Origin of the sequence: Mesobacillus stamsii, from assembly GCF_030814065.1 — a bacterium.
In the GTDB taxonomy this organism is placed as follows: Bacteria; Bacillota; Bacilli; order Bacillales; family Cytobacillaceae; genus Mesobacillus; species Mesobacillus stamsii.
Genome location: NZ_JAUSUN010000017.1, coordinates 1 through 57,671, shown reverse-complemented (window position 1 = coordinate 57,671; position 57,671 = coordinate 1). Strand labels below are relative to the sequence as shown.

General features: G+C 44.0%; 54 protein-coding genes, 1 other RNA gene and 2 other annotated features. Of the genes, 48 read left to right on the top strand and 7 right to left on the bottom strand.

What is annotated here, in order from left to right; genetic code table 11:
- Positions 1–21: 21 nt before the first annotated feature.
- On the top strand, positions 22–864 hold the full coding sequence (gene pheA / locus J2S25_RS13465; RefSeq protein WP_307192130.1) for a prephenate dehydratase: 843 nt from the start codon (positions 22–24) through the stop codon (positions 862–864).
- Positions 865–896: 32 nt separating this feature from the next.
- Here pheA and J2S25_RS13460 read toward each other — a convergent pair whose 3' ends face one another.
- Together J2S25_RS13460 and J2S25_RS13455 are read right to left on the bottom strand one after the other, a co-directional pair.
- Complete coding sequence (locus J2S25_RS13460; protein WP_307192129.1) at positions 897–1,436, bottom strand: transcription repressor NadR; 540 nt, start codon at positions 1,434–1,436, stop codon at positions 897–899.
- Positions 1,437–1,474: 38 nt separating this feature from the next.
- A complete protein-coding gene (locus J2S25_RS13455) occupies positions 1,475–2,632 on the bottom strand; it encodes an IscS subfamily cysteine desulfurase (protein ID WP_044392936.1) in 1,158 nt (385 codons plus the stop codon).
- A gap of 483 nt (positions 2,633–3,115) precedes the next feature.
- Between J2S25_RS13455 and nadB the strand changes: the two genes are divergently transcribed.
- The 12 genes from nadB to yajC all read left to right on the top strand — a co-directional run bounded on the left by nadB (position 3,116) and on the right by yajC (position 15,109).
- Positions 3,116–4,714, top strand: coding sequence for an L-aspartate oxidase (nadB, locus tag J2S25_RS13450; RefSeq protein ID WP_307192128.1), 1,599 nt, complete (start codon positions 3,116–3,118; stop codon positions 4,712–4,714).
- Positions 4,668–5,549, top strand: coding sequence for a carboxylating nicotinate-nucleotide diphosphorylase (nadC, locus tag J2S25_RS13445; protein WP_307192127.1), 882 nt, complete (start codon positions 4,668–4,670; stop codon positions 5,547–5,549). Before nadB ends, nadC begins: the two co-directional genes overlap by 47 nt.
- A complete protein-coding gene (nadA, locus tag J2S25_RS13440) occupies positions 5,521–6,627 on the top strand; it encodes a quinolinate synthase NadA (RefSeq protein ID WP_307192126.1) in 1,107 nt (368 codons plus the stop codon). Before nadC ends, nadA begins: the two co-directional genes overlap by 29 nt.
- A gap of 319 nt (positions 6,628–6,946) precedes the next feature.
- Complete coding sequence (gene safA, locus J2S25_RS13435; protein ID WP_307192125.1) at positions 6,947–8,890, top strand: SafA/ExsA family spore coat assembly protein; 1,944 nt, start codon at positions 6,947–6,949, stop codon at positions 8,888–8,890.
- Positions 8,832–9,857 carry a phosphotransferase gene (locus J2S25_RS13430; RefSeq protein ID WP_307192124.1) on the top strand — a complete coding sequence of 342 codons (1,026 nt, stop codon included), beginning with the start codon at positions 8,832–8,834 and terminating at the stop codon, positions 9,855–9,857. The genes safA and J2S25_RS13430 overlap by 59 nt, the downstream gene beginning before the upstream one ends.
- 88 nt (positions 9,858–9,945) lie before the next feature.
- Entirely contained in the window at positions 9,946–10,494 is a 549-nt protein-coding gene (locus J2S25_RS13425) for an intercompartmental signaling factor BofC (protein WP_052807066.1), read from the top strand.
- 146 nt (positions 10,495–10,640) lie between these two features.
- Complete coding sequence (gene ruvA / locus J2S25_RS13420) at positions 10,641–11,249, top strand: Holliday junction branch migration protein RuvA (RefSeq protein WP_044395317.1); 609 nt, start codon at positions 10,641–10,643, stop codon at positions 11,247–11,249.
- 59 nt (positions 11,250–11,308) lie between these two features.
- On the top strand, positions 11,309–12,310 hold the full coding sequence (gene ruvB, locus J2S25_RS13415) for a Holliday junction branch migration DNA helicase RuvB (protein WP_044395315.1): 1,002 nt from the start codon (positions 11,309–11,311) through the stop codon (positions 12,308–12,310).
- Positions 12,307–12,513 carry a DUF2905 domain-containing protein gene (locus J2S25_RS13410; RefSeq protein WP_307192123.1) on the top strand — a complete coding sequence of 69 codons (207 nt, stop codon included), beginning with the start codon at positions 12,307–12,309 and terminating at the stop codon, positions 12,511–12,513. The genes ruvB and J2S25_RS13410 overlap by 4 nt, the downstream gene beginning before the upstream one ends.
- A gap of 40 nt (positions 12,514–12,553) precedes the next feature.
- On the top strand, positions 12,554–13,582 hold the full coding sequence (queA, locus tag J2S25_RS13405; RefSeq protein ID WP_307192122.1) for a tRNA preQ1(34) S-adenosylmethionine ribosyltransferase-isomerase QueA: 1,029 nt from the start codon (positions 12,554–12,556) through the stop codon (positions 13,580–13,582).
- Between the two features lie 43 nt (positions 13,583–13,625).
- The gene (gene tgt / locus J2S25_RS13400; protein ID WP_044395308.1) at positions 13,626–14,765 is read left to right on the top strand and encodes a tRNA guanosine(34) transglycosylase Tgt; all 1,140 of its coding nucleotides are present in this window, start codon (positions 13,626–13,628) and stop codon (positions 14,763–14,765) included.
- Positions 14,766–14,836: 71 nt separating this feature from the next.
- Positions 14,837–15,109: a preprotein translocase subunit YajC gene (gene yajC, locus J2S25_RS13395; RefSeq protein ID WP_307192121.1), complete on the top strand. Its 273-nt coding sequence runs from the start codon at positions 14,837–14,839 to the stop codon at positions 15,107–15,109.
- A gap of 61 nt (positions 15,110–15,170) precedes the next feature.
- Here yajC and J2S25_RS13390 read toward each other — a convergent pair whose 3' ends face one another.
- Both J2S25_RS13390 and spoVB read right to left on the bottom strand, forming a co-directional pair.
- Positions 15,171–15,557, bottom strand: coding sequence for a TIGR04086 family membrane protein (locus J2S25_RS13390; RefSeq protein ID WP_044395304.1), 387 nt, complete (start codon positions 15,555–15,557; stop codon positions 15,171–15,173).
- Positions 15,558–15,617: 60 nt separating this feature from the next.
- On the bottom strand, positions 15,618–17,192 hold the full coding sequence (spoVB, locus tag J2S25_RS13385; RefSeq protein WP_044395301.1) for a stage V sporulation protein B: 1,575 nt from the start codon (positions 17,190–17,192) through the stop codon (positions 15,618–15,620).
- Positions 17,193–17,316: 124 nt separating this feature from the next.
- On the opposite strand from spoVB, the gene J2S25_RS13380 reads away from it, so the two are divergent.
- From J2S25_RS13380 to dtd, 7 genes are all read left to right on the top strand, one after another.
- Positions 17,317–17,613 carry a post-transcriptional regulator gene (locus J2S25_RS13380; RefSeq protein ID WP_044395298.1) on the top strand — a complete coding sequence of 99 codons (297 nt, stop codon included), beginning with the start codon at positions 17,317–17,319 and terminating at the stop codon, positions 17,611–17,613.
- 162 nt (positions 17,614–17,775) lie between these two features.
- Positions 17,776–20,046 carry a protein translocase subunit SecDF gene (gene secDF, locus J2S25_RS13375; protein ID WP_044395296.1) on the top strand — a complete coding sequence of 757 codons (2,271 nt, stop codon included), beginning with the start codon at positions 17,776–17,778 and terminating at the stop codon, positions 20,044–20,046.
- A gap of 96 nt (positions 20,047–20,142) precedes the next feature.
- Entirely contained in the window at positions 20,143–20,460 is a 318-nt protein-coding gene (locus tag J2S25_RS13370) for a LapA family protein (RefSeq protein ID WP_044395294.1), read from the top strand.
- Between the two features lie 144 nt (positions 20,461–20,604).
- Complete coding sequence (gene recJ, locus J2S25_RS13365; RefSeq protein WP_044395292.1) at positions 20,605–22,974, top strand: single-stranded-DNA-specific exonuclease RecJ; 2,370 nt, start codon at positions 20,605–20,607, stop codon at positions 22,972–22,974.
- Positions 22,965–23,477 (top strand): adenine phosphoribosyltransferase, encoded by a 513-nt coding sequence (locus J2S25_RS13360; protein WP_044395286.1) that lies wholly within the window; start codon positions 22,965–22,967, stop codon positions 23,475–23,477. Before recJ ends, J2S25_RS13360 begins: the two co-directional genes overlap by 10 nt.
- A gap of 355 nt (positions 23,478–23,832) precedes the next feature.
- The gene (locus J2S25_RS13355; RefSeq protein ID WP_307192120.1) at positions 23,833–26,025 is read left to right on the top strand and encodes a RelA/SpoT family protein; all 2,193 of its coding nucleotides are present in this window, start codon (positions 23,833–23,835) and stop codon (positions 26,023–26,025) included.
- Between the two features lie 57 nt (positions 26,026–26,082).
- On the top strand, positions 26,083–26,523 hold the full coding sequence (dtd, locus tag J2S25_RS13350; protein ID WP_044395282.1) for a D-aminoacyl-tRNA deacylase: 441 nt from the start codon (positions 26,083–26,085) through the stop codon (positions 26,521–26,523).
- Positions 26,524–26,569: 46 nt separating this feature from the next.
- On the opposite strand, the gene J2S25_RS13345 is transcribed toward dtd, so the two are convergent.
- Complete coding sequence (locus J2S25_RS13345) at positions 26,570–28,327, bottom strand: N-acetylmuramoyl-L-alanine amidase family protein (protein WP_044395280.1); 1,758 nt, start codon at positions 28,325–28,327, stop codon at positions 26,570–26,572.
- 176 nt (positions 28,328–28,503) lie between these two features.
- On the opposite strand from J2S25_RS13345, the gene J2S25_RS13340 reads away from it, so the two are divergent.
- The 5 genes from J2S25_RS13340 to J2S25_RS13320 all read left to right on the top strand — a co-directional run bounded on the left by J2S25_RS13340 (position 28,504) and on the right by J2S25_RS13320 (position 33,397).
- Positions 28,504–28,680: a hypothetical protein gene (locus tag J2S25_RS13340; RefSeq protein WP_044395278.1), complete on the top strand. Its 177-nt coding sequence runs from the start codon at positions 28,504–28,506 to the stop codon at positions 28,678–28,680.
- Between the two features lie 61 nt (positions 28,681–28,741).
- Positions 28,742–28,979, top strand: a binding site (T-box leader).
- A gap of 79 nt (positions 28,980–29,058) precedes the next feature.
- Positions 29,059–30,336, top strand: coding sequence for a histidine--tRNA ligase (gene hisS, locus J2S25_RS13335; RefSeq protein ID WP_241768524.1), 1,278 nt, complete (start codon positions 29,059–29,061; stop codon positions 30,334–30,336).
- 13 nt (positions 30,337–30,349) lie between these two features.
- Positions 30,350–32,125 (top strand): aspartate--tRNA ligase, encoded by a 1,776-nt coding sequence (gene aspS / locus J2S25_RS13330; protein WP_307192119.1) that lies wholly within the window; start codon positions 30,350–30,352, stop codon positions 32,123–32,125.
- Positions 32,126–32,188: 63 nt separating this feature from the next.
- Positions 32,189–32,375: non-coding RNA, 6S RNA (ssrS, locus tag J2S25_RS13325), on the top strand.
- A gap of 260 nt (positions 32,376–32,635) precedes the next feature.
- The gene (locus J2S25_RS13320) at positions 32,636–33,397 is read left to right on the top strand and encodes a tRNA threonylcarbamoyladenosine dehydratase (RefSeq protein WP_044395275.1); all 762 of its coding nucleotides are present in this window, start codon (positions 32,636–32,638) and stop codon (positions 33,395–33,397) included.
- Between the two features lie 49 nt (positions 33,398–33,446).
- Here J2S25_RS13320 and J2S25_RS13315 read toward each other — a convergent pair whose 3' ends face one another.
- Positions 33,447–34,721 carry a replication-associated recombination protein A gene (locus tag J2S25_RS13315; protein ID WP_044395274.1) on the bottom strand — a complete coding sequence of 425 codons (1,275 nt, stop codon included), beginning with the start codon at positions 34,719–34,721 and terminating at the stop codon, positions 33,447–33,449.
- Between the two features lie 212 nt (positions 34,722–34,933).
- On the opposite strand from J2S25_RS13315, the gene cymR reads away from it, so the two are divergent.
- The 21 genes from cymR to J2S25_RS13210 all read left to right on the top strand — a co-directional run bounded on the left by cymR (position 34,934) and on the right by J2S25_RS13210 (position 55,926).
- Positions 34,934–35,356, top strand: coding sequence for a cysteine metabolism transcriptional regulator CymR (cymR, locus tag J2S25_RS13310; RefSeq protein ID WP_044395272.1), 423 nt, complete (start codon positions 34,934–34,936; stop codon positions 35,354–35,356).
- A gap of 36 nt (positions 35,357–35,392) precedes the next feature.
- Entirely contained in the window at positions 35,393–36,547 is a 1,155-nt protein-coding gene (locus J2S25_RS13305; RefSeq protein ID WP_044395270.1) for a cysteine desulfurase family protein, read from the top strand.
- A 29-nt stretch (positions 36,548–36,576) separates the two neighbouring features.
- Positions 36,577–37,692 (top strand): tRNA 2-thiouridine(34) synthase MnmA, encoded by a 1,116-nt coding sequence (gene mnmA, locus J2S25_RS13300; protein ID WP_044395268.1) that lies wholly within the window; start codon positions 36,577–36,579, stop codon positions 37,690–37,692.
- A gap of 142 nt (positions 37,693–37,834) precedes the next feature.
- Positions 37,835–40,258 (top strand): SF1B family DNA helicase RecD2, encoded by a 2,424-nt coding sequence (gene recD2, locus J2S25_RS13295; RefSeq protein ID WP_044395266.1) that lies wholly within the window; start codon positions 37,835–37,837, stop codon positions 40,256–40,258.
- Between the two features lie 82 nt (positions 40,259–40,340).
- Positions 40,341–40,817, top strand: coding sequence for a PRC-barrel domain-containing protein (locus J2S25_RS13290; protein ID WP_044395264.1), 477 nt, complete (start codon positions 40,341–40,343; stop codon positions 40,815–40,817).
- 9 nt (positions 40,818–40,826) lie between these two features.
- On the top strand, positions 40,827–41,018 hold the full coding sequence (locus tag J2S25_RS13285; protein WP_084221870.1) for a YrzR-like zinc ribbon domain: 192 nt from the start codon (positions 40,827–40,829) through the stop codon (positions 41,016–41,018).
- A gap of 23 nt (positions 41,019–41,041) precedes the next feature.
- Positions 41,042–41,176, top strand: a complete 135-nt coding sequence (locus J2S25_RS13280) for a YrzQ family protein (protein ID WP_084221869.1) — start codon at positions 41,042–41,044, stop codon at positions 41,174–41,176.
- A 482-nt stretch (positions 41,177–41,658) separates the two neighbouring features.
- Entirely contained in the window at positions 41,659–42,732 is a 1,074-nt protein-coding gene (locus J2S25_RS13275) for an AI-2E family transporter (protein WP_044395262.1), read from the top strand.
- Between the two features lie 70 nt (positions 42,733–42,802).
- Positions 42,803–43,012 (top strand) — a binding site (T-box leader).
- 401 nt (positions 43,013–43,413) lie between these two features.
- Entirely contained in the window at positions 43,414–46,047 is a 2,634-nt protein-coding gene (gene alaS, locus J2S25_RS13270; RefSeq protein ID WP_044394426.1) for an alanine--tRNA ligase, read from the top strand.
- A gap of 80 nt (positions 46,048–46,127) precedes the next feature.
- The gene (locus tag J2S25_RS13265) at positions 46,128–46,397 is read left to right on the top strand and encodes an IreB family regulatory phosphoprotein (RefSeq protein ID WP_044394425.1); all 270 of its coding nucleotides are present in this window, start codon (positions 46,128–46,130) and stop codon (positions 46,395–46,397) included.
- A gap of 1 nt (position 46,398) precedes the next feature.
- Positions 46,399–46,815: a Holliday junction resolvase RuvX gene (gene ruvX / locus J2S25_RS13260; RefSeq protein WP_044394424.1), complete on the top strand. Its 417-nt coding sequence runs from the start codon at positions 46,399–46,401 to the stop codon at positions 46,813–46,815.
- 15 nt (positions 46,816–46,830) lie between these two features.
- On the top strand, positions 46,831–47,118 hold the full coding sequence (locus J2S25_RS13255; protein WP_044394423.1) for a DUF1292 domain-containing protein: 288 nt from the start codon (positions 46,831–46,833) through the stop codon (positions 47,116–47,118).
- A gap of 206 nt (positions 47,119–47,324) precedes the next feature.
- Positions 47,325–48,476: an endolytic transglycosylase MltG gene (gene mltG, locus J2S25_RS13250; RefSeq protein ID WP_044394422.1), complete on the top strand. Its 1,152-nt coding sequence runs from the start codon at positions 47,325–47,327 to the stop codon at positions 48,474–48,476.
- A gap of 274 nt (positions 48,477–48,750) precedes the next feature.
- Positions 48,751–49,389: an O-methyltransferase gene (locus tag J2S25_RS13245; protein ID WP_044394421.1), complete on the top strand. Its 639-nt coding sequence runs from the start codon at positions 48,751–48,753 to the stop codon at positions 49,387–49,389.
- Between the two features lie 5 nt (positions 49,390–49,394).
- Positions 49,395–50,324 (top strand): peptidase U32 family protein, encoded by a 930-nt coding sequence (locus tag J2S25_RS13240; RefSeq protein ID WP_044394420.1) that lies wholly within the window; start codon positions 49,395–49,397, stop codon positions 50,322–50,324.
- A 28-nt stretch (positions 50,325–50,352) separates the two neighbouring features.
- Positions 50,353–51,621, top strand: coding sequence for a peptidase U32 family protein (locus tag J2S25_RS13235; protein ID WP_044394419.1), 1,269 nt, complete (start codon positions 50,353–50,355; stop codon positions 51,619–51,621).
- Positions 51,622–51,624: 3 nt separating this feature from the next.
- Complete coding sequence (gene udk, locus J2S25_RS13230) at positions 51,625–52,260, top strand: uridine kinase (RefSeq protein WP_044394418.1); 636 nt, start codon at positions 51,625–51,627, stop codon at positions 52,258–52,260.
- A gap of 200 nt (positions 52,261–52,460) precedes the next feature.
- A complete protein-coding gene (greA, locus tag J2S25_RS13225; protein ID WP_044394417.1) occupies positions 52,461–52,937 on the top strand; it encodes a transcription elongation factor GreA in 477 nt (158 codons plus the stop codon).
- Positions 52,938–52,994: 57 nt separating this feature from the next.
- Positions 52,995–54,776, top strand: coding sequence for a peptidoglycan D,D-transpeptidase FtsI family protein (locus J2S25_RS13220; RefSeq protein WP_307192118.1), 1,782 nt, complete (start codon positions 52,995–52,997; stop codon positions 54,774–54,776).
- Between the two features lie 84 nt (positions 54,777–54,860).
- Positions 54,861–55,532, top strand: coding sequence for a YrrS family protein (locus tag J2S25_RS13215; protein WP_052807032.1), 672 nt, complete (start codon positions 54,861–54,863; stop codon positions 55,530–55,532).
- A gap of 139 nt (positions 55,533–55,671) precedes the next feature.
- Positions 55,672–55,926 carry a YrhC family protein gene (locus tag J2S25_RS13210; RefSeq protein ID WP_241768507.1) on the top strand — a complete coding sequence of 85 codons (255 nt, stop codon included), beginning with the start codon at positions 55,672–55,674 and terminating at the stop codon, positions 55,924–55,926.
- A 310-nt stretch (positions 55,927–56,236) separates the two neighbouring features.
- On the opposite strand, the gene sigK is transcribed toward J2S25_RS13210, so the two are convergent.
- Positions 56,237–56,959, bottom strand: coding sequence for an RNA polymerase sporulation sigma factor SigK (gene sigK, locus J2S25_RS13205; RefSeq protein ID WP_044394414.1), 723 nt, complete (start codon positions 56,957–56,959; stop codon positions 56,237–56,239).
- A 254-nt stretch (positions 56,960–57,213) separates the two neighbouring features.
- Between sigK and tnpA the strand changes: the two genes are divergently transcribed.
- Positions 57,214–57,612 (top strand): IS200/IS605 family transposase, encoded by a 399-nt coding sequence (gene tnpA / locus J2S25_RS13200; RefSeq protein WP_307192117.1) that lies wholly within the window; start codon positions 57,214–57,216, stop codon positions 57,610–57,612.
- 10 nt (positions 57,613–57,622) lie between these two features.
- The coding region (locus J2S25_RS20055; protein ID WP_369293529.1) for a helix-turn-helix domain-containing protein at positions 57,623–57,671 on the top strand (49 nt) is incomplete at its 3' end.

Genomic DNA, 57,671 nt, shown 5'->3' with positions numbered 1-57,671 from the left:
AAGCAACGGGGAGGATTGAACTTGAAAATAGGATATCTTGGACCGGAAGCAACGTTTACGGACTATGCAGTCCGGCAATTGTTTCCTGAAGCGGAGCGAATTCCGTTTGTGAGTATACCAGAATGCATGGATGCTGCAACAGCAGGGGAAATTGATGCAGCAATCGTCCCATTGGAAAATTCGATTGAGGGGTCCGTTAATCTCACCATTGACTATTTAGTGCATGAAACCGACCTTCAGATTGTAGGAGAAGCGGTGGTGCCCATCAGGCAGCATCTGCTTGTTCATCCGAACCATCTCGACAAGTGGAAGGAAGTGCAATTGATTTGCAGCCATCCACACGCACTGGCACAATGCCATAAATTTTTACATAAAGAATTCAAAGGAATCCCTCTTGAGCATATGTCATCTACAGCTGCAGCGGCTAAATTTGTACAGAGCCATCCGGAACGAAACATCGCAGCAATCGCAAACAGCCTTGCTGGTGAGGAGTATGGTTTAGCTTTGGCGCAGCAAAACATCCATGACTACAGCTATAACCATACCGTATTTGCTGTGCTGGCGAAGTCAGGCGAGAGCATTTCCATCGATCCAACCGTGGAGTCCAAAACAAGCTTGATGGTTACTCTGCCTTCGGATCACGCAGGAACTTTGCATCAAGTATTATCTGCTTTCTCTTGGCGAAAGCTCAATTTGTCTAAAATCGAATCACGCCCAATGAAAACAGGGTTGGGAAAATATTTTTTCATTATTGATATTAATTTGAAAATCGATGATGTATTAATTCCTGGAGCGATTGCAGAACTAGAGGCATTAGGCTGTACGGTTAAAATGCTCGGAAGTTATTCCAGCTATAAAATTTAGAAAGATCCATCAGCGATTGATGGATCTTTTTCCTATTCTAAATCAATTAAAAAGTTCGCTTTTCTTAGCGTTTGCTCTGCTTCATCAAGCATCTTCTCCGTTGGGGCAGAAATGGTGTGCAGATGGATGCCGCCGGTTAACTCTGATAAATAAGAAGCATTGGTGGATCGTATTTTTTCGATGAATTGCTTTACTTCATAACGGTTTGAGACCATGATGGAGGCAGTTAAGTCTCCGTAAACTGGGTGTTCGATTTTTACATCTTTCACCGTAACGCCATGATCAACGAGCAGCAGAAGTTCTTCTTCCGTCCTATTAGGATCGTGAGAGCAAGCAATTGTTCGTTCTGCTCCAGTTGGCCGGGAAGCGTGCATATATAAATATCCCTGGCTTGTAGCAATGATTGGTTCATTCCTGGCTTTCAGCAGGGTAATATCTCCGACAATGACCTGCCTGCTGACATTGGCAATTGCAGCGAGCTCGCTGCCGGTAATTGGCGATTGGCTTGCCTGCAGGCGCCTCAGGATGAAATTCCTGCGTTCATCTCCAAGGATTTTGGTAGGATTGCTCATAACCGATCTCTCCTTCGACTTCTTCATTCGAAATTCTATCATAAATCGGCTTGAAGCGAAACAGTCTTGGTTTTGGAAGCGATTAACGTCAGCACTTTCCCGAGCTCGATCACATCCTCTTCCACTGTATCTCTACCGAATGAAATCCTGAAAAACCCCTTTGCCTCCTTGCCTTTGATTCCCATTGCCACCATCGATTTTGCCGGTGTTAACATGCCGGTATGGCAGGCCGTTCCGGTTGAAATCGCGAATCCCCAGCGGTTGCATTCGAGCATGACCATTTGTCCTTCCAAACCATGCAGCGACATTCCCACAATTCCCGGCAGCTGTTTTTCCCGATCCGCACCGAATATTACAAATGATCCATTTATCTCCGCAAGTGCATGGAGGAGAGCTGTCCTTAATGTTTGGAGTCTGGCTTGGTCAGTTAGAATACGAGAATATGCTTTTTGTGCCGCTGCTGTCATCGCGGCTATTCCTGGGACATTGACTGTTCCTGGCCTGAAGCCCTTTTCATGGACTGTCCCAACAATGTATGGTTTCCAGGCAAGTTTCGGATGGACATAAGCCACACCAGTTCCTTTTGGTCCGTAAAACTTATGACCGGAAATGGACAGGGCATCGACAGAACGGGCCAGAGAATCTAAGGGTATTTTTCCAAAAGTTTGTACGCAGTCCGTGTGGATCAGGATTCCTTTTTGCCTGCAATGGGTAGCGATAGTTTTTACCGGCTGAAGTGTTCCAATTTCCGGATTTCCATGCTGAATGGAAACAAGCACAGTATCAGGTCGGACAGCATGGATGAAACTTTCAACCTTGATCAATCCGTCTTTTTCCAATGGCAGGTAGGTGACCTCCCAGCCTTCCGCCTCCAGCTTTTTCATCAGGTTATAAACGGAGGAATGTTCAGCAGCACCGGTAATAAGATGATTGCCCTTTTTTGTTTTTGCCGAAAGAAGAGCGATAATTCCGAGATAGTTCGCCTCAGAACCCCCGCTTGTAAAATAAACCCCTGCTTCTTCTACTTCAAGTAGACGTGAAAATTCCTGTCTGCAACTCTCAAGAAGATTGGCAGCTGCACTGCCTGCTTCATGAAGGCTCTGGCTGTTTCCAAAGTAATCAGTCGAGGCTTTGAGATAAATATCGGCGGCATCCCGGTCAAGCGGGCAAGTTGCTGCGTAATCGAAGTATTTCATAGCGAGCTCCTCCGCATTCATTATTTAGGTTCTGGTTTCATAATGAGAAACATGTGCCTTTAAAAGGGAAATCCTCGGCATTATGGTTACAAAAAGGCAAAACATGTGCCTTTAAAAGGGAAATCCTCGGCATCACGGTCACAAGTAGACGAAATATGTGCCCGAAAAAGAGAAATCCTCGGCACCACGGTCACAAAAAGGCGAAATATGTGCCCGAAAACAAGAAATCCTCGGCACCACGGTCACAAAAAGGCGAAATATGTGCCCGAAAACAAGAAATCCTCGGCACCATGGTCACAAAAAGGCGAAATATGTGCCCGAAAACAAGAAATCCTCGGCATTACGGAACATATGCCAACTTTACACATTCACTGTCCTGTATTGGTTTCAAATGATTCATCAAAATAAAAGTTCTTGTCAATAGTGTAAAACTGTGTAAATATATATGTCAAGACACCTGTTAATCCAGGAGGATAACAATCTATGAAACAATTTGACGTAATTATTATTGGCAGCGGTATTGCTGCTTTGCAGTTGGCCAATAAGTTAACGAAGGATTTAAATGTGATTATTCTCACAAAAGAGGAGCTGACTTCAGGAAATTCTTACCTCGCCCAAGGTGGTGTCGCAGCAGCGGTTGCTCCAAATGACGATCCCTACTTACATTATCTCGACACGTTAGAAGCAGGTGCCCACCATAATGATCCGGAAGCTGTTAAGGAAATGACCAAAAAAGCACCTGAGCTGATCAATGGCTTATGGCAATCAGGCTGCCGGTTTGATGATGATGGGAAAGGCAAGCTGCTTTTGGGAATGGAAGGAGCCCATAGCAAAAACAGAATCGTCCACAGTGGCGGAGATGAAACCGGGAAGCATCTGGTGGAATTTTTAATCGAAAGGCTGGAGGCCAACATTTCCATCGAAGTCTCCACTTTCGTTTATGAATTGGTTTTAAACAAAGAAAAAACTCGGTGTATGGGCGCAAAGGCGAAGCTTCCAGATGGAACGAATGAAATCTATATGGCACCCCATGTGGTTCTGGCTACAGGTGGTTGCGGCCAGGTATTTGCTTTTACCTCTAATGCAGAAACTGCCAGCGGAGATGGAATTGCCCTCGCCTATCGAGCCGGAGCTGAACTCGCCGATATGGAATTTGTCCAGTTCCACCCTACATTGCTTTATGTCGCAGGAAAGACGCATGGCCTTATTTCAGAAGCAGTCAGAGGTGAGGGAGCAGTTCTTGTCACGGCTGAAGGAAAAAGAATCATGGAAGGCATTCATCCGTTAAAGGACCTGGCACCGCGGCATATTGTTTCGCAAACCATTTATGATTACTCGCGAAAAGGAATCCACGTCTTCCTAGATCTATCCTCCATCCCGAATTTTGGCTCAAGGTTCCCGACGGTTAGCAAGCTCTGCAGGGATCATGGGATAAATATAGAAAATGATCTGATTCCTGTAGTACCTGGGAGCCATTTTATCATGGGCGGGGTGAAGACTGACTTACAGGGACGAACGAGCATTCGCGGATTATACGCAATAGGCGAAGTTGCTTGTACCGGCGTCCATGGCGCGAATAGACTGGCCAGCAATTCTTTATTAGAAGGCATGTTTATCGGAGGCAAGCTCGCTGACTGGATCAACAGCTACCGAGCTAACAGGGTGGACAGCAACGATATCCACATTACTGAAAAAAACTTCTACAATGGTGAACTACCAGAACCAGAAATTCTCAAACTTTCAATGATGAACCGTACCGGGATTGTTAGGACGAAGGAGCTGCTCACGATCCAAGCAGAGTGGCTGTCACAATTTCATCTGGAAAAATGGCTTGATGCCACGATTGATTATCTATCTGCCTCAACAGTAAACAGATTATTTATGTATATTACCGCGTCCCTGATCACCTGGTCCGCTTTGGAAAGAACAGAAAGCAGGGGCGGACATTTTCGGGAAGATTTCCCTAACGAAGATCATGCCAACTGGATGAAAAAACAAATCATTCAGCAACGAATAAACAAAAAGGATGAGAAGGATGAATCTAATCAAACTTCGCTTGTTGCTCGAACAATTTTTTATTGAAGATATCGGCGAGAGGGATGTTACTAGTGAATTGATATTTGGCAATGAAAGCAGAGGAAGTCTTGTTTTACTAGCAAAGGATGAAGGGGTTTTCTGCGGAGAAAAAATCATCCGTATTGGCTTTGAGATGCTCGATGAAAGCAGCCAGGTTATCATGAAGGTGAAGGATGGCGAAAAAGTTGGCATAGGACAGGAATTAGCCTATATAACAGGCAGGATTTCCGACCTGCTAAAAGCGGAAAGAGTCGTTCTGAACCTCGTCCAGCGAATGAGCGGGATTGCGACGAAAACAGAGGAAGCAGTCCGTGCATTGGACAGCGAAAATACGAGAATTTGTGACACACGAAAAACGACCCCGGGGCTTCGAATGCTCGAAAAATATGCGGTTCGATGCGGCGGCGGATTCAACCATCGCTATGGATTATATGACGCCGTGATGATCAAGGACAACCACATCGCTTTCGCCAGTTCGATTCGCAATGCAGTTGAAGCAGTTCGGTCTAGCCTTGGGCATATGGTGAAGGTAGAGGTGGAAATTGAAACAAAAGACCAACTCCTGGAAGCAATCGAGGCAAAGGTTGATTGCATCATGTTTGATAACAGAACGCCAAAACAAATCGAAGAATGGATGGCCTATGTCCCGGAAGGCATCTTAACAGAAGCATCCGGAGGAATTACCCTTGATACTCTCGGTAGTTACAGAAATTGCGGAGTTGATTATATTTCCCTTGGATTCTTGACACATTCTGTAAAATCTTTGGATATTAGCGCTAAAGTAAAGGCGGAAACGAAAGGGGATGCACAGTATGAATATATTGGAGGCGCTCGAAGTTAAATCCAGGATGCTTCCTGAAAAATACCGAAATATGTCTGTCCAGGAGCTAGAGGATTTGATCAGGGGTATCAAGGGGAAAATGGGCAAAAAATTGTTCCTACCCGGACATCATTATCAAAAAGATGAAGTCCTTCAATTTGCCGATGCGACAGGTGATTCATTAAAGCTGGCCCAGGTGGCTGCCGAAAACAAAGAAGCGGAGCATATTATTTTTTGCGGGGTTCATTTCATGGCGGAGACAGCTGATATTTTAACAACCGAAAATCAGAAGGTTTACCTCCCAGATATGCGAGCTGGCTGTTCAATGGCGGATATGGCAAATATTTATCAGACAGAAAGAGCATGGGAATTCCTTCAGGTACTGTTTGGCGATACCATTTTCCCTTTGACATATGTGAATTCTACAGCAGCGATTAAATCATTTGTCGGCGCAAATGGTGGGGCAACTGTTACATCGTCCAATGCGGAGAAGATGGTTCGCTGGGCTTTTTCAAAAAAAGACCGCCTGCTATTCCTTCCAGACCAGCATTTAGGCAGGAATACTGCTTTTACTATCGGGATCGGGCTTGATGAAATGGCCGTATATAATCCAGTTGAAAACATTCTTGAGTACGATGGTCCTCTTGAAAAAGTGAAGGTAATCCTCTGGAAAGGACATTGTTCGGTCCATGAGAATTTTGCCGTCAAAAACGTAGAAGAGGTCCGTCAAACATACCCTGATATGAAAATCATTGTCCATCCGGAATGCCGTCGTGAAGTAGTAGAAATGTCTGACATGGCAGGATCGACTAATTATATTATTGAAGCAATAAAAACGGCCTCTTCAGGCTCATCATGGGCCATTGGGACAGAAATGAATTTGGTAAACAGGCTGATAGCACAGCATCCTGATAAGCACATCATTTCGTTGAACCCTCATATGTGTCCATGTTTAACGATGAACAGAATCGACCTGCAGCATCTTGCCTGGAGTCTTGAATCGGTTTTCTCAGGCAAGGAGATCAACCTGATAAAAGTCGATGAAGAAATTGCATCGAACGCAAAGCTTGCCTTAAATCGCATGCTTTTACAATCATAAATGGCATCCTTCTCATATTGAGGAGGATTTTTTTCAAAATTAGACAGTATTAAAATTCTTTGAGAATTGTCCAGCTCCAGCGCCTAGCCCCTCGAGTCGCTTCGGTCCTGCCAATGAAGTCAAAGAACGACTTCACTGGCAGGCCCTCCAGCGCTTGTCAGGGCTGACCAAGGCGCTTGCGCTTTTCTTTTGGAAAGGCTTAATTTTCCTGTGCGAAACATATTTATATACATAGATGCATAAGTTTTTTTGAAGATTGTTAGCAATTTGCCCACACCAACATAGAATATATGGACTTATGCCATAGGAGGGAATCAGAGTGAAAATCCATATCGTACAGAAAGGGGATACTCTTTGGAAGATCGCCAAGAAGTACGGCGTGAACTTTGAAGAGCTGAAACAGTTAAACGCACAGCTCAGCAACCCTGATATGATTATGCCCGGTATGAAAATAAAAGTTCCAACTGGTGGAGGCACAATAAAGAAAGAAGCTCCAATAGTAGGTGGAACGCCTCAAGCAAAAATCAATATGGGTGGCAAAAAGGAAATGCCGATTGCCAAAGAGAAACCGATGCCAATTCCACAAGGTAAGAAAGAGGCTCCTGTTAAAGAACAGCCGAAAAAGGAAATGCCAAAACCTGTTCCAAAGGAAGAACCAGTTAAACCATATAAACCTAAAATGCCAGTGCAAATCAAGCCGGAAATTGATATCAACAATTACTATATGATGAACATGGCTAATATGCAGTTCCCGCCACAGCCAAAATCCCAGCCAAAATCACAGCATAAACCTCAGCCGAAAGCCCAGCCGCAGCTCCCGCCAAAACCAGAAAATATTTTTCCAGAAGTGAAACCAGAGGCAAAGCAAATAAAACCGCAGGTTAAACCAGAGCTTAAACCCTTGCCGCAAAAGGTGGAGGGAAAGCAAAAGATAAAATCAGAAATTAAACCAGATATCAAAATAGAAAAGAATGAATTTATGGATGAATCACCATCTATGATGCCATTCGTTCAAGGAGGATACCAACAGCCAATGATTCCTTACCCATATAATTATTATCCAGGTGCACCTTCTATGTCGGGTCCTGCTTATGGTTATCCAGAAGCCCACCAAATGCCCAATCCCCAGGTGCAGGGAGTTTCCCAGTATCCAGGTATGATGCCTAACATGGCATTGCCGGTAGAGGATATGGAATCCTCCTCATTTGCAATGATGCAGAATTCGGTTATGGGGGAAAATATGCCTCAATATGCTGCACCGCAAATGACTGGACCGACTTTTTATGGTGTGCCGATTTCACCTGTAATGCCTGGTCCTGGCTACATCCCTCAGCCATCTCAGATACCCATGCCAGAGGCAGGAGGAATGATGCCGGGGCAAATGCCGATGATGCCGCAAAACGCAGGAATGATGGAAAATCAAATGCCACAGGTCGCGGGAATGATGGAGGAAGAATCATCAGAAATGCCGATGATGCCTCAGATGCCGCAAGCAGGAGGAATGATGGAAAACCAAATGCCGTATAGCGGAGGAATGATGCCAGGGAACATGCCTCAGATGCCGCAGGTCGGCGGAATGATGGAAAACCAAATGCCGTATAGCGGAGGAATGATGCCAGGGAATATGCCTCAGATGCCGCAGGTTGGCGGAATGATGGAAAACCAAATGCCGTATAGCGGAGGAATGATGCCAGGGAACATGCCTCAGATGCCGCAGGTTGGCGGAATGATGGAAAACCAAATGCCGTATAGCGGAGGAATGATGCCAGGGAATATGCCTCAGATGCCGCAGGTCGGAGGAATGATGGAAAACCAAATGCCGAATAACTGGGGAATGATGCCAGGGAACATGCCAATGATGCCGCAGGTTGGCGGAATGATGCAGAATCCTATGATGCCTAAGCAAGCAGTTCAAGGTGCAATGGGTGATTGTGGCTGTGACAGCACAATGGCTAGCCCTTATGGCATGTATGAACCTGGAATGCACCCTCATCAAATGATGCCTTATGGCTATCCGGGTGGACCTGGAATGCACCCTCATCAAATGATGCCTTATGGCTATCCGGGTGGACCTGGAATGCATCCTCATCAAATGATGCCTTATGGCTATCCAGGCGGACCTGGAATGCATATGCAGCCGCATTACGGCAACCAAATGGGCATGGGGCCTGGTTTCATGGATCCATATGGAGCAGGTGCGATGGGTGGAGAATACGGAATGCCATTGCCAAGGTCTAATGACGAAGAGAGCAATGAATATTAACATCAGGAGAGGAGGAGACGATTATTTTTTAAATCGTCTCTTCTCTTATTTAAACAGCGAGTTGGACGGAACTATTCATAGCATCAAACCATTGAGAGGAAATGTCTATCTTGTCGACACCCAAGATTCCCGATTCATTTTAAAAGGATATCAAGAATTAAGAAAATTAAAGATTCAGGAGGCATTTACTTCCTCTTTGAGACATGCCGGCTTTGACTCTTCCTATAAATTTTTAAGGATGAAATCAATTCTTCCATTTCAGGGTTTATATTATGGCTGTATTGAATACTTGAAACAACAGGAAAAGGGATTTGACTATGGGACACAATCAGAAAGAGACGAAGGAGTCGCGCTTCTTAGTAAATTCCATGATCATTCTGGATTGCTAGTGCCATCCTTTACAGGAATGCTTCCAAAAGCAGATTTGGCGAGAAAATGGCAGCACCGAAAGGATGAATTCACTAAAAATTTGCCAGTTGTCCATTTTTATGTGAATAGCGCTGTCACCAACGAAATCCTTGGTTGGGCGGAGGTTTCTTTAAGCCATTTTTCCGCTTTAAAAACAGAGCTTGAACAGGAGCAGCCAACGATCCTTCATGGCGATGTTGCGCATCATAATTTTCTTCGAGCAAAAGGGGGAAAGCTTTATTTAATTGATTTTGATTTGATCAGCATAGGACCAAGAGCGTATGATATGCTTCAGTACGCCAACCGAATTCTGCCTTATCTGGATTGGAATTTCGACTCCTTGAAAAAAATTTTTTATTTTAAAAAATGGCTTCGTTACGAATCGTTTTTATACGGTCTATTGTATCCAGCAGATATCTTAAGAGAATGGAACCGGCTAGTAAGAGAACAAAATCCTATTCCCCCAATCAGACTTTCCCCATTGGTTGACATGACGATCAACCAGTTCCAACAAAGGAAAAAATTTTTAGCTGACGTTCAATCAGAACTAGCAAAATAAATTAGCGATTTCAGCAACGGATAATTAAGATCTGATTGGCTATACTAGTAGTGAAAAAGAATTTGTCAAATAAGAGAGGTGGACGGCAGTGGCTTCAATCATTTATATCAAAGCGTTCAGCACAGCTGTATTGCTCCTTATCAGTCTATCGGGAGCTGATCCAGTACTTTCCTCAGGGCAGGTTCATGCTGAGAAGCCTGGTGAAGCAGTCCATGAAAACAATGAACCTCTTAAGGTGACAATCATTTTACAGAGAGTGTATCTTGATGGTGAAATCAGTGAAGAAAAAGTCGTTGAGACGATTTGGTCGTTAGAAGACTTTTGGACAAAATATGAAAAATGGCAGCTTGTTGATATGGAAGCAAAGAAGGCAGTGTTTAGGCAGGAAGTTGATGATATTTCCCCCCTTTTAAAGGCAAATGGATATTTTGGACTGTCAGATGATGGGATATTGACAATTTTTAACGGAAGGCCGAATGGCTCGAAAATCATTCAATCTTTCTTTCAAATCGATCTAGGCAAACTCGAGAGCATCAAGCGAGATGAATTGAAAAAGGGAATCCCGATCCGTAGCAAACAATGCTATGAAGAGGTATTAGAAACTTTTAAACCATATACGGTGAATGACATACAATAAAGAGCCGGGAGGACTGGCTCTTATTTGCATTTTAGTGGTTTTTTTAAAAGAAAATGATCGTATGTTCGCCTATTTGCATATTTTAGTTCATTCCTTTAAATGGAGTGTGGTAAAATGAGGTACAGCAAAGCAGAGGAGCGAGCGTATTGTATGAATTTATGAAAGGCACTGTCGATTTTGTCGGTCCTGAATATATAGTGATTGAAAATATGGGGATTGGTTATCAAATTTTCACGCCAAATCCCTTTGTATTCACCAAAGAAGCAGGAAAAGAAATTCAAATTTATACTTACCATTATGTCCGTGAAGATCTTATTTCTCTTTATGGGTTCAAGACGAGAGAGGAAAAGGCACTCTTCACCAGGCTATTGAACGTATCAGGAATTGGTCCAAAGGGGGCGCTGGCCATCCTTGCTTCAGGAGAGCCCGGCCAGGTAGTCCAAGCGGTTGAAAAGGAGGATGAAGACTTCCTTATCAAATTTCCTGGAGTAGGAAAGAAGACTGCAAGACAAATGATCCTTGATTTAAAAGGAAAACTGCATGATCTTGTGCCAGATTCTTTCCCTACTCTATTTAATGCCGAAGAGGTGGCTGCGGCTATTTCCGAGTCTCATGAATTAGAGGAAGCATTGCTTGCATTAAAGGCACTTGGTTATTCAGAAAAGGAAATCCGCAGAATTTCTCCGGAATTAAGAGCGGAACAATTGACGACAGACCAATATATCAAGAAAGCACTGCAAAAACTGTTAAAATAAATTAGGCGACAATCAATTAGCAGTTTTGATTATCCAGCATAAAAGTAGGTGAGAAACGGATGGAAGAACGTATCATCTCCAGTGGAGCGGGCGAGCAGGATCTTTCATTTGAGCAAAGCCTGCGACCCCAGACATTGAGACAATATATTGGCCAGGATAAAGTAAAAGCCAATCTTGCAGTGTTTATTGAAGCAGCCAAACTCAGGCGGGAATCGCTTGACCACGTTCTGCTCTATGGGCCGCCCGGCTTGGGAAAGACGACACTGGCAGCGATCATCGCTAATGAAATGGGTGTCAATCTAAGGACAACTTCAGGTCCGGCCATTGAAAGGCCTGGTGATGTAGCGGCTATTTTAACGGCTTTGGAACCTGGCGATGTTTTGTTCATTGATGAGATTCACAGGCTGCCAAGGACGATTGAAGAAGTACTCTATCCAGCAATGGAGGATTTTTGCCTTGATATTGTCATTGGAAAAGGACCGAGTGCCCGTTCTGTCCGGCTTGATCTGCCTCCGTTCACGCTTGTTGGTGCGACGACCCGTGCAGGCTCCCTTTCTGCCCCATTAAGAGACAGGTTTGGAGTTTTGAGTCGTTTGGAGTACTATAATGAGTCACAGCTAACTGATATTGTCGTCAGGACTGCGGAACTTTTGGAAACAGAGATAGATTGGCTTGCGGCACAGGAACTTGCGAGAAGGTCGCGTGGAACACCAAGGATCGCTAATCGTCTATTAAAACGTGTACGTGATTTTGCCCAGGTTCGGGGCAATGGTGCGGTAGAGGAAACAATTGCCAGGGAAGCATTGGAGCTTATGCAAGTCGACCGTTTGGGCCTGGATCATATCGATCATAAATTGCTCAAAGGGATTATTGAAAAATATCGGGGCGGTCCTGTTGGCATAGAGACGATCTCTGCAACGATTGGGGAAGAATCTCAAACAATTGAAGATGTGTATGAGCCATATCTATTGCAGATCGGGTTTTTGCAGAGGACCCCTAGGGGAAGAATGGTTACGGAGGCAGTATACCGGCATTTTGAGATGGAGGTGCCAGAACGATGACAGGAGCAGCGAAATTCGTTATGATCGCCGGAGCAGTCATCTTCATCATTGGCTTTGTTATGCAATTTGTCCATATAGGAAGACTGCCAGGGGATATTGTCATTAAAAAAGGAAATACCACGTTTTATTTTCCGATTGTGACATCCATCCTCGCAAGCATCATCTTATCAGCGATCTTTTATTTTATCGGCAGGTTTAGATGAGAATGTAAGGCCAAATTAAGAAATTAGTAAGGGTGACAACATGAAAGTAGATCTGTTTGATTTTCATTTGCCGGAGGAACTGATTGCCCAGACACCGCTGGAACAAAGAGCGGAAAGCAGGTTAATGGTCTTGAATAAAGAATCGGGCAGCGTGGAACATGATATTTTCAAGAATATTAAAAACTACCTCCATCCAGGCGATTGCCTCGTACTGAACGATACAAAGGTTCTTCCTGCCAGGCTTTTTGGTATAAAAGCGGACACAGGAGCCAAAATTGAAGTACTGCTCCTAAAACAACTTGAAGGTGATGAGTGGGAAACGCTTGTCAAGCCGGCAAAGCGAGTGAAGAAAGGCACAAAAATTGTTTTTGGGGATGGCCTTTTGACAGCAGTATGCACCGGGGAAGAGGACCATGGCGGCAGAGATCTGAAGTTTTCATATGAAGGGATATTCTATGAAGTTCTTGAACAGCTGGGCGAGATGCCGCTCCCTCCTTATATAAAGGAACAGCTTGAGGATAAGGACAGGTACCAGACTGTGTTTGCCAGAGAAAGAGGTTCTGCAGCAGCCCCAACTGCGGGCTTGCATTTTACAGAGGAACTGCTGGAAGAAATCAAGGAAACCGGAATCCATATCGCCTTTATTACTCTTCATGTCGGTCTGGGAACGTTCAGGCCTGTCAGCGTCGATTCTATTGAAGAACACGATATGCATTCAGAATTTTATCAAGTCACAGAAGGTACTGCATTGCTTTTGAATAAGGTCCGCGAGCAGGGTGGACGAATCATCACAGTGGGAACGACGTCGACGCGGACACTGGAAACGATCGCGACAGCAAATGAAGGTAAATTTGTTGCGGAAAATGGTTGGACAAATATTTTCATCTACCCGGGGTATGAATTCAAGGCAATCGACGGGATGATCACGAACTTCCACTTGCCAAAGTCGACACTGATTATGCTGGTAAGTGCTTTGGCTGGACGAGAAAATGTCCTGAATGCGTATGATAAAGCAGTAAAGGAAAAATATCGCTTTTTCAGTTTTGGAGATGCGATGCTGATTCTTTAGAAAAGAAACGATGAATGATGAACTTTTGGAAGGAGCTTAAACATTGTCAGCAATCCGTTACGAATTAATTAAAACCTGTAAGCAGACAGGGGCGAGACTTGGCCGTGTGCATACACCGCACGGCTCTTTTGAAACCCCTGTCTTCATGCCCGTTGGAACACTGGCGACAGTCAAAACAATGTCACCAGAGGAATTGGTCCAAATGGGGGCTGGAATTATTTTGAGCAACACCTATCATCTTTGGCTGAGGCCGGGTCATGACATCATCGAAGAAGCTGGCGGCCTGCATAAATTTATGAACTGGGATCGAGCGATTCTCACCGATTCAGGCGGGTTTCAAGTATTCTCCTTAAGCGATCTCAGAAAAATCGAAGAAGAGGGTGTCCATTTCCGCAATCATTTGAATGGAGACAAATTGTTTCTTTCTCCGGAAAAAGCGATTCAAATCCAAAACGCTCTTGGCTCTGATATCATGATGGCGTTTGATGAGTGCCCGCCATATCCAGCTGAATATGATTATTTGAAAAAATCGGTCGAAAGAACTTCGCGCTGGGCTGAACGCTGTCTGACTGCCCATCAGCGTCCACAGGACCAAGGACTATTCGGAATTGTCCAAGGCGGTGAAAATGAAGAACTGAGAAAGCAGAGTGCAACGGACCTAGTTTCCTTGGACTTCCCTGGCTATGCAATTGGCGGCCTATCAGTCGGTGAACCGAAGGAAGTCATGAACAGGGTGCTTGAATTCACCACTCCTTGGTTGCCGACCGACAAGCCCCGCTATCTAATGGGGGTTGGCTCACCAGATTCCTTAATTGATGGTGCAATTCGTGGAATCGATATGTTTGATTGCGTGTTGCCAACGCGTATCGCCCGCAATGGCACGCTGATGACAAGCGAGGGAAGACTGGTTGTGAAGAACGCCAAGTTCGCTCGTGATTTTGGCCCATTGGATCCGAACTGTGACTGCTATACTTGCAAAAATTACAGCAGAGCATACATCCGTCACCTGATTAAAACAGATGAAACATTCGGAATTAGACTTACGTCTTATCATAATCTTCATTTTCTGATAAACTTAATGGAGCAGGTCAGACAGGCGATCCGCGAAGACCGTCTGGGGGATTTTAGAGATGAGTTTTTTGAGCAATATGGTTTCAATAAACCAAATGCCAAAAACTTCTAAATAAACTGCTTTTAATAAGTGTGTTTTTGGCTACAGAAGGAGCAGCCTTAAACAGGAAAGGAGGGAAAAATATGGATGGATTACTTACTACAGTATTTCCGTTATTGCTGATGTTTGTATTATTTTATTTCCTGTTGATCCGCCCGCAGCAAAAGCGGCAAAAAGCGGTTCAGCAAATGCAGAGTGACCTGAAAAAAGGGGATAAGGTCGTGACGATCGGCGGTTTGCATGGAATCGTTGATGCAATTGAAGAAGGTACTGTTATTATCAAATGTGGCGACGGAAGCCGTCTTACATATGATCGTGCGGCTATTCGCGACGTCAAAGAAACTGCAAATGTATAAACGAAAATTACACAGCACTGACAAGTATTATGAAAAAAGAAGCGGGCTTGCCCGCTTCTTTTTATGCTTTTGAAGTACCGCCGACAATATTCACTCCGAGTATTCCGCCCATCATCGCTGTGAGAATGTAACAAATATGATAGATGACTTGTTCTAACGAAAAAAGACTGTCATAACCGAGATACTGAAACAGGAAAATAATTACGGTATAAAGGAGGCCCGTTCCCCCACCGATGATCCAGCCTTTTTCTTTGCCGTTCCCGCCAGTGACAAATCCGCCGATAAAGATGGATAAAAACGAAATGGAGGTCATCACGTAGTGTAGCGATGATTCCTGGACTGAAGTGAATTGTAACAGCAGTGAAAATAGAAAACTACTCACGATTGCCAGTAGAAAAATGGCAATCACTCCGTACAGGACGGCCCTGCCTAAACTTTTCGATTCCATTAACCCCTCTCCTCTCTAGTCTGATTCCCTGCAACAGGGAAAACCCTAGTACAAGCATATTCAGGAAAATGGAAATTTAGAATCAGATGTAAACAAAGATTTAGCAACTGATTGCAGTTTGATAAGCTCACTTTTCCTGATTAAACCAAGAACAACAGAAAGCGATAAATACAGAGTGGTCGCTGCCCCTGCATTGATGAAAATATTTATCGCAAGTCCCAGACGGGGATCCTGCCAATCCCAAAGTAGATAGCCAAACGAGCCTGAAACAAGGATGATGGCAAAAAGCTTTAGATAATCTTTTACGTAAAACGTGAAAGAAACGGCCTTAAGCATCGTTGCAAAATGGAGAAGTGTGATCAGGACGATTCCCATGACCATTCCAAGGGCGACCCCATTGATGCCGAATGCAGGCTGGCTTGCCAACAAGAAAATCACTGCCGTTTTCGCAAGATTTCCAATCAGGCTGTTTATCATCGCCGCCCTTGCTAAATCAAGAGCCTGAAGTGCTGCCTGGAGCGGACCCTGAAAATAGTAGAACAGGAAGAATGGTGCCATCAGCTTGATGAAGGCTGAACCATTTGCTGTCCCGTACATCAATGTCATTAAAGGTTCAGCCAATACGTATAAAACGACGATAGCGAGCCCGCCAGTTAACAGTGAAAATCGCAATGATTGCTGCAAGAGGTGTTCAATTACCTTCATGTTCTTGCGGGAATTCGCTTCACTGATTGCCGGGACTAAAGAGGTAGACAGAGAATAAGTAATGAAGGATGGCAATAGCAGCAATGGCATTGCAAAGCCCGTCAAAGCACCATATTGTTTGGTTGCCGCGACAGCCGCCACACCTGCAATTGCAAGACTGTGGGCAACGACGATCGGTTCAAAAAACCAGGAAACAGATCCAATTAACCTTGACCCTGTTGTAGGCAGGGCAATCTTCATTAAGTCATGGAAGGTGGATTGTCCATTTTGGACATACTGGAAAAAGTTTTTCCGCAATCTGAATTTTTTTCGAAGTTTAAAAGTGGTCATTAAGTAAATCAAGGAAACGAGCTCCCCGATCACGGAAGCGATCATCGCGCCTGCAGCTGCATACTCTATTCCATAAGGGATGAATGTTTTGGTCAAAACCGCTATCAATGTGATTCTGACAAGTTGTTCAATCACCTGAGAAATCGCAGAAGGTCTCATGTTCTGTCTGCCTTGGAAGTAGCCGCGCAGAACGGAAGAAATTGCTACTACCGGGACAATGGGAGCGATTGCCAGAAGCGGCCACTGGGTTCTTGGGTCTGTGAATAATGTTTCTGACAGGTATGGGGCTAGGAAAATTAGGGCAGGTGTAAATAAAATCGACAATGAGATCGTCGTGGCGAGTGAAACGACAAGTATCTTTTTGATTTTCGGGAAATCGCCTCTTGCTTCAGCCTCCGCAACATTTTTTGAAATTGCGACCGGGAGGCCCAACTGGGTGATGGTCACCACTAGAACCAGAGTTGGAAAGGCCATCATATAGAGACCAACACCCTCCTCACCAATGAAACGGGCAATGACAATCCGATTTATAAAACCGAGAACCCTTGTTACGAGCCCGGCTGCCAGCAAAATAAAAGTTCCTTTTAAAAATTTAGACATTCCGCTCCCTGCCTTCTCAAATGTGCATATTTCCTATACAATTAACTATATGCAGGAAAGTGGACAAAGCATGACAAGGTTAAAATTTTAAAAGGCTTGAAAATTTGGAATAGGAGGCCTTGCGATGGAACAAACCCATCAGTATGGACGATATTACAAGCAAGTGAAGCCAGCTTTAGAAAGCAAAATCGAGGAGTTCAAACTATTCGGATATGAACAAGTGAAAGGACCGGAACTATGGCTTTACCTAACAAAGAAAAAGTGGAAAAAACCAAAGGCTGACATCCAACTATATGAAATCGTTGCCGACATTCTGTCCGCAAAAATCGGCGATGTGATGAATTTCACCACTGTCGAAGCGTTCAAACTTGGCGATTTGGCATTGGATAATGAAGAAGAGATGAACAAATTGCTGAAGTAACGGAGGAGGAACGAACAAAAGAACTTCGCTGAATGAGAATCTGAAAAGCTTCATTGACAGTTTTTTTAAACTGATACATAATTAGAATGCTGTAAATTGATTGTTTTTTAATAGTACGGTGAACTGTCTGGCACAGGAAAGAATAAGGAGGATTTTTACATAATGGGAAAACGCAGCCGCATCTTGGCCTTCTTTTTACTGATTATTTTCATTGGTAGCGCCATGGGTGCAACAACTCAGAATATATTGAAGAATATAAACCTTGGCCTTGATTTGCAGGGTGGTTTTGAAGTGCTCTATGAAGTGACGCCGCTTAATGGAAAAGAAGGGCAAAAAGTCGACAAGGAAACCTTAAAAAGTACTGCGGACGCACTGGAACGAAGGATTAACGTTCTTGGTGTAAGCGAACCGAACATTCAAATAGAAGGCGAAGATCGGATTCGAGTACAGCTAGCTGGGGTAAAGGATCAAAATAAGGCACGAGAAATCCTTTCTACAGAAGCGAATCTTACTTTCCGCGACGTGAACGACCGCGTCATGATGGATGGCGGTGATCTGGAGGAAAATGGGGCGAAGCAAAGCTTTGACTCACAAAACAAACCAAGCATCTCAATCACGTTAAAAGATGGAGATCAATTCGGGAAAGTCACAAAAGAAATCCGTGATATGGCACCTGATAATCAACTGATCATCTGGCTGGACTTTGAAGAAGGCAAGGATTCCTACAAAGAAGAAAGAATGAAACCAAACCCTAAATTTCTTTCTAATCCTAATGTAGATCAAATCCTGAATCAAAAGAATGTGGAAATCACCGGTACCTTTACAATTGAGGAGGCACAACAGCTTGCGTCCCTCCTTAACGCGGGTTCCCTGCCGGTTCATCTGACAGAAACTTATTCCACATCCGTTGGCGCCAAATTCGGTGAACAAGCATTAAATCAAACCATTTTAGCTGGCATCGTTGGCGTTGCAGCAATATTCCTTTTCATGCTGTTTTACTACCGTTTGCCTGGCATGGTGGCAATTGTTACCTTATCGATTTACATTTATCTAATCTTATTGATATTTGATTGGATGAATGGTGTATTGACACTACCAGGTATTGCAGCTTTGATCCTCGGAGTGGGGATGGCAGTAGACGCCAATATTATCACGTATGAACGCATTAAAGAAGAAATAAAAGTAGGCAGAAAAATCAAGGCAGCATTCGAAGCGGGAAGCAAGGGCTCATTATCGACCATTTTGGATGCGAACTTGACTACACTACTGGCCGCAATTGTCCTGTTTGCATATGGGACAAGCTCAGTAAAAGGCTTTGCAACCATGTTGATCCTTAGCATTCTTGCGAGCTTCATTACGGCCGTTTATGCTACTCGACTATTTCTAGGACTATTAGTCAACAGTGGTTTGTTTAACAATAAACTCTGGCTGTTTGGTGTAAAGAAAGAAGAAGTTCATCAACTTTCCGAAGGTTTGGATCCGATTGATCTTAAAACAAAATTTGATCGATTCGATTTTGTGAAACATCGCAAAAAGTATTTTACTGCATCGGCGATTTTAATCGGGATTGGGATCGTTGTCGTGATTGCCTTCCGGTTGAACTTGGGTATTGACTTTGCCAGCGGAACAAGAGTTGAAATTCTATCTGACAGCAGGCTGACTACTGAACAGGTAAAGACAGGGCTTGCTAAGGCAAATATCGTGACGGACGATATCGTAATCTCAGGAGATAATGGGGAAATTGGAGTAGCAAGATTTAAAGATGTTTTAAACAAAGAGGAAATTTCCAACCTCAAATCGCAGTTGAGAGAAGAATTCGGATCAGAACCAAATATCGGTACAGTTTCGCCTACCATTGGAAAAGAGCTGGCTAAAAATGCAATGATTGCATTGGTCATTGCTGCAATCGGAATCATTATTTATGTAACGGTCAGATTTGAAGCAAAAATGGCGATCGCGGCAATTTTAGCCTTGCTGCACGATGCATTCTTTGTTATTGCTGTTTTTAGTATTACAAGACTAGAAGTGGATATAACGTTCATTGCAGCGATTCTTACCATCGTCGGTTATTCGATAAATGATACCATCGTTACATTCGACCGCATGCGTGAAAATATGGAGAAAAAGAAACGCTTGAGAACATCTGAAGAAATTAAAGATATTGTGAATTCTTCGCTGCGTCAAACGCTTGGCCGTTCAGTCAACACGGTTCTCACTGTTGTAATTACTGTAATAGCTCTCCTGATTTTTGGGAGTAACTCAATATGGAATTTCTCGTTTGCGTTATTAATCGGGCTGATCTCCGGTACCTATTCATCCGTTTTCCTTGCTGCTCAGCTATGGTATGGATGGAAGAACAAAGAACTTAAGAAGAAGGGCACCATTAAGACTTATAAGGAAAAGAAAGTCTATTCAGATGAGCCACAAGTGTAAGGATGAACAAAAATTCTCGGCTTTTTTCCAGATGGTTGGCCGGATAGATTGAACAGTTCGCGAGAAGATTACAGAAAATAAAAGGGAGGGAAATACATGAAGTTTCAATGGACGTTGCTGCTAGGGCTTGCTTTTGCATTAATAGTTGCCGTTTTTGCTGTCATCAATGTCGACTCGGTAACGGTGAATTATTTATTTGGCCAAGCAAAGTGGCCGCTGATTCTCATCATTCTTGGTTCAGTATTGATGGGTGGAATCATTGTTGGTTCAGTAGGCTTGTTCAGAATGTTTGTCCTTCAACGTGAGGTAAAGACTTTGAAAAAGCAAAACAGGTCATTAGAGGAACAGTTAGCTCAAAAGGAATCAACTCCGCTGGAACAAGAACAAGAACAACAAATTCAAGATATTCATTGATATCTCGCAAAATGGCAGCCTGAAAAAGGCTGCCATTTTTGTATTTGGTGTTTCCTTTTGCGAAATTAAAAAGTCGATTATCCTTGATTGTCATTGAAACCATGCCCATGCTTTTGTATAATGAAAAGGCTAAGAGGTGAACGTATGTTAAAACCAAAATCAAGGTGGATCATCAAGGAATCGGACCGCATCAAAATAGAGTCCCTTGCAAAAGACCTGAAGATAACGAATTTGACTGCTACATTGCTAGTCAATCGCGGATTGGATACCGTGGAAGATGCCCGGTATTTTTTATATGCACAAAAAGGCAAGTTTCATGACCCTTTTTTGTTGAACGATATGGGGAAAGCAGTTGAAAGGATCAAAAAGGCAGTAGAAACACAGGAACCGATCTGGGTATTTGGAGATTACGATGCAGATGGTGTCAGCAGTACAACAGTCATGATGAAAGCCCTACATGAAATGGGAGCGAACGTAGATTATTATATTCCGAACCGTTTTACAGAAGGGTATGGCCCGAATGAAAAGGCGTTCAGCTTGGCTGCAGAGAACGGAATCAGGCTGATTATCACAGTCGATACTGGGATTGCTGCCATTCATGAAGCAAATATTGCCAGCGATTTAGGCATCGATCTGATTATAACGGATCATCATGAACCGGGTCCGGTTTTGCCTGATGCGTTTGCTATCATTCATCCAAAACTAAAAGAAAGCAATTATCCTTTCAAAGATTTGGCTGGTGTTGGTGTAGCATTCAAGGTGGCTCACGCTTTGCTAGGAAGACTTCCTGAGCATTTGCTGGAGTTTGCTGCAATCGGGACGATTGCCGATCTAGTTCCTTTGCTAGGCGAAAACAGACTGATCGCCATAAAAGGAATAGAAAAATTAAAGACAAGCCAGACACCGGGCTTAATTGCACTGCTTAAGATCGCCAAAACGGACCGGTCATCAATTGATGAAGAAACGATTGGATTCATGATCGGGCCCCGTATTAATGCTGCTGGCCGATTAGGCAGTGCAGATCCTGCAGTGCAATTAATGATGACGTCTGAACCGGAAGAAGCAATGATGCTCGCCAAGGAAATTGATTCGATCAACAGCGAACGCCAAGCTATCGTTTCCAAAATTACGGAAGAAGCAGTTGCTGAGGTGGAGTTACACTATCCAATAAAAGATAATTCCGTTCTTGTTATTGGCAAGGCAGGCTGGAACGCCGGTGTTATTGGAATTGTAGCTTCAAAACTCGTAGAAAAGTATTATCGGCCAACGATTGTGCTCAGTTTTGATGAGGAAAAAGGGCTCGCAAAGGGGTCTGCCCGAAGTATTGCCGGCTTTGACCTTTTTGCAAACCTATCAACCTGCCGGGATATCCTTCCTCATTTTGGCGGGCACCCTATGGCTGCTGGGATGACACTGGAACTTAAGGATGTAGAGGAATTAAGGTCCCGACTGAATGCACGGGCAAAAATGCAGTTGAAGGAAGAAGATTTCACTCCGATTGTCCATGTGGATGCCAATTTGCCTGTCCAAGAGATTACGATTGAAACGATTAAGGAACTTGGCCTTCTTTCCCCATACGGTGTCAGCAATCCAAAACCGAAGGTGCTGATTGAGGGGGCGAATATTTCGACCATCAGGAAAATAGGGGCTGACCAATCCCATCTCAAACTGGCGCTCGAAGAGGATGGCAGTCTTATTGAGGGCATCGGCTTCGGTTTAGGCTATTTGCATGATCATATTTCGCCGAGCTCTAAGCTCTCGGTCATTGGCGAATTATCCATCAACGAATGGAACAATATCAAAAAGCCGCAGATTTTCCTAAAGGATTTGGCCGTCCGATCCTGGCAGCTATTTGATAGGAGAAACTCAAGAAATATCGAAAAGCTCCCAGCCATGATTCCAGACGACCAGCCTGTTCACTGGATCTATTTTCATGCTGAATTGGCCAATACGTTTTCGCCAATCATCGGAGATTCACTGCAGCTTGTAACGAGCAACGAACAGGCGGAGCAGATGGAGTTAAACGATTCATTCGTCGTCCTTTTGGACTTGCCTCCTAACAAAGATATTCTCAAAAGGCTATTTATGAAAAAGAGTCCCGGAAGAATCTATGTTTATTTTCATAAAGAAAACGGTGAATTCTTTACGACATTGCCGACGAGGGATCACTTCAAATGGTTTTACAGTTTTCTTGCCAAAAAAGGCCCTTTCGATCTAAAACGATATGGCACTGAATTAGCCAAGTATCGGGGATGGACAAAAGAGACTGTAGAATATATGTCACAGGTGTTTTTTGAACTAGATTTTGTTAAAATAAACAATGGGTTTATTTCACTAAAAGAAAATGTCCCGAAAAGGGATCTTACTGAATCCATAACATATCAGCACAAGGTGCAAGCATTCACTCTTGAAAACGAATTGCTATATTCATCATATGAGCAATTGAAAAATTGGCTAGACCAATTCGTTCAAGAGTCGGTGAAAAATGAGGAGGCAATTATTCGATGGATTTAAAACAATTCGTAACAATCGTTCCCGATTGGCCAAAGCCTGGCATTAACTTTAAGGACATCACCACTTTAATGGACAACGGCGATGCCTATAGATATGCAACAGACCAAATTGTGGCCTATGCCCGAGATAAACAAATTGACCTGGTAGTTGGTCCGGAAGCCCGCGGTTTTATTATCGGCTGCCCGGTTGCCTATGCACATGGGGTAGGCTTTGCGCCAGTAAGGAAGGATGGGAAGCTTCCGCGCGAGACCATCAAAGTCAATTATGGACTAGAGTATGGCAGCGATGTGTTAACGATTCACAGAGATGCTATCAAGCCAGGACAAAGGGTCTTGATTACCGACGACCTACTCGCCACTGGAGGAACAATTGAAGCAACGATCAAGCTAGTGGAAGAACTAGGCGGAATCGTAGCTGGCATCGCATTCCTGATTGAACTTACTTATTTGGACGGCCGCAAAAAGCTTGAAGGCTATGATGTACTCACACTAATGGAATTTTAATCACACGGGCGCTTCCTTGCGGGGTGCCTTTTCTTTTTTCGGAGGTGTCAGCGAAGCCCAGGAACGAAAATTAACACAAGCCGTTTAAAAAAGGGAAATGGGAACGGTTCCCTCTATCCTAATAGCTATCCTAATAGCGGAAATGGACGATCTTTCGACAATTTTTTTAATTTTTGCTGTAAATTATCTCCCTTTCTCTTTACATCTTTGCTTTTTTCTTTGATAATAGTAACAATCCTTATAAGAATAGTTATTGTATTTAAAAGGATTTCTTGTACATGTCATTTTTTCTCTGTGCCCGCTGGTAATCTTCAAAGCGGGTTAAAATATATAGAAATTTAAATTAGGTGATCCTATGGCGAATGACCAGGTAATGACAGCTGAACAAGTCATTGACTGTACAAAATTATATTTAAATGATCGACATGTTGAATTGGTTAGGAAGGCATATGAGTTCGCCAAAAAGGCTCATCACGATCAATTCAGGAAGTCGGGAGAACCGTATATAATCCATCCGATTCAAGTAGCGGGCATCCTTGCTGACCTTGAGATGGATCCAGCAACGGTGGCTGCCGGTTTTCTTCACGATGTCGTCGAAGACACGGATGTGACGCTTGATGATTTAAAAGTGGCCTTCAACGACGAAGTGGCGATGCTTGTAGATGGGGTCACGAAGCTGGGGAAAATTAAGTACAAGTCACATGAGGAACAGCAGGCAGAAAATCACCGGAAAATGTTTGTGGCAATGGCACAGGATATTCGTGTCATTTTGATCAAGCTTGCAGACCGTCTTCATAATATGAGAACTTTGAAGCATTTGCCAAGTGAAAAGCAGCGCAGAATTTCCAATGAAACGCTGGAAATTTTTGCCCCGCTCGCTCACAGGCTCGGTATTTCGAAGATCAAATGGGAGCTTGAAGATACGGCCTTGCGCTATTTGAATCCGCAGCAATACTACCGAATCGTTAATTTGATGAAAAGGAAGCGGGCAGAACGCGAACAGTATCTGGAGGAAGTCATCGTAGAAGTGAAGCAAAGGCTGAAAGAAGTTTCCATCAAGGCTGAAATTTCGGGTAGGCCAAAGCATATTTACAGCATCTATCGCAAAATGGTGCTGCAAAACAAGCAGTTCAATGAAATCTACGACCTCCTGGCAGTAAGGATTGTAGTCAACAGCATTAAGGACTGTTACGCGATTCTGGGAATTATCCATACTTGTTGGAAACCAATGCCTGGACGGTTCAAGGATTATATTGCGATGCCCAAGCCGAATATGTACCAGTCGCTGCACACTACCGTCATTGGTCCTAAAGGGGATCCGCTCGAAGTCCAGATCCGGACAGATGAAATGCACCGAATCGCTGAATTCGGCGTCGCTGCACACTGGGCTTACAAAGAAGGCAAACCTGCTGATAGCTCTAATTTTGAAACGAAGCTATCCTGGTTCAGGGAAATTCTTGAATTTCAAAATGATACGGCGAATGCCGAAGAGTTTATGGAGTCTCTTAAAATAGACTTATTCTCAGATATGGTATTTATTTTCACCCCGAAAGGCGATGTCATTGAATTGCCTGCGGGTTCCGTCCCAATCGATTTCGCCTACCGGATTCATTCCGAAATCGGCAACAAGACGATTGGTGCAAAAGTGAATGGCAAAATGGTCACGCTTGATTACCAGCTGAAGACAGGGGATATCATTGAAATTCTTACGTCTAAACATTCTTACGGACCAAGCAAGGACTGGCTAAAGCTAGCGCAAACCTCTCAGGCTAAAAACAAAATTCGCCAATTTTTTAAAAAGCAGCAGAAAGATGAAAATGTCGAAAAAGGCAGGGAGCTTTTAGAAAAAGAAATCCGCAATCTGGATTTTGAAGTCAAAGAAATCCTAACTTCTGAGAACCTTAAAAAGGTATCAGAGAAATTCAATTTTAGCAATGAAGAGGATTTATTCGCCTCGATTGGCTATAACGGCATCACCGCGCTCCAGGTAGCGAACAGGCTGACGGAAAAGCTTCGCAAGCAGCGTGACCTTGAGCAAGAAAAGGATATTTCGAATGCCGTTTCCGAGCTTAAATCGTTCACGCCTGCAAAGAAACGGGAATCAGGAGTGCGGGTATCTGGCATCGACAATCTGCTGATCCGGCTTTCGCGTTGCTGTAATCCAGTACCTGGGGATGATATTGTAGGTTTCATCACAAAAGGCAGGGGTGTATCTGTTCACCGTTCCGACTGCACTAACATCCACACAGAGGATGCTCAAGCCAGACTGATCCCAGTTGAATGGGAAACAGCGCTTAATGACCGGAAGGAATACAATGTCGATATTGAGATCAGCGGTTACGACCGCAGAGGCTTGCTGAACGAAGTACTGCATGCCGTCAATGAAACGAAGACGAATATTACTGCCGTTTCCGGTAAATCAGATAAAAATAAAATGGCTACGATTAATATGTCGATCGCCATCCTGAATGTCAGCCATCTGCAAAAAGTTGTCGACCGGATCAAACAAATACCCGATATTTACGCGGTTAGAAGGGTTATGAGTTAATTTTGCTGCTTAATCGGAATAAGGGACCAAGGATAGTAGTGTGCAAGGAGAATGATCATGCGGTTAGTAATTCAGAGAAGCAAAGAAGCCAAAGTGACAGTTGATGGAAAAGTGACTGGCTCGATTGATAATGGATTGGTCATCCTAGTGGGCATTACCCATCAGGATACGCAAAAAGATGCTGCGTTCCTTGCCGAGAAGGCAGCGAATTTACGAATATTTGAAGAGGAAACCGGCAAGATGAATCTTTCCCTGCTTGATGTCGGCGGAGAGGTTCTTTCTGTTTCTCAGTTTACGCTTTATGGAGATTGTCGCAAAGGCCGCCGTCCGAACTTCATGGATGCCGCAAAACCTGACCATGCACAAGCAATTTATGAAGCATTCAACCGATTGCTTGCTGAAAAAGGCTTGAAGGTGGAAACGGGTGTTTTTGGCGCCATGATGGACGTGCAATTGACCAATGATGGTCCGGTTACTTTGATTCTCGATAGCAAGTGAATCCGCGTTAAAAGCAGAGATCCCAAAGCGGAATCCCTGCTTTTTTTTACTTATTTTTAAAATAGCGAGCTAGCCCTTCGAATATACCATTGGTAACGGCTTCCTGGTATTGCTGGGTGTTTACGAGCATCTCTTCCGCTGGATTGCTAAGATAGCCTAATTCAAGCAGTACGGCTGCCTGGCTGTTTTCCCTGATGACATGATAGTCGCCAACGCGAGTCCCGCGGTTTTTCAGCATCGTTTTGCTTACCACCGAGGAGTGGATTTGTTCACCAAGGGGTTTTTGCTTTCCGTGATAGTAGTAAGTGGTCATCCCTCTGACGGTTCTGTCATTGATGCTGTCATAGTGAAGGCTGATAAAAGCATCTGCGTTATGATAGTGGGACGTGCTGACTCTGGATCCTAGTGAGATGTATTGGTCATTATTTCTAGTTAGGATTACGTTGGTTCCAGCAGCTCGGAGCTTCTCGTATAGAAGCTGTGCTGTTTTCAAGGTGAGTGTTTTCTCCAAAGATCCTCTTAAACCAGTTGTCCCATTGTCACGGCCGCCATGCCCGGGATCAATGACAACCGTTTTATTCTTAGTATGCTTTTCTGCACCAGGCTTTTCTATTTTAGGTGCATTGCCCTGTACGGAGACGATCCACCCTGCGACAAAGCCGGTTTGTCCATTTGCAAGAGTGATTTTATACCAATCGTTTTCGACACTTACTATTTGGAAGCTGTCTCCTTGATCGGCGCGGAGAACTACTGGTGTTTCTGTGCTTGGGCCTTTACGGATGTTTGTCCCATTATGAAGCATCGAAACTGTGCTATTTGTTATTGGTTTACTGGACACCACTGAAGATCCATCTTTCTTGATATCAAAAAACCAGCTGGCAGCCCAACCTGCTTTCCCAGGCTGATATTCAATTTTGAGCCATTCGTTTTTTTCCTCAAGAATCTTAAAGGTTTGCCCTTTGGAAATCGAACTGATCACAGAGCCATTCAGTGAATTTTGGTTACGGACATTCAGGTTGGATGCAGTTACCGTACCCGTGAATTGATCTGCAGGAGCAGGGGATCCACTGCCTGAAGAAGGTGTTCCGCTGATCTTCAAGTAATCAGCGCTTACCCATGCCTTTTTCCCGCCATAAGTAATCTCAGCCCAGCCATTGGACTGAGAGTGGACGGGAACGACTGCTCCACTGTTTAATTGGCCAACTTTGCTGGCGTTTAACGATGGTTTCTCCCTTACATTCAGGGAGGTGGCGGTGACCGTCCCGTTTGATTCAGCAGGTTTTTTTGATTGTGTCGTCGGTTCCTTCTTTTTTGAGTCTATGTACTCGATGGAAACCCAGCCTTGTAAAGCGGAAGTTCGAACTTCGGCCCAATCGCCTTTTGAATGGAGGATTTCGATCGTCTGACCATTAGCAAAGTAGCCTATCACCTCATAATTGGTTCCAGGTCCTTTCCTTACCCGCAGGCCATCAACGGTAACGCTTCCCAAATTGGCAGCTGGATCTTGCGAAACAATGGGCTTAACAGCTTCCCTTGAAGTGAACCATTGTGCCACCCAGCCGTATTGGCTGTCGCTAAGGCGAAGGTAGAGCCAATCGCCGTCCTCCTTGATGATTGGGAATTTTTCACCTTTTTTCACGGACCCTGTAACAGAATAACTCAGTCCAGGACCACTCCTGACATTAAGACTTGTAGCAGTGATCGATACACTGCCATTATCTGCTTGGACCGTTTCCAAGCCAGACAGGTTCCCAAAAAAAAGCATAAGGCAAAGGATGACAGGAACCATTTTGTTTCTGGGCATGATCTCCCTCCCTCTATTTAAAAGTGTTCTAAAAATATAGTACCGGAATTTACCGGTAAAATCACGAAGACTTTTTTCTTTTATCGGAATTAATAGAGAATCAATAAGTGAAAAGCAGTTAAAATGATCGAAGGGTGGGAAGAATAATAGGCAAGAAACGATTGGAAGGTGAGATCATGCGGTTCAGTGATAAAGGAATTTCTGCAACGACCGGTGAAAATCAGTTATTTGGAGTGGATTTCCACGATTTTACCCAAAAAGAACAAAACTCTCATGTCGTGGAATTGGCTTCAGAATTCGGACTTTCTCTCCGTGACGTGAGGAAACTAAAAAAACAGCTGGAGCGATCTTGAATTGTGCTTGACATTGCTAATTGGACTCCGTATTATAATATAAATAAAATGTCATACGGAAAACATACCGTTGAAGGGGAATTAGTAGCCGGGATACAGATGGAAAGAGAGGAAATGCCTTGGCTGTAAGCATTTCTGCATGATGACCTGGTGAATGAACACTCCGGAGGGTTTTCTCTGAACATCGGCTCTTGCCGTCAATAGGAGAAGACGTCGCAGGCGTTAACTGTTAAAGAGGTAGTGCCAATAGGCGCTTCAATTAGGGTGGCACCACGGGAATATAAGCTCTCGTCCCTTGTTATTATAGCAAGGGATCGGGGGCTTTTTTTGCATTTTTTTCTTCATACATAAAGAACTTATGAAAAAGAGGGATGAACTTTGTCAAATCAAATCAAAATTCCACGCGGAACACAGGACATTTTGCCAGGCGACTCGGAAAAATGGCAGCTGATAGAGACGAAAGCAAGAGAACTTTGCGAAAGATACCAATATCGGGAGATCAGAACTCCAATTTTTGAACATACAGATTTGTTCCAGCGAGGCGTTGGCGATACGACAGATATCGTTCAAAAAGAGATGTACACATTCACCGACAGAGGCGGCCGGAGCCTTACACTGCGCCCGGAAGGAACAGCAGCCGCTGTCCGCTCTTTTGTCGAGCATAAAATGTTTGGTAATCCAAATCAGCCAGTAAAGCTTTATTATATCGGGCCGATGTTCCGGTATGAACGTCCTCAGGCAGGACGCTTCCGTCAATTTGTCCAGTTTGGCGTAGAAGCAATGGGAAGTGCCGATCCAGCGATCGATGCCGAAGTAATCTCACTTGCGTTGAGACTTTATCAAGAGTTGGGCCTGAAAAAGCTGAAGTTGGTGATTAATAGCCTCGGAGATAAGATAAGCCGTACAGCGCACAGAGAGGCACTAGTTACCCATTTTTCACCGCGGATTGGGGAATTCTGCACGGACTGCCAGAATCGCCTTGAAAAAAATCCAATGCGCATCCTTGATTGCAAAGCGGACCGTGATCACGAGCTGATGAGGTCAGCACCATCGATTATCGATTACTTGACGGATGATTCAAGGAACTATTTTAACAAAGTTACAACCTTTCTGACAGACATGGAAATTGAATTCGAAGTGGATGCCAATCTTGTGCGCGGTTTGGATTATTATAACCACACCGCATTTGAAATCATGAGCAATGCGGAAGGCTTCGGAGCCATCACCACGCTGTGCGGCGGAGGAAGATACAATGGCTTGGTCGAGGAAATCGGTGGTCCGGAAACACCGGGGATCGGTTTTGCATTAAGTGTAGAGAGGCTGATTGCGGCACTTGAAGCAGAAGGAGCTGAACTTCCGGTCAAGGAAGAAATCGATTGTTACCTCGTTTCACTTGGCGATGAGGCAAAAGATTATACGGTAGGTCTGCTTCACCAGCTAAGAATGGCTGGTTTCTCGGCAGAACGCGATTATCTTGACCGGAAAATCAAAGCTCAGTTCAAGGCTGCGGACAGGGTCAACGCCAAGTACGTGGCCGTTTTAGGGGAAAATGAACTGAAAGAAAAGAAAATCAATCTGAAGTCGATGGCGGACGGAGTTCAGATCGAAGTACCGCTTGAGAGCTTTATTGAAAAATTCAAGGAAATCTGCAGATAGTGGGGGAGTTTAGATGTTTGGAAGAACATATTTTTGCGAGGAAGTAACAGAAAAGGCAATCGGCGAAACGGTTACACTAAAAGGGTGGGTGCAAAAGCGCCGTGACTTGGGAGGGTTGATTTTTATCGACCTTCGGGACAGAACCGGTCTTGTCCAGATTGTGTTTAATCCTAAAGTGTCACCTGAGGCGCTTTCCATTGCCGAGAAGGTCCGAACAGAATACGTACTTGATGTGAAAGGGACCGTCCTTGCTCGCGATCAACGCAGCGTAAACGAAAACCTGAAAACAGGAACGATCGAAGTGCAGGTTGAGGAACTGACTATTATCAATGAAGCGAAAACAACACCGTTCATGATTGAAGACAAGACGAATGTATCAGAAGATGTACGTTTGAAATACCGCTATCTTGATCTACGCCGGCCGGTCATGTTCGAGACCTTTAAGATGAGGCATCAGGTGACCAAAGCGATTCGTGGTTATCTGGACGGCGAAGGGTTCCTGGATGTTGAAACACCAATTTTAACAAAGAGCACACCTGAAGGTGCTAGGGATTATCTCGTTCCAAGCCGTGTGCATCCGGGTGAGTTCTACGCTCTGCCACAATCTCCCCAGATTTTCAAGCAGCTGTTGATGGTTGGCGGCTTTGAACGTTATTACCAAATCGCCCGATGCTTCCGCGATGAAGATCTGCGTGCTGACCGCCAGCCGGAATTCACGCAAATTGACATCGAAACCAGCTTCATGAGCCAGGAAGAGATCATCGGTCTAACTGAAAAAATGATGCAAAAAGTCATGAAGGATGTAAAGGGAATAGAAGTGGAATTGCCATTCCCGCGGATGAGCTACCAGGAAGCAATGGACCGTTTCGGTTCGGACAAACCGGATACACGCTTCAGCATGGAGCTTGTCGATCTTTCCGATTTAGTGAAGGATAGTGAGTTTAAGGTATTCGCAGCGGCAGTAGCAGCAGGAGGCCAAGTTAAGGCGATCAATGTCAAAGGCGCAGCAGCAAATTACTCGCGCAAGGATATAGATGGCTTGACTGAATTAGTCGCTGTATATGGAGCAAGAGGCTTGGCTTGGCTGAAAGCAGAAGAAGATGGCTTGAAGGGGCCGATCTTAAAATTCTTTGACGAAGAAAAGCAGGCTGCAATTCAAGCCCGGCTGAACGTCTCTTCCGGTGACCTTTTGTTATTCGTAGCAGATAAGAAAAAAATCGTGGCAGATGCACTAGGTGCCTTGCGTCTGAACCTAGGAAAAGAGCTTGGCTTGATTGATCAGAGCAAATTCGATTTTCTCTGGGTAACAGACTGGCCACTATTGGAATTCGATGAAGATGCAGACCGGTATTTCGCTGCACATCATCCTTTTACCATGCCGGTTCGCGAAGATTTGCCAAAGCTTGAGAGTGACCCAGCCAATGTAAAAGCACAGGCATATGACCTTGTTCTGAACGGATATGAGCTTGGCGGTGGCTCGCTGAGGATTTTTGAAAGAGATATCCAGGAAAAAATGTTTTCCGTGCTTGGTTTCACAAAAGAACAAGCATATGAACAATTTGGATTTCTGCTAGAAGCCTTTGAATATGGCACGCCGCCTCATGGAGGCATTGCGCTCGGATTAGACAGGATGGTTATGCTGCTTGCAGGCAGAACCAATTTGCGCGATACGATCGCTTTCCCAAAAACAGCAAGCGCAAGTGACCTTTTAATGAACGCTCCTGATGCAGTAAGCGGCGCCCAAATGGAGGAATTACATCTATCGCTTAATGTTAAAAAAAACCAGTGAATCCTAACACCCTAGATTCTTGAAATTGCCTCAAGTGTGTGGTAATATAATATCAACAGCTGAAGAGTCCTGATGTGTTCGTTGTTTAACCTGAAGTTTTGACCTAACATCTATCCTTCGGGAGCACGAGTTTTCGGGCCGCGTAAATGCCTCTCACACGAGGACTTACAGAAACCTGGAACAGGGCACCCACCTGCTAAGAGCGGGTTCAAGACGAAGGCATACACGCGACGGCACGATTGGGACTCTTCCTACATACAAAAAAACCATGCGTATGCATGGTTTTTTTGTATGTAGGCCGCAGCTAGACAATCAATTCCAAGGGCTAAGAGTCTGTCCAATAAAAGGGTATCTTGCCCTTATGCAGGCAGTTGTTTTAGTAAAAAAACCCGAAATAGATAAAATTAGGGGAGTTGTGATTTCCAATTCGCTATAAATTGATCAATGGATATGTTATATTCGAAAGCAGGAATAGCAGTGACAGTGATTTTATAATTGGAGTGAATGTAGATGCTTCATCAATTTTCTAGAAATGAACTGGCCATCGGCAAAGAGGGCCTTGAGATAATGAAAAATAGTACGGTTGCCGTTTTAGGGATCGGCGGTGTAGGTTCGTTCGCTGCAGAAGCGCTTGCCCGGTCTGGAATCGGCAAGCTAATTTTAATCGACAAGGACGATGTCGACATCACAAATATCAACCGCCAGCTGATTGCGCTGCTTTCCACGGTCGGCAAGCAAAAGGTCGAAGTTATGCGTGACAGGATCATGGATATTAATCCTGATTGCGAAGTGGTAGCGCTGAAAATGTTTTATACGGAGAAGACCTACGAAGAGATTTTTGGCTACAACCTTGACTTCATCGTCGATGCCTCGGATACCATCTCCTATAAGATTCATCTGATCAAGGAAGCGATCAACCGTGGCATTCCGATGATTTCCAGCATGGGTGCAGCAAATAAAATGGACCCTACACGATTCCAGATTGCCGATATTTTCAAGACGCATACCGATCCGCTTGCGAAAGTCATCCGCACCCGCCTGCGAAAGGAAGGCGTTAAAAAAGGAATCCCCGTAGTCTTTTCCGACGAAAGCCCAATTGTTGTCAGAGAGGATGTGCAGAAAGAAGTAGGCAATAACAATGCTGAAATCCGTAAAGCACAGATGCCTCCTTCCTCCAATGCGTTCGTTCCCTCTGTTGCAGGACTTATCATGGCTAGCTATGTCGTCAGGGAATTGTTACGAGATATCGAGATTGAACGAGTAAACAGCTAAAGAGCAAGCGTAAAAACCGCACGAAGAAGCGGCAAGGTTTCCTAACCGCTTATTTTCTGTATCCAGTAATTTTCTCATAGATGGAGGCAATAGCCTGTTCAAACTTTCCGGTCTTTTTAGGTTGATAATACACTTTGTGCTTGATCCTATCTGGAAGATACTGCTGTTTTACCCAGCCGCCTTCGTAGTCGTGTGGGTAAAGATAGTCTAGGCCGCGCCCAAGGTCTTTGGCACCTTTGTAATGGGCATCCTTCAAGTGATCAGGCACTTCTCCGCTGATGCCCGAGCGGATATCAGCCAGTGCTGAGTCAATAGCAGTATAAGCAGAATTTGATTTAGGGGACAGGCATAACTCAATCACTGCATTGGCAAGTGGAATCCTGGCCTCTGGGAAACCGATCCTTTCGGCTGCTTCAATCGCTGCTAAAGTCCTTTGCCCTGCCTGAGGACTGGCCAATCCGATGTCTTCATAGGCAATAACCAGAAGTCGGCGATTGATGCTGACAAGATCACCTGCTTCAATCAATCTTCCGAGATAATGGAGAGCCGCATTTACATCGCTGCCCCGGATGGATTTTTGGAAACCTGAAAGAACATCGTAATGAGCATCTCCATCTTTATCGTGTGCCAGACTTTTTTTCTGCATGCATTCTTCTGCAGTAGTCTCATCGATATGGATGATTCCATCTCCATCGGGATTAGTGGAAAGGACAGCAAGTTCGAGGGCGTTCAAGGAACTTCTCACATCGCCGCCGGAGGCTGTGGCAAAATGGGAGAGGGCTTCTTTCGTCAGCTCTATTTTCTGGCTGCCGAGACCTCTTTCTTCATCGGCAATTGCCCTGTGCAAAGCCGTTTTTATATCATCTGGCTCAAGCGGCTTTAATTCGAAAATCTGGCATCTTGACCGGATCGCTGGATTGATCGCGTGATATGGATTGCTCGTTGTGGCACCGATCAGCACGATCATCCCATTTTCCAGATAGGGAAGCAGGAAGTCCTGTTTTGCTTTATCAAGCCGGTGTACCTCATCAAGCAGCAGGATGACTTTGCCTGACATCTTCGCCTCTGCAGCCACTATTTCCATATCCTTTTTATTGTTCGTTACCGCATTCAGGGACCTGAAGGCAAAATTTGTGCTTCCGGCGATCGCGTTGGCTATCGAGGTTTTGCCGATGCCAGGCGGTCCGTATAGAATCATCGATGACAATTGTCTCGCCATTACCATTCTGTTAATGATTTTTCCTTCAGCTACCAAATGAGCCTGGCCGATCACTTCCTCAATCGTCCGCGGCCTCATCCTGAAAGCAAGCGGTTTAAGGTTCATTGCTCATCCCTCCCTAACTGGGCAAATTCGTTTACCTATACAATACCATGAACAAGGGACTTGCGCATTGTTCCTGCCAGTTATGCTATAATGTCAAAAGCCTACCTATTGACTGAGGATTTTTGTTACTATATACCTTGTAAGCATGCTCTCGTGCATGTTTTAATCTAACAAATAAAGATCACCCCAATAATGGAACAGAGGTGTGCAAAATGAAAATTTCCACGAAAGGGCGCTATGGACTGACCATCATGATCGAGCTCGCCAAAAATTACGGCGAAGGTCCAACTTCGCTAAAGGCGATTGCCCAAGCGAATGATTTATCAGAGCACTATTTAGAACAGCTGGTTGCTCCGCTTAGAAATGCCGGATTGGTGAAAAGCGTTAGAGGAGCATATGGTGGATATATTCTTGGCTCTGAACCTTCGCATATCTCAGCAGGCGATATCATTCGAGTTCTCGAAGGCCCAATCAGCATTGTCGAAGGCATTGAGGATGAAGAACCCGCCAAGCGTGAATTGTGGACAAGAATCAGAGATGCCGTAAAAGATGTGCTGGACAATACCACGATTGAAGATCTGGCTAACCACACCGAACAAGTTGGCGAATCCGATGCTTATATGTTTTATATATAACGAAAAATCTATCTTCTAATAAGAGAGGGAAAAAGTTTGAATAGAATCTATTTGGACCATGCGGCCACTACACCGATGCATCCAGAAGTCCTGGCTGAAATGGTAAAAGTAATGACAACGGAGTTTGGAAATCCTTCAAGCATCCATCATTTCGGGCGCGAGGCCAGAAAAATCCTTGATGCTACTCGTGATGAACTGGCAAAGAGCATTGGGACAAAAGCGAATAATATTCTGTTCACAAGCGGCGGAACAGAAAGCGATAACCTTGCTGTTATTGGATATGCCGAACAAAACCGTGCAAAAGGACAGCATATCATAACTACACAGGTGGAACACCACGCTGTGCTGCATAGCTGTATGGAGTTGGAAAAGCGCGGTTTTGAAGTTACCTACCTCCCTGTCGATGAAAATGGCTATGTTAACATGAAGACATTTGACGATGCATTACGTGAGGATACGATTCTTGTTACTATCATGTACGGAAATAATGAGGTGGGCACAATCCAGCCGATCACAGAAATAGGACAACGCCTTGCTGAACACCAGGCTGTTTTTCATACAGATGCTGTGCAGGCTTACGGGATTGAAAACTTAGATGTGGAAGAGATGAAAGTAGATATGCTTTCCGTTTCGGCCCATAAAATGAATGGACCAAAAGGGATTGGTTTCGTTTATATCCGTGATGGAATAAAGCTGGCTCGCCAACTGTTCGGCGGAGAACAGGAAAGGAAGCGCCGGGCTGGCACAGAAAATGTCGCAGCCATAGCTGGATTCCGAAAAGCAGTCCAACTATCACAAATAGACCTTGATACGAAACGCATCTTCTATAGGGATTTAAAGAACCGTTTTATCAAAAGACTTGAAGATAGTGAAATCCACTTCCAGCTGAACGGATTGCTTGATTATACAATGCCGCATATTTTAAACTTAAGCTTTCCTGGTACAAATGTCGAAGCAATGCTTGTCAATCTGGACCTTGCTGGAATCGCGGCATCAAGCGGTTCAGCATGCACAGCAGGTTCCATCGATCCATCGCATGTGCTTGTGGCGATGTTCGGGAAAGAATCTGAAAGGCTGACAAACTCCATCCGCTTCAGTTTCGGATTACACAATACACAAGAACAGATCGACAAAGCAGCTGAGGATACAGCAAAAATTGTCCAGAGGCTGACGAAAAACAATGGAGCTTAAGGGTAGACTAGTAGAGGGAGGGGAAGCCAATGGAAAAATCACCGAAGGATACGAGAGTGGTGGTTGGGATGTCAGGAGGGGTTGACTCATCCGTCGCTGCACTGATTCTGAAGGAACAGGGCTATGATGTGATCGGCATCTTCATGAAAAACTGGGATGACACCGATGAATTTGGGGTCTGCACTGCTACGGAAGATTACGAAGATGTAATCCGCGTCTGCAACCAGATTGGCATTCCGTATTATGCAGTCAATTTTGAAAAACAATACTGGGATAAGGTTTTCACTTATTTCCTTCAAGAATATAAAGCGGGAAGAACGCCAAACCCAGATGTCATGTGCAATAAAGAAATCAAATTCAAAGCATTCCTTGAACATGCGATCAATCTTGGAGCAGATTTCCTTGCGACTGGCCACTATGCACGGGTGGAAGACCGGGACGGCGAGCGAAAAATGCTCCGCGGACTCGACGAAAATAAAGACCAGACGTATTTCTTAAACCAGCTGAATCAGCATCAGTTGGAAAAAGTACTATTCCCGATCGGCGATATGGAAAAGTCTCGTGTGAGAGAGCTGGCAAAGGAAGCAAATCTAGCCACTGCAGCGAAAAAAGACAGTACTGGCATTTGTTTTATTGGCGAAAGGAATTTCAAGGAATTCCTTGGGAATTACCTTCCAGCCCAGCCGGGAAATATGGAGACGATGAGTGGCGAGGTAAAAGGCATGCATGATGGATTGATGTATTATACAATCGGCCAGAGACAAGGGCTTGGAATTGGGGGTGCAGGCGAACCATGGTTCGTTGTAGGCAAGGACCTTGAGCGCAATGTATTGCTGGTGGAACAAGGATTTCATCATGATCTGCTCTATTCAGACAGCATTACGGCTGTGAATATCAGCTTCGTATCCGAAAAACCGAAGCCGAAAACATTTGAGTGCACGGCAAAATTCCGCTATCGCCAACCTGATAATGCTGTAACTGTAGAACTTCTGGACGATGGGACTGCAAAAGTGATTTTTACCCAACCAATCCGCGCTGTCACTCCCGGACAAGCTGTTGTTTTCTATGATGGAGAAGAATGTCTTGGCGGTGGAACAATTGATGAGATTTTCAAAAACGGAAGCAAGCTGACTTATGTCGGTTAATCCTGATTAATCCCCGGCGAGCCTGCTTCGCTGGGGATTATTTTGGGCAACTGCATAGCTGATTATGATATACTTAGCATGGAGAATGGCGTGTTCAAAGCACAGTAAACGCGAATGAATCAGCGGAAAGGGGGAAGAAACTTTGGATAAGCAAGACTCTTTAGATTTGTTTGCAGAGCAGGGGAAATTCATGAAAGGGAAGCATTTAGTGACCATCTTTCACAATGAACAAAACCTGTACACCGTGCTAAGAATCAGGGTCGAAGAAACGAATGAACAATATGATGATAAAGAGGCAGTCATTACCGGGTACTTCCCCAAGGTTCATGAGCAGGAGACGTATACTTTCTTTGGTGAAGTAAAAGAACATCCGAAGTTTGGCGCCCAATTTCATGCAACGCATTTCAGGAAAGACCTTCCCCAATCCAAACAGGGAATCATCAGCTATCTATCCAGTGATCTTTTTAAAGGAATAGGAAAGAAAACAGCTGAAAAAATTGTCGAAACGCTTGGTGAAAAAGCGATTGCAAAAATAATTGATAATCCCTCCGTTTTGGATCAAATTCCGAAGCTGGCACCCGAGAAGGCAAAAGACTTGTATGATTCTTTGATGGAACATCAGGGCCTTGAACAGGTGATGGTCGCTTTGAACGAATATGGTTTTGGCCCACAGCTGTCGATGAAAATATATCAGGTATATAAAGAACAGGCGATTGAAGTGATCCAAAACAATCCTTATAAGCTTGTCGAAGATATTGAAGGCATTGGTTTTGGCAGAGCGGACGAGCTTGGAAGCCAGCTTGGATTGACAGGGAACCATCCTGACCGGATCAAGGCGGCTTGTCTTTATACATTAGAAAATTCCAGCATCCAAGGTGGACACGTCTACATGGAAGCGGAATCGCTGCTGGTCGATGTCAAAAAGTTGCTGGAAGACAATCAAAATTTTGAAATTGAATTTACGGAAATCTCTCAGGAAATCATCAAGCTAGGTGAAGAAGGAAAGCTGATTTCCGAAGAACAGAAAATCTATTTGCCATCGCTTTATTATTCAGAAAAGGGACTTGTCGCTAAGGTGAAGAAAATTCTTGACCAGACGGAGTATGAAAATCAATTTCCTGAATCGGAATTTCTGCTTGCACTCGGGAATCTTGAAGAGCGTCTAAACGTCCAATATGCTCCGAGCCAAAAAGATGCCATCCAAACGGCGCTGATGTCTCCTATGATGATCCTCACGGGCGGACCTGGCACAGGAAAAACGACTGTGATAAAAGGAATCGTTGAACTATATGGGGAATTGCACGGCTGTTCCTTAGATCCAAGAGATTACAAAAAGGAAGAGCCATACCCGTTTTTACTGGCAGCACCTACCGGCAGGGCGGCAAAACGAATGACCGAGTCCACTGGTTTGCCTGCAGTGACCATTCACAGACTGCTTCGCTGGAATGGTGCGGAAGGCTTTGAATATAATGAGGATCAGCCGCTAGAAGGGAAAATCTTGATTATAGATGAGACATCAATGGTCGATATTTGGCTTGCTTATCAATTGTTCAAATCACTGCCTGATAATATTCAGGTGATAATGGTCGGGGACGAAGACCAGCTTCCTTCAGTCGGCCCTGGCCAAGTCTTAAAGGATTTGCTTGATTCCGGCAGAATCCCGACCGTGAGACTTACGGATATTTACAGGCAAGCAGAAGGTTCCTCTATTATTGAACTTGCCCACCAAATCAAAAAAGGATTGCTTCCTGCTGACATTTCTGTCCAAAAATCCGACCGATCTTTTATCCAGTGTACAACAAACCAAATTCCTCAAGTAGTCGAAAAGGTTGTTGCTAGTGCTAAGAAAAAAGGTTATTCGCCAAAGAATATCCAGGTGCTTGCCCCAATGTACAGGGGACCTGCGGGAATTGACCGCTTAAACGAACTATTGCAGACGCTATTCAATCCGAATGCAGACGGAACAAGAAAAGAGCTTGCCTTTGGTGATATAAAATATCGAATTGGCGACAAGGTTCTCCAGCTGGTCAACCAGCCGGAAGCGAATGTATTCAACGGGGATATGGGCGAGGTTATCGCGATTTTTTACGCGAAGGAAAATGTCGAAAAACAGGATCAGCTAATCGTGTCATTTGACGGTATTGAGGTCACCTACAACAGGCCGGAGCTCTCGCAGATTACCCATGCTTATTGCTGTTCCGTCCATAAATCTCAGGGAAGTGAATTTCCGATTGTTGTCCTTCCGGTCGTAAAAAGTTATTACCGGATGCTGCGCAGGAATTTGATTTATACGGCCATCACAAGAAGCAAGCAATTTCTGATTCTTATTGGCGAAGAGGACGCCCTAAAAATGGGCATCGAACGCGGACAGGATAAGGAGCGGAATACGACACTTGTTGAAAAGCTCGTCGAGATGCTCCCGGAATGGAGCGGTAATCGCATAGATAGTAAAATTTTACCAGACGTAAATCGTAAGAACTATATGGGAATCGTTAAGAATGCAGACCCGATGATCGGAATGGGTAATTTGACTCCTTACGATTTTATGGAAGAAAATGAAGCATAATATTGTTTTGGAAAACCTTACACCGCATGATTAACCGATCAATCGCAAAACCTAAGAGTGTTCGGAAAGGCGGGACACACTTTTGCGGACATTTTCACGATTAAAGGGATTGCCTGTATTTGAATTGGCAAGTGGGCAAAAACTGGGCGAAGTATGTGATGTAAGCATTTCAAGCAATGGAACCGTAGTAGGCTTACTAGTTCAACGAGGTGGATTCATCAAGAAAACGTTTCAGGTCAAGATCGGAGAGGTTGCATCGTTTGGCTCGGATGGTCTAATGGTGAAGGATCAGTCAGTGTTGCAGCGTCTAGAGGCAGAGCCTGAATATACGTTTGAACAAAAGGAAGGACTGGCTGGCAAAATCCTGCTCTCTAGGGATGGAGAACAGCTGGGTTTATTGAACGACGTATATTTTATGGAAGAACTGGGCACGATTGTAGGGTACGAACTAACAGATGGCTTTTTTTCAGATATCATGAATGGAAAGCGTGTCGTCAAGACAACGGGTCCGCCTGCAATCGGAAAGGATGCCATCATCGTGACAGTGAAACAGAGATGAGGTGTCCTTATGTTAAGTTGCCCGAATTGCCAAAGCAAGGATATTGGCAAAATTGGCATCAACCAATATTACTGCTGGAATTGTTTCATAGAGCTGTCCTTGAATAATGGCCTGATCCATACCCATCAAGTCGAAGAAGATGGAACATTAAGCTCCCTTGACGACTTATTCGACGAAGATCAACGTCAATACGGCATATAAAAAAATCCGAAGAGGTGAAGCGCATGAACAAAATGTTACCCTCCGTTATCGCATTGGGTGCGGGTATGGCAGTTTATCGTTATGCTTCTAATAACAATATAATGTCTGGCAGGAAAATGAAGAAGCTAGGCAGAAAAATGTCAAAAGCATTTCTTTAACAAGTATAAATCCCCTGTATAGGATTACAGGGGATTTTTTCGACGGTTAACAAGATACAAGTTTGAACAAAGAGGTTGCCCGACGGCTTTAAGGTAAGAAATCCCATCCAATTTGCTGACAGTCTGATAAATTTCAAGCATTTTCTTCATGTGAAATCTCTTTCGAACCAAATAAGCCGTATTGGTGCCCAAAAAATCCAGAAATCGGGAAAAGAGGTAACCAATGAGCTGTATTAGTGCCCGAAAAATCCAGAAACTAGGAAAAGAGGTAACCAATGATCCATATTGGTGCCCAAATTGACCTTTTCACATAAATACACCTAGCATACGATCATCTCTGTTCTGATTAAATTCCGTCTCAAGGAGGAGAAGGAAACGGCGAGTAGAGAGGTGCTTGCCACTAGGAAGTTGCGACAATCTTTTTCTTAGGTATAATCCCTCTCCTTTCTCTCAAGAATAAACGAGAGGGAGGGCGACTAAAAGTGAATATCCAAATGAAATGGTACTACCGGCTTGGATTTCTTCTCCTTTTGTTTATTGTTCTGTTCGTTTTCATGAAGCTGCAAGCATTGTGGATTCCGGTGCTGCATATTGTTGGATCGCTGCTGATTCCATTTTTGCTAGCTGCTTTCATTACATATCTGCTTCACCCGATCGTGGAATCTCTTAACCAAAGGGGGCTGCATCGGGGACTATCAATTTTGATTATATATATTTTCTTTTTTGGCGGTGCTGGATTTGCCTTTTATAAAGGGATTCCCGCTTTAATCTATCAGCTGCGCGACTTAACAGAGAACGCTCCTGCTTTTGCCGAACAATATAAACAAATGGTCAACAATGTCGTAAACGAGACCTCGACATGGCCTGCAGGAATTCATGAAAGAATAGAAGATGGAATCAACAGCATGGAGCAGTGGCTGGACGATGTGCTTGCCGCAACGATGTCCTTTTTGATGGAAATTGTCAATTCTATTTTGACGATTGCGGTAATTCCGTTCATTGCCTTTTACATGCTTAAGGACTTCAAGGCGATGAAAAAAGCGGCGTGGTACATGACTCCAAGGCAATGGAGGCAGCAAGGTGCAAGATTTCTCCATGAAGTAGACAAGTCACTCGGCAGTTATATAAGAGGTCAGCTTCTCGTCTGCCTGATTATTGGCGTGCTCTCTTCCTTTTTTTTCTGGTTTGCAGGCATTAAGTACTCCCTCCTACTTGGGGCCATTGTCGGAATCACCAATGTCATACCGTATTTTGGTCCGCTGATCGGAGCGATTCCGGCTGTCATCATTGCCGCGACAATGTCCGTGAAAATGGTGCTCTTGTCACTTGTGATCGTCTTTTCGCTGCAATTTCTGGAAGGCAACATCTTGTCCCCGTTGATAGTAGGAAAAAGCCTGCACATGCATCCATTAATGATTATGTTCGCTTTGCTGGCCGGGGAAGAAGTGGGAGGCATTCTAGGACTTATTTTGGCAGTTCCTGTCCTCGTGATAATAAGGGCGGCACTGATTCATGCCAGAGATCATATCATTCATGAAAGAAGAAAGTTCCTCTGAGATAATTTTTTGCCAGGGACGTTTGACAAACGCAGTACTGCTATATATAATTCGGCTATAGATAAATATTCAAAAAATGGAGAAGGAACGAGTATGTTATAGTCCATCGACCAGAGAGGGATTCCTAGGCTGAAAGAATTCCCGGTGAAGGATAACAGAATGCTATTCCGGAGTGCAGGAAAAACCTGCCGTGAGCTGCGTTAAGGCGTCATTGAGAGATGGGCGTGATTTTTTGCGTTCATAATCAGGGTGGTACCGCGAGTAAGCTCTCGTCCCTGTCCAGGGATGAGGGCTTTTTTTGTTTAGGAAATTATAAAATTATTTAGTTGTGGCTAACTACTTGTGGTTTTCTTAATCCAGCTCCAGCGCCTAGCCCCTCGAGTCGCTTGTCTAGTGTCGCCTCCTAGAAACTCCGAAACTTCAACTCCACTGGCAGAAGCAAAGAGCGCTTCTACCGTTGAGTCTCCAGTTTCTGCGTTTCTGGGCAGTCGGCTATACTTTTCGGTTTCGGTCCGCCCAATGAAGTCAAAGAACGACTTCATTGGGCGGACCTCTGAGGCACAGGATGTGCTAGACCCGTCAGCCACAGGACGTGGCGTCCTAGGCGGACAGCGCTTGTCGGGGCTGACCAGGCACTTGCGCTTTTTTGTTGTCCAAACAATGATTTAGGAGGTTAGTTTGATGAAAAAATTAACTGGTGCAGAAATTAGAAGAATGTTTCTCGAATATTTTAAGGAGCATGACCATGCCATCGAGCCGAGTGCATCGCTTGTTCCGCACGAAGATCCGTCTCTTCTGTGGATCAACAGCGGGGTAGCGACTTTGAAAAAGTATTTTGATGGACGAGTTGTGCCAGAAAACCCAAGAATCACGAATGCACAGAAATCGATTCGGACAAATGATATTGAAAATGTCGGCAAAACAGCGCGCCACCATACCTTCTTTGAAATGCTCGGCAATTTTTCGATCGGTGACTATTTCAAAGATGAAGCAATTGAATTTGCATGGGAATTTCTTACAAGTGAAAAATGGATCGGTTTTGACCCTGAGAAATTATCGGTGACCGTTCATCCGGAAGATGATGAAGCCTATCTCATCTGGAAGGAGAAAGTCGGTATGCCCGAAGAACGGATCATCCGTTTGGAGGGGAACTTCTGGGATATTGGCGAAGGTCCGAGCGGTCCAAACACAGAGATTTTCTATGACAGAGGGCCTGAATACGGAGACGACCCTCTAGACCCTGAGCTGTACCCAGGCGGTGAAAATGATCGCTACCTTGAAGTCTGGAATCTTGTGTTCTCAGAATTCAACCATAATCCGGATGGCACGTATACACCGCTTCCAAAGAAAAACATTGATACCGGTATGGGCCTTGAACGCATGGCATCTGTGGTCCAGGATGTTCCGACAAACTTTGAAACAGATTTGTTCTTGCCAATTATTAAAGCGACCGAAGAAATTTCCGGTGAAAAATTCGGACAATCTAGGGAGAAAGATGAGGCTTTCAAAGTTATTGCAGACCACATCCGTACAGTAGCATTCGCTGTCGGTGACGGTGCCCTTCCTTCCAATGAAGGCCGCGGCTATGTACTGCGTCGTTTATTGCGCCGCGCTGTTCGTTACGCTAAAAAGCTAACTATCAATCGACCATTTATGTTTGAGCTGGTGCCGGTAGTGGGTGAAATCATGGAAGATTTTTATCCAGAGGTAAACGAAAAAACCGACTTTATCCAAAAGGTGATCAAACATGAGGAAGAACGTTTTCATGAAACATTAACGGAAGGCCTCGGGATCCTTTCTGAGTTGATCAAGAATGAAAAGCAAAAAGGCAGCGGCAAAATTCAGGGGGAGGATGTCTTCAGACTTTATGACACATACGGCTTCCCAGTCGAGCTGACGGAAGAGTATGCTGCGGAAGAAGGGCTAAAGATCGACCATGAAGGCTTCGCAAGAGAAATGGAGCTGCAGCGCAAAAGAGCCCGTACAGCTCGCCACGAGATCGGTTCCATGCAAGTCCAAGGCGGCGTGCTTGGCGATATGAAAGAGAGCAGTGAGTTTGTCGGATATGATCAATTACAAACCAACAGCAAAATCGTGGCAATTATAAGGGATGGTCAGCTCTCAGAACAAGCTCAGGCCGGCGATGAAATTCATTTTATCCTGGACATTACACCTTTCTATGCAGAAAGCGGCGGACAAATCGCTGACAAAGGGACTGTAGAAGCAAGTGGAATGAGGATTTCCGTAAAGGATGTAAAGAAAGCTCCAAACGGACAAAATCTTCATCATGCTGTTGTAGAAGAAGGGACAGTAACGAAGGGGCTTGAAGTAACAGCAATCGTTGATCAGGAAAACCGTGCGAGAATCATCAAGAACCATACTGCAACACACTTGCTCCACCAGGCGTTGAAGGATGTGCTGGGAGATCATGTAAATCAAGCAGGTTCACTAGTCGAACCTGATAGATTGCGTTTCGATTTCTCTCATTTTGGGCAGGTTACTGCTGAAGAGCTGGAAAAAGTAGAAACAATCGTCAATGAGAAAATTTGGAAAAACATCGAAGTGAACACAAGCTTTCAGCCGATTGCGGAAGCAAAAGCAATGGGTGCAATGGCGTTGTTCGGTGAAAAATACGGTGAAATCGTCCGTGTCGTAAAAGTCGGCGATTATAGTCTTGAGTTATGTGGCGGTTGCCATGTTCCGAATACCTCTGTCATCGGTTTGTTTAAAATTGTTTCCGAGAGTGGCATCGGAGCTGGGACAAGAAGGATTGAAGCCGTAACGGGAGAGTCTGCATACAAAGTACTTAACGATCAACTCAGCGTTCTGAAGGATGCTGCAGGCAAGTTGAAGACTGCACCGAAGGAAGTATCGAACCGTATGGATGCCTTACTAGCTGAAATCAAGCAGCTGCAGCGTGAAAATGAATCTCTTGCAGCCAAATTGGGTACTATTGAAGCAGGAAGCCTTGCCTCTCAGGTAAAAGAAATCAACGGGATCCAATTGCTTGCTGCACGCGTACAGGCTTCTGACATGAACAGCCTGCGAAATATTGCTGATGACCTAAAGCAAAAGCTTGGTTCAGCAATCATTTTGCTTGGAATGACTGATGGCAGCAAAGTGAACTTGATTGCTGCTGTAACGGATGATTTGATTAAAAAAGGCTATCAGGCTGGAAAACTGATCAAGGAAGCAGCGGCAATTTGCGGCGGTGGGGGAGGCGGCCGGCCGGATATGGCCCAGGCTGGCGGTAAAGACCCTTCAAAACTCGACAATGCGCTTCAATATGCCGAAAAATGGGTAAAATCAATTTGATATAAAAGGAAAGTAGTGTAGAATGAAGATATCATGAAGAAAAATTTTACCTGCCATTTCCTGAAAGTGAGGTGCATTCGATGAGCTCGTTTGATAAAACGATGAGATTTAATTTTCCCGAAGAGCCTTTTGAGCATGATGTCAACGAAGTCCTGCTGCAGGTATATGAAGCGCTGCAGGAAAAGGGATATAACCCGATCAACCAGATTGTCGGATATTTGCTCTCAGGCGACCCGGCCTATATTCCTCGCCATCGGGATGCCCGAAACATCATCCGCAAGCTGGAGCGAGATGAAATTATCGAGGAACTGGTTAAATCCTACTTAAGGAATCATCGAGAGGGGAAATAAATTGAGGATTTTGGGACTCGATGTTGGCTCGAAAACGGTCGGCATAGCCATGAGCGATGAATTCGGCTGGACAGCTCAAGGACTTGAAACATTGAAAATAAACGAAGAAGAAAATGTATTTGGTTTCAATGAAATTGGTAAAATAATAAAAGACAATGAAGTCAGCAAAGTAGTGGTTGGATTTCCGAAGAATATGAACGGGACGATTGGTCCGCGCGGGAAAGCAAGTCAGTTTTATGCCCGTGAACTGGAAGATAGATTTGGCGTTCAAACGATTTTATGGGACGAGCGTCTGACGACAGTGGCAGCCGAGAGAGTTTTGATCGAGGCGGACGTAAGCCGCAAAAAACGAAAGAAGGTCATCGATAAGATGGCTGCTGTTATGATTTTACAAGGCTATTTGAACAGCCAAAATTAAATTGAGGTGACTACAATGGATCATGGAGAAAACAATATTACAGTAGTAGACGAAAACGGCAACGAACAATTATGTGAAGTTCTTTTTACTTTTGATTCCGAGGAGTTCGGAAAATCATATGTGCTTTATTATCCAATTGGTGCAGAGGATAACGATGAGGAAGAAATCGAAATTCATGCTTCTGCGTTCATGCCAACAGAAGATAATGATGATGGCGAACTTATGCCGATCGAAACGGATGAAGAGTGGGACATGATTGAAGAAATGCTTGAAACCTTCCTCGCAGAGCAAGACGAAGAATAGGATTCGAAAATCTGGACCAGGCGAATAACTGCCTGGTCCTTTTCTATTTGCCGATAAATTCGGGCAAATTTCGTCCTGAAATTCTACAAGAAACGGCTTTTTTCGTAATTATTTGCAAATAGCAATATAAAATATAGTATAATAGTTCGAGATGTGACAATAGAGAGTATCCAGGAAGTAAGTTTTGTTATCTGGAGGGGGAACATATGTCTGACGAAAAGAATATCCAGGATCCGAAAAAAAATAAAAAAAAGTGGATTACCGAAAAGCTGATAGAACAGCAGAATGAGGCGAAAATAGTGAGGAAAATAGTTTTCATTACTGCTCTCGTGGCTTTCTTGCTCATCGTAGCAATCGGCGGCGGTGGGTATTACTACATTACCGAAGCATTGAAGCCTGTTGAAGAAAACAGCAAGAACACTATTGAGGTCACGATTCCTATTGGTTCGTCTACAACAGGTATTGGGCAAATACTTGAGGAAAAAGGGATCATAAGGGATGCCCGGGTTTTCAAGTATTATGTAAAGTTCAAAAATGAAGCAGGCTTTATGGCTGGTGATTATAAAATGAACCCGTCGATGACGCTGCCTGAAATCATTACAAGTTTGAAAACAGGGAAAGTTATGGAGGAAGTGGTCATGAAGATCACAATCCCAGAAGGAAAGCAGTTAAAGCAAATCGCTGGGATCATTGCTGAAAAAACTCAACAGGATGAGGAAGCGATTTTCCAACAGCTGAATGATCGAGCATTCGTCAAAACCTTAATAGAGAAATATCCTGATGTCCTTAGTGATGAAATTCTCAAGGAAAATGTCAAGTACCCGTTAGAAGGGTATCTGTTCCCGGCTACCTATCCGTTTTCCTCTGAAAAACCGACAGTCGAGGAAATTGTTACGGTCATGCTGACAAAAACGAAGGAAGTATTAGCTGAATTCGGAGGACAAATGGAAGAAAAAAATATGTCTGTTCATGAATTAATGACAATGGCATCACTCATTGAAGAGGAAGCAACCGAACAAGCCGATCGCGATAAGATCGCCAGTGTCTTTTATAATCGCCTAGCAAAGGGGATGATGCTGCAGACAGACCCGACCGTCTTGTATGCACATGGGGAACATAAAGATCGCGTCTATTTCCAGGATCTTGAAATAGATGACCCTTATAATACCTATAAAATTCAGGGACTGCCACCCGGTCCTATCGCCAATCCAGGCGTCATGTCCATTCAAGCTGCTCTTGTACCAGCTGAAACAGACGATCTTTATTTCATTGCGACGTCCACTGGAGAGGTGCTCTTCTCAAAGACACTGGACGAGCATAATCGAAAAGTGAACGAACATATTACCAATAAAAAGTGACATCCTTATTTGGGAAATGCAGAATGATTCGCACTTCCCTTCTTTTTGTGGTAAAATTATTCAAGTGTTTTTTACTAGACCATGTTACTGTCTGGCGTCCGATCCAGTTACTATTCGATAGCGTGCATCACAGATGACGGAGTGAAGCTTTTAAGTTAATGGACCTGACTGTTTTTCTCTGTTAATTTGTGAACGCTATTTTTTTCATGCCTCGACAGTCATGCGAAATTTTACTCCGGCTTTTTTTTAGCCATCTGAATGGAGGTAAGGCAGCTTGCTGAACGAAGAGCTGCAAAATTATATAGATTCTTTCATACAGCCTAGGGATGGCGTTTTTTTCGACATGGAAGAGTATGCGAAGCTTCACGGTGTTCCGATTATGGAACCCGCTGGTATCGAAACGATGCTCCAGCTTCTAAGAATTCAGCAGCCAGAATCAATCTTGGAAATCGGAACAGCCATTGGCTACTCTGCAATGAGAATGGCATCCGCGCTGCCTAAGTCTCATATCATCACAATGGAACGCGATGAAGACCGCTGTCAACTTGCTGCCGAGTATATGAAACGGGCCGGCATGCAGGAGCAAATCACCCTTATGAAAGGGGATGCGCTTGAGCTTGAAGCGGAAGCTGCCGTCCATGCTCCATTTGACGCAATTTTTATTGATGCAGCCAAAGGCCAGTATAAGCGCTTTTTTGAACGTTACTCCAGGTATTTGAAGCCTGGGGGAATAATCATTACGGACAACATCCTGTTTAAAGGTCTTGTATATAACCATGAATCGGCAAGCAAAAGAGCCCGTAGCCTGGCAAAAAAAATAGACGAATTCAATCGCTGGCTTGTTGCTAATGAGGAATATGATACGATCATCCTTCCTATTGGTGATGGGGTGGCGGTTAGTAAGATGAGGTGAACGGAATGAAGAAACCCGAATTATTGGTGACGCCAACAAGTGTTAATAACATTATTCCATTGGCGGAAGCCGGGGCAGATGCGTACCTGATTGGAGAACAAAAATTCGGATTGCGTCTTGCTGGTGAGTTCAACCGTGAGGACGTAAAACGAGCGATTGAATTGGCGCACTCAAAAGGGAAGAAAGTGTATGTAGCTATGAACGCATTATTCCATAATGAAAAAGTGGACTTGCTTGGTGAATACCTTACCTTCCTTACCGATGTGAAAGCAGATGGAGTCACGTTTGGCGATCCTGCTGTTTTAATGGCAGCAAAGGAAAATGCTCCGGAAATGAAGCTTCATTGGAGCACGGAAACTACAGGAACGAACTGGTATACTTGCAATTATTGGGGAAGGAAGGGTGCCAAGCGTGCTGTCCTTGCGAGAGAAATCAACATGGATGCGATCGTTGAAATCAAGGAAAATGCTGAGGTGGAAATTGAGGTCCAGGTTCACGGTATGATGAACATGTTCCAGTCGAAGCGTCCGCTCCTTGGCCATTACTTTGAATATCAAGGAAAGGCTTTGGCAGTAGAAAATCGCAGACAGGAAAGCAATATGTTTCTCCATGATAAAGAGCGTGAAAATAAGTATCCGATTTTCGAGGATGAAAATGGGACGCACATCATGAGCCCAAATGATATTTGCATTATTGATGAGTTGACTGAGCTAGTGGAATCTGGGGTTGATTCTCTTAAAGTGGATGGGATTTTGAAGAGCCCTGACTATATTTTGGAAGTTACAAGGCTATACCGAAAAGCCATTGATTTAGCAGTGGAAAAACCGGAGCAATACGACGAAGAAAAGGACAGCTTGCTAAAAGCGGCAGAAGCACTACAGCCGCTAAATCGCCCGCTCGATACAGGATTCTTTTTCAAGGAAACGGTTTATTAACAGCAAGAATGAGAAGGAGGTTGCTAAAATGGCAGCAATAGCAGACAAAATTTCGCAAATTGTCGATGGGAAACGGATCATCGTGAAAAAACCAGAACTGCTTGCTCCAGCCGGAAATCTTGAAAAACTTAAGATTGCCGTCCACTACGGTGCAGATGCCGTTTTTATTGGCGGGCAAGAATATGGTTTGCGTTCGAATGCGGATAATTTCACCTTTGAGGAAATGAAGGAAGGCGTCGAGTTCGCCAAAAAATATGGCGCGAAAATTTATGTTACCACTAATATATTTGCACATAACGATAACATCGATGGTCTCGAAGACTATCTATTAGGCTTGAAGGGTGCTGGTGTCAACGGCATCATCGTAGCCGATCCTTTGATCATAGAAACTTGCCGCAAGGTAGCTCCGGAAATCGAAGTCCACTTGAGTACACAGCAATCCCTTTCCAACTGGAAGGCTATCCAGTTCTGGAAGGAAGAAGGACTGGAGCGTGTTGTGCTTGCACGGGAAACAAGTGCAGTGGAAATCGAGGAAATGAAGCAAAAGGTGGATATCGAAATCGAAACCTTCATCCATGGTGCCATGTGCATTGCCTATTCTGGACGCTGTACCTTGAGCAATCACATGACAGCCCGGGATTCAAACCGTGGCGGCTGCTGTCAGTCCTGCCGCTGGGACTATGATTTGTACACACTTGAAGGAACAGAGGAAAACCCTTTGTTTGCTGAGGGCGATGCACCTTTTGCGATGAGCCCAAAGGACTTAAAACTAATTGAGTCGATCCCACGTTTGATTGAGCTAGGAATTGACAGTCTAAAGATCGAAGGCCGCATGAAGTCTATTCACTATATTGCAACGGTTGTCAGCGTTTACCGAAAAGTGATCGATGCTTATTGTGATGATCCTGAAAACTTTGTGATCAAGCAGGAATGGCTCGAGGAATTGGACAAATGTGCCAACCGCGAGACAGCATCTGCCTTTTTCGAGGGGGTCCCAGGGTATAAGGAGCAAATGTTTGGAAACCATAGCAAAAAGACAACCTTCGATTTTGCCGGCCTTGTGCTTGATTACGATGCTGAGGAACAAATGGTGACACTTCAGCAAAGGAACTACTTCAAACCTGGGGATGAGGTTGAATTTTTTGGACCAGAAATCGAGAACTTCACCCATGTGATCGATAAGATTTGGGATGAAGCTGGAAATGAACTCGATGTGGCCCGCCATCCGCTGCAAATCGTCAAATTCAAGATGGACAAGCCTGTCTACCCAAATAACATGATGCGGAAGGAGAAGTAGGAAATGTACCGCAAACCTGTTGTGATTGGTGTAGCCGGCGGCTCAGGCTCAGGCAAGACAAGCGTGACCAAGGCGATTTATGATAGCTTTAAGAGTCAATCCATCCTAATGATTGAACAGGATTATTATTATAAGGATCAAAGCCACCTGCCGATGGAGCAGCGTTTAAAGACAAATTACGACCATCCTTTGGCATTTGACAATGACCTTTTAATAAAACATATTCAAAAGCTGCTTCAGCACGAGCCGGTCGAGAAGCCAGTTTACGATTATTCCATCCACACTCGCTCAAACGAAGTCATCTATGTGGAACCAAAGGATGTTATCATTTTGGAAGGCATTTTGATTCTCGAGGACGAGAGATTACGCGATTTGATGGACATCAAGCTCTATGTAGACACGGATGCCGATCTGCGGATCATCCGCAGACTGCTGCGTGACATAAAAGAGCGCGGACGCTCAATGGATTCAGTTATAGAACAGTACGTAAATGTGGTAAGACCAATGCATAACCAGTTCATTGAACCGACCAAGCGTTATGCGGATGTGGTTATTCCCGAAGGCGGTCACAATCATGTCGCAATTGACCTCATGGTAACAAAAATTCAAACAATTCTTGAACAAAAATCATTTTTGTGACACAATAGCATAGATAATATAGACATGGAAGTACTTGCAAAGAGTGCTTCCTTTTGTCCAAAGAGATAAATGGCCAGAAATGGCCCTTTTTCCATCGCGCGCCCTGGTAAGGCGGCGCTTCTGTATATTTTTAAGGATACATAAGATAATAGTACACAATCTATTTGGGGATTTGTGAAGACTAGAAGGAGTGAAGTATTTTGGCAATAGAAAAAGTTTTTCCGATGACACAGGCAGGAAAAGAAAAGCTTGAACATGAATTGGAACAATTAAAAACCGTTAAACGAAAAGAAGTAGTGGAGAGAATCAAGATTGCTCGCAGCTTCGGTGATCTTTCAGAGAACTCTGAATATGATTCTGCAAAAGAGGAACAAGCTTTTGTAGAAGGGCGGATCACGACGCTTGAAAATATGATTCGCAATGCAAAAATCATCAAGGAAGATGAACTGAGTACAGATGCTGTCAGTCTTGGCCGCACGGTCACTTTTGTCGAGCTTCCTGATGGCGATGAAGAATCTTATACCGTCGTTGGAAGTGCCGAAGCGGATCCATTTGAGGGCAAAATTTCAAATGACTCACCAATTGCGAAGAGCCTGATGGGCAAAAAAGTCGGGGACGAGGTAACTGTGCAAACTCCTGGCGGCGAAATGAACGTCCGTATCACTTCTATTAAGTAACAACCTATAGGTTTGAAACTCCAACACCTCGTCAACACTTTTGATGAGGTGTTTTTTATGCATAAAAAAAGAATGACTGCCTGGATTTCCATCTGTCTCGCAGTCTTTGGCCTATTGATTTTTCGGCTGGCGCAGCTGCAGCTAATTGATACAGAATCATTTTCTAAACATCATATTAATTTAATCGAAGCAAGCGTGAAGCAAAGGTCTCAGGAAATGGTAGTGGACAACGGAAGAGGAAATTTCGTGGATCGTAATGGGGAATCTTTGTCCTATGAGCTTGCGTCCGTGCTCGTCTTGTTTCCGTTTTTAAAGAAAATGGACTGGGAAGCGGATAGGGTGGCAGAAGTGATTGGTGTCTCTGAATACGCTTTGAAAACAGAAGTGGAGGAGTCGGATGAACCATTTGCTTTTGGAGATCCAGATCCTGTGATCCTGACAAGGAAGCAAATGGAGATCATTAATGAAATGGGGATTCCTGGTGTATTCGCGGTTGAACGTAAATATCCAATGGAAAAAGTGCCGGCTGCGCAGCTTGTTGGAATCATAGGCGAAAATGAAGCTGCCCTAAAAGCAAGATACGGCAAGAAGGAATTTATGCCTAGGACGTTGATCGGGCTCTCAGGTCTGGAAAAAAGCTTCGATGAGTTCCTCGTTGCGGAAGGGAATTCAAAGCTTGTATACCATGTCGATGGCGAAGGAGCGCCATTATTCGGAATTAATGTGAAATACAGTGAACCGGCCAATCCATTCTATCCAATTAATGTGCAGACATCGATCGATAAAGATTTGCAAATCATCCTTGAGGAAAAAGTGGATCAATACAAAATCAAAAAAGGCGGAGCCGTCCTGTTAGATATTGAGACAAACAGCATTTTAGCAATGGTTTCAAGACCCGTCATCAATCCATCAAAACCCTATACGGATGAAGGGGTGGAAAATATGATGGTGAAACAACATATTCCAGGGTCCGTGTTCAAAACGGTGGTGGCTACGGCTGCGATTGATAATGGACTTGATGACCCATCCAGGACGTTTGATTGCAGCAAGACCATCAATGGGGAAACAGATACGAAATATCAACATGGAAACCTTTCTTTCCAAGATAGCTTCGCAGTCAGCTGCAACCGTACTTTTGGCGAATTAGCCCAAGAATTACAGAAGCAGGATGATCATATACTGGAAAGGTATGCGGAAATGCTGTCCATTACAGGAGGAACAGGATGGACAGGGAATATTTTTCATCTAGAGGGTTTCAAACAGCTTCAGGATGAGGAGACAGGAAAAGTGTTCTTGTCGAATGAAGCAAGGAAGGATATGAATTTTGCTGCACTGTCAGGAATTGGCCAGCACGAAGTAAGAGTTTCCCCGCTCGCTGTCGCCAACATGATGGCGACAATCGCCAGAGGGGGGGGAAAGGAGATGGTCAGGGCCGTTCTGTCCATCCAATATCAAAATGGCACGAAAATGACTGAGTTCCCGAAAAAGGAACTGCCAGGGGAGCAGATTTCTCCTTATACTGCCATGAAAGTCCAAAAGTTACTACGAGAGGTCATTGTAAACGAAGAGGGAACTGGCAGATGGTTTCAGGACTTGCCGTATAAAGTTGCAGGGAAATCTGGAACAGCTGAAACAGGCAGATATGAAAACACTAAGCAATTGCATAATAAATGGTTCGCGGGTTATTTTCCATTTGAAAATCCAAAGTATGCACTTGTGACTGTCAATTTAGATGTATTCGCGGATGAAGGAGGAGTGAATCCTCTTTTCGCGGATATAGTTAAGGAGGTCTATCAATTCGACCACGGGACATCCGCTGAAGGGCCTAAAACCGAGTGAAACAAGCTAAATGAATAGAAAATCCTTCAAGTTTGCTCTGAGTCATGGTAGAATGTTGACAACCTTAAAAGGGAGGGAAAGATCTTGAAGAATGATTATGACAGCCTAAATGAGGGAATGCGCTCACGGCAAAGGGCAAAGCGCAGAAAAACGAACCTGATTTTAAATAGCTTGATTGTTATTGTGATATTGTTAATTGGCATTGTTTCCTATAATATTTTTTTCAGCAATGAGAAAGGCGCGGTCGACCAAAACAATGTGACAGCAAAAAAGGATCAGGCTTCAGCCTCTCCAGAGAAACAAGCAAGTAAAAATAATGCAACCGCCAAAGAGGATAAAAGCTCCGAAACAAGTGCAGAAGGATCCAATTCTGAAAAAGCAAAGACAGCTTCTTCAGAGGAGCAGGCAGATCCAGTCGTAACGGAGGGCGGAAGTGATGCTAATGTAAAGCAAACGATTGAAAATCCAGGGTGGAAGCCAGTTGGCACAACGCAAACTGGAGATCACACCCCTGCGTTCGACGAAAGTACGGTGGATTGGCAGGAAATGATTCTTGCATACTCCTATGCAACTGGAATCGATAAAAACAATATGACTTTATGGTGGAATGAAAATGGAGGTGCGCCTAATACAGCAGTCGGAACGATTTCTGAAAAAGGCAGCGACCAGACTTTTAGAGTATGGATTCAATGGGTAGATGGCGAAGGCTGGAAACCGGTCAAGGTAGAAGAATTGATTCAAAATGATAAACGATAAACTTTTCACCTGCTGAAAATAGGCATAAACCATTCAGTTTGGTTCACCTGGTCATATACCAAAATTTACATGGGAAATACGTGTTTAAAACATGTTAAAGTAGGGATGTGGATAAGTCTATTAAATACAGGTGATGATAATGAAGGCAAAACAACTCTATGAAAAAATGATAGATTACAAGCAGTTTGCAACCACTCTGCTTGCAGTGGGAGTTTTCTTTTATATTGGGACGATCATTCCGTCAGAAACGACAGTAATGACAGATATATATATAGCAACTGGTGCATCCATCGCATTCCTTACTGGCTCGATCCTATGCTTTGCTGTTGCAAAAAAATATCGCAATCAGCTAACTGAAACAGAGGAAGGTCAGGATTTACTAATGAAAAAGTAATCGCATCTAAATTCGATGTCTTTGCGGAATTGCTTATCACAGTAAAAAAGCGATCCATCGTTAACAGAATGTTCACATCCTATTCCTTTTAACAGCGTATTTATATGATAAATTTGCTGTAACAATGGTGTATGATAAGGGGTGTTGGGCATGTTCTTAATCGTAATGGGTTTGGTAATATGTGGCGCTGTTGGGTTGATCATTGCTGCAGAAGTAAGCGTAGAATAACAGAAAAAAGGCATCAATCACATGTGATTGATGCCTTTTCATTTTCTGTCCATCGCCAACATGACGGACTTTTCTATTATCTTCACTGCCCTTTATTCTTTTTCTTTTCCTTTTCAGCGCGATAAAACTCATGGAACATTTTCATCAATGCCCGTTTTTCAATTCTTGATACATAGCTTCTCGAGATGCCGAGTTCTTTGGCGATTTCCCGCTGGGTTTTCTCCTTCTTTAAATCAAGGCCGAAACGGCCAATAATAACCTCTTTTTCACGTTCATCGAGGACATCAATATACTCCTTCACTTTTTCAAGCTCCATATTGAGCTGGATGGTGTCAATAACATCTTCCGATTCAGATTTCAGGACGTCGATGAGCGAGATTTCGTTGCCCTCCTTGTCCTGTCCAATCGGGTCATGTAATGAAACATCCTTTTTTGTCTTCTTCAATGCTCTCAAATGCATGAGAATCTCGTTTTCTATACATCGCGCCGCATAGGTGGCTAGCTTGGTGCCCTTTGCTTCTGAATAACTTTCAATGGCCTTGATCAGTCCAATAGTTCCAATTGAAATCAAATCCTCAGAATCCTCACCGGTGTTTTCAAATTTCTTGACGATATGGGCGACAAGTCTCAGATTGTGTTCAATTAACATATTTCTTGCGTGAGTGTCGCCATCCGCCATCAATCTTAAGTACTTTCGCTCCTCAGCAGCAGACAACGGTTGAGGAAATGCATTGTTTTTAACATAAGAAACAAGAAGGATGACTTCTTTTAGGAGATACCCAAGTGCTGTCAGTATGCCAGACATGTTTCCACCCCCGCTTATTCAGGCTTTAGCCTATAATCAATTCCTATGTCTGAAGGAGGTTAATTGTGTCTGTCCTGCTGGATATTTTTATCGTTTTCCGACAGAAGACTCCCACCTCAATCGTGTGAAGGGCGAAGCCCAACGATAGGTGGGAGATGAATGTCGGTTAGGCGATAGCCTAAAGGCTTTGTTGTTGCCCACTTCATACCTTAATGATATAATCAGTCTTATATAAGAGAAAGGCTGATTTCACAATGAAATTAGACAGTAATAATCATTCAGTATTCTTAATGTATTATCATCTTGTACTAGTTGTGAAATATCGTAGAGAAGTATTTGATGTCAAAGTATCTGACTATGCTAAGGATATGTTTGTAAATCTAGGCGAGAAATACAATATCTCTCTAGTTGAGTGGAATCATGATAAAGACCATGTTCACATCCTGTTCAAAGCACATCCTAATACTGAATTATCAAAGTTCATCAATGCTTACAAAAGTGCTAGTTCGCGATTAATCAAAAAAGATTTTCCCAAGGTTAGAAAAAAACTGTGGAAAGAAATGTTTTGGTCAATAAGTTTTTGCTTACTAACTACTGGCGGTTCTCCCATCAATGTAGTTAAAAAATACATTGAAATTCAAGGAATGAAGTGAGGTGAAAACAATGTTAGTCAACAAGGCATACAAATTCCGTATCTATCCAACCAAAGAAC

What these genes read in the sequence shown, in the direction of transcription:
- alaS (WP_044394426.1), top strand. Translation starts at nt 43,414, where the DNA reads ATGAAAAAATTAACTGGTGCAGAAATTAGAAGAATGTTTCTCGAATAT.
- nadB (WP_307192128.1), top strand. Translation starts at nt 3,116, where the DNA reads ATGAAACAATTTGACGTAATTATTATTGGCAGCGGTATTGCTGCTTTG.
- queA (WP_307192122.1), top strand. Translation starts at nt 12,554, where the DNA reads ATGAAAGTAGATCTGTTTGATTTTCATTTGCCGGAGGAACTGATTGCC.
- recJ (WP_044395292.1), top strand. Translation starts at nt 20,605, where the DNA reads ATGTTAAAACCAAAATCAAGGTGGATCATCAAGGAATCGGACCGCATC.
- J2S25_RS13460 (WP_307192129.1), bottom strand. Translation starts at nt 1,436, where the DNA reads ATGAGCAATCCTACCAAAATCCTTGGAGATGAACGCAGGAATTTCATC.
- J2S25_RS13280 (WP_084221869.1), top strand. Translation starts at nt 41,042, where the DNA reads ATGAACAAAATGTTACCCTCCGTTATCGCATTGGGTGCGGGTATGGCA.
- cymR (WP_044395272.1), top strand. Translation starts at nt 34,934, where the DNA reads ATGAAAATTTCCACGAAAGGGCGCTATGGACTGACCATCATGATCGAG.
- J2S25_RS13380 (WP_044395298.1), top strand. Translation starts at nt 17,317, where the DNA reads ATGGAACAAACCCATCAGTATGGACGATATTACAAGCAAGTGAAGCCA.
- ruvB (WP_044395315.1), top strand. Translation starts at nt 11,309, where the DNA reads ATGGAAGAACGTATCATCTCCAGTGGAGCGGGCGAGCAGGATCTTTCA.
- J2S25_RS13235 (WP_044394419.1), top strand. Translation starts at nt 50,353, where the DNA reads ATGGCAGCAATAGCAGACAAAATTTCGCAAATTGTCGATGGGAAACGG.
- J2S25_RS13370 (WP_044395294.1), top strand. Translation starts at nt 20,143, where the DNA reads ATGAAGTTTCAATGGACGTTGCTGCTAGGGCTTGCTTTTGCATTAATA.
- sigK (WP_044394414.1), bottom strand. Translation starts at nt 56,959, where the DNA reads ATGTCTGGCATACTGACAGCACTTGGGTATCTCCTAAAAGAAGTCATC.
- dtd (WP_044395282.1), top strand. Translation starts at nt 26,083, where the DNA reads ATGCGGTTAGTAATTCAGAGAAGCAAAGAAGCCAAAGTGACAGTTGAT.
- tnpA (WP_307192117.1), top strand. Translation starts at nt 57,214, where the DNA reads ATGAAATTAGACAGTAATAATCATTCAGTATTCTTAATGTATTATCAT.
- nadC (WP_307192127.1), top strand. Translation starts at nt 4,668, where the DNA reads ATGAATCTAATCAAACTTCGCTTGTTGCTCGAACAATTTTTTATTGAA.
- J2S25_RS13315 (WP_044395274.1), bottom strand. Translation starts at nt 34,721, where the DNA reads ATGAACCTTAAACCGCTTGCTTTCAGGATGAGGCCGCGGACGATTGAG.
- secDF (WP_044395296.1), top strand. Translation starts at nt 17,776, where the DNA reads ATGGGAAAACGCAGCCGCATCTTGGCCTTCTTTTTACTGATTATTTTC.
- J2S25_RS13320 (WP_044395275.1), top strand. Translation starts at nt 32,636, where the DNA reads ATGCTTCATCAATTTTCTAGAAATGAACTGGCCATCGGCAAAGAGGGC.
- J2S25_RS13455 (WP_044392936.1), bottom strand. Translation starts at nt 2,632, where the DNA reads ATGAAATACTTCGATTACGCAGCAACTTGCCCGCTTGACCGGGATGCC.
- J2S25_RS13220 (WP_307192118.1), top strand. Translation starts at nt 52,995, where the DNA reads ATGCATAAAAAAAGAATGACTGCCTGGATTTCCATCTGTCTCGCAGTC.
- J2S25_RS13345 (WP_044395280.1), bottom strand. Translation starts at nt 28,327, where the DNA reads ATGCCCAGAAACAAAATGGTTCCTGTCATCCTTTGCCTTATGCTTTTT.
- J2S25_RS13340 (WP_044395278.1), top strand. Translation starts at nt 28,504, where the DNA reads ATGCGGTTCAGTGATAAAGGAATTTCTGCAACGACCGGTGAAAATCAG.
- J2S25_RS13360 (WP_044395286.1), top strand. Translation starts at nt 22,965, where the DNA reads ATGGATTTAAAACAATTCGTAACAATCGTTCCCGATTGGCCAAAGCCT.
- J2S25_RS13285 (WP_084221870.1), top strand. Translation starts at nt 40,827, where the DNA reads ATGTTAAGTTGCCCGAATTGCCAAAGCAAGGATATTGGCAAAATTGGC.
- mltG (WP_044394422.1), top strand. Translation starts at nt 47,325, where the DNA reads ATGTCTGACGAAAAGAATATCCAGGATCCGAAAAAAAATAAAAAAAAG.
- J2S25_RS13265 (WP_044394425.1), top strand. Translation starts at nt 46,128, where the DNA reads ATGAGCTCGTTTGATAAAACGATGAGATTTAATTTTCCCGAAGAGCCT.
- J2S25_RS13355 (WP_307192120.1), top strand. Translation starts at nt 23,833, where the DNA reads ATGGCGAATGACCAGGTAATGACAGCTGAACAAGTCATTGACTGTACA.
- mnmA (WP_044395268.1), top strand. Translation starts at nt 36,577, where the DNA reads ATGGAAAAATCACCGAAGGATACGAGAGTGGTGGTTGGGATGTCAGGA.
- J2S25_RS13410 (WP_307192123.1), top strand. Translation starts at nt 12,307, where the DNA reads ATGACAGGAGCAGCGAAATTCGTTATGATCGCCGGAGCAGTCATCTTC.
- J2S25_RS13240 (WP_044394420.1), top strand. Translation starts at nt 49,395, where the DNA reads ATGAAGAAACCCGAATTATTGGTGACGCCAACAAGTGTTAATAACATT.
- spoVB (WP_044395301.1), bottom strand. Translation starts at nt 17,192, where the DNA reads ATGTCTAAATTTTTAAAAGGAACTTTTATTTTGCTGGCAGCCGGGCTC.
- nadA (WP_307192126.1), top strand. Translation starts at nt 5,521, where the DNA reads ATGAATATATTGGAGGCGCTCGAAGTTAAATCCAGGATGCTTCCTGAA.
- aspS (WP_307192119.1), top strand. Translation starts at nt 30,350, where the DNA reads ATGTTTGGAAGAACATATTTTTGCGAGGAAGTAACAGAAAAGGCAATC.
- J2S25_RS13255 (WP_044394423.1), top strand. Translation starts at nt 46,831, where the DNA reads ATGGATCATGGAGAAAACAATATTACAGTAGTAGACGAAAACGGCAAC.
- J2S25_RS13210 (WP_241768507.1), top strand. Translation starts at nt 55,672, where the DNA reads ATGAAGGCAAAACAACTCTATGAAAAAATGATAGATTACAAGCAGTTT.
- yajC (WP_307192121.1), top strand. Translation starts at nt 14,837, where the DNA reads ATGGATGGATTACTTACTACAGTATTTCCGTTATTGCTGATGTTTGTA.
- J2S25_RS13390 (WP_044395304.1), bottom strand. Translation starts at nt 15,557, where the DNA reads ATGGAATCGAAAAGTTTAGGCAGGGCCGTCCTGTACGGAGTGATTGCC.
- udk (WP_044394418.1), top strand. Translation starts at nt 51,625, where the DNA reads ATGTACCGCAAACCTGTTGTGATTGGTGTAGCCGGCGGCTCAGGCTCA.